The organism is Serratia sp. HNCC26DJ206 (genome assembly GCF_057180605.1).
Genome location: NZ_JBXUGP010000008.1, coordinates 114,563 through 166,558 on the forward strand (window position 1 = coordinate 114,563; position 51,996 = coordinate 166,558).

The 51,996-nt window shown below is 53.7% G+C and carries 37 protein-coding genes, 1 tRNA gene and 2 other RNA genes (1 of these 40 running past the window's edge); 9 read left to right on the forward strand and 31 right to left on the reverse strand.

Features of this window, described 5'->3' with window-relative positions; genetic code table 11:
- The 5 genes from wecB to trxA form a co-directional block, all read right to left on the reverse strand.
- On the reverse strand, window positions 1–1,059 hold the 5' portion of the coding sequence (gene wecB / locus AC2A1E_RS07420) for a non-hydrolyzing UDP-N-acetylglucosamine 2-epimerase (RefSeq protein WP_484383217.1). The gene continues 72 nt to the left of window position 1, outside the view; the window shows 1,059 of its 1,131 coding nt (coding positions 1–1,059); the start codon lies at window positions 1,057–1,059; its stop codon lies beyond the left edge, outside the window.
- An 83-nt stretch (window positions 1,060–1,142) separates the two neighbouring features.
- Window positions 1,143–2,195, reverse strand: coding sequence for an ECA polysaccharide chain length modulation protein (gene wzzE, locus AC2A1E_RS07425; RefSeq protein ID WP_484383218.1), 1,053 nt, complete (start codon window positions 2,193–2,195; stop codon window positions 1,143–1,145).
- 20 nt (window positions 2,196–2,215) lie between these two features.
- On the reverse strand, window positions 2,216–3,313 hold the full coding sequence (gene wecA / locus AC2A1E_RS07430) for a UDP-N-acetylglucosamine--undecaprenyl-phosphate N-acetylglucosaminephosphotransferase (protein ID WP_484383219.1): 1,098 nt from the start codon (window positions 3,311–3,313) through the stop codon (window positions 2,216–2,218).
- Window positions 3,314–3,600: 287 nt separating this feature from the next.
- Window positions 3,601–4,860 carry a transcription termination factor Rho gene (rho, locus tag AC2A1E_RS07435; RefSeq protein WP_021181558.1) on the reverse strand — a complete coding sequence of 420 codons (1,260 nt, stop codon included), beginning with the start codon at window positions 4,858–4,860 and terminating at the stop codon, window positions 3,601–3,603.
- A 402-nt stretch (window positions 4,861–5,262) separates the two neighbouring features.
- Window positions 5,263–5,589 carry a thioredoxin TrxA gene (trxA, locus tag AC2A1E_RS07440; protein WP_156293301.1) on the reverse strand — a complete coding sequence of 109 codons (327 nt, stop codon included), beginning with the start codon at window positions 5,587–5,589 and terminating at the stop codon, window positions 5,263–5,265.
- Between the two features lie 137 nt (window positions 5,590–5,726).
- Here trxA and rhlB point away from each other — a divergent pair, with 137 nt between their 5' ends.
- Both rhlB and ppx read left to right on the forward strand, forming a co-directional pair.
- The gene (gene rhlB, locus AC2A1E_RS07445) at window positions 5,727–7,016 is read left to right on the forward strand and encodes an ATP-dependent RNA helicase RhlB (protein WP_459400816.1); all 1,290 of its coding nucleotides are present in this window, start codon (window positions 5,727–5,729) and stop codon (window positions 7,014–7,016) included.
- A gap of 121 nt (window positions 7,017–7,137) precedes the next feature.
- Complete coding sequence (gene ppx, locus AC2A1E_RS07450; RefSeq protein ID WP_484383220.1) at window positions 7,138–8,631, forward strand: exopolyphosphatase; 1,494 nt, start codon at window positions 7,138–7,140, stop codon at window positions 8,629–8,631.
- Window positions 8,632–8,665: 34 nt separating this feature from the next.
- Here ppx and rep read toward each other — a convergent pair whose 3' ends face one another.
- On the reverse strand, window positions 8,666–10,690 hold the full coding sequence (gene rep / locus AC2A1E_RS07455; protein ID WP_484383221.1) for a DNA helicase Rep: 2,025 nt from the start codon (window positions 10,688–10,690) through the stop codon (window positions 8,666–8,668).
- Between the two features lie 113 nt (window positions 10,691–10,803).
- Between rep and ppiC the strand changes: the two genes are divergently transcribed.
- Window positions 10,804–11,085, forward strand: coding sequence for a peptidylprolyl isomerase PpiC (gene ppiC, locus AC2A1E_RS07460; RefSeq protein ID WP_484383249.1), 282 nt, complete (start codon window positions 10,804–10,806; stop codon window positions 11,083–11,085).
- Window positions 11,086–11,114: 29 nt separating this feature from the next.
- Here the strand turns inward: ppiC and AC2A1E_RS07465 are convergent, their stop codons facing one another.
- The 8 genes from AC2A1E_RS07465 to bcsR form a co-directional block, all read right to left on the reverse strand.
- Window positions 11,115–12,605, reverse strand: a complete 1,491-nt coding sequence (locus AC2A1E_RS07465; protein WP_484383222.1) for a M16 family metallopeptidase — start codon at window positions 12,603–12,605, stop codon at window positions 11,115–11,117.
- A 295-nt stretch (window positions 12,606–12,900) separates the two neighbouring features.
- Window positions 12,901–14,193: a dicarboxylate/amino acid:cation symporter gene (locus AC2A1E_RS07470; protein ID WP_484383223.1), complete on the reverse strand. Its 1,293-nt coding sequence runs from the start codon at window positions 14,191–14,193 to the stop codon at window positions 12,901–12,903.
- A gap of 297 nt (window positions 14,194–14,490) precedes the next feature.
- Window positions 14,491–16,494, reverse strand: a complete 2,004-nt coding sequence (hmsP, locus tag AC2A1E_RS07475) for a biofilm formation regulator HmsP (protein WP_484383224.1) — start codon at window positions 16,492–16,494, stop codon at window positions 14,491–14,493.
- Between the two features lie 217 nt (window positions 16,495–16,711).
- Complete coding sequence (gene bcsC, locus AC2A1E_RS07480) at window positions 16,712–20,185, reverse strand: cellulose synthase complex outer membrane protein BcsC (protein ID WP_484383250.1); 3,474 nt, start codon at window positions 20,183–20,185, stop codon at window positions 16,712–16,714.
- A gap of 14 nt (window positions 20,186–20,199) precedes the next feature.
- Window positions 20,200–22,509, reverse strand: coding sequence for a cellulose biosynthesis cyclic di-GMP-binding regulatory protein BcsB (gene bcsB / locus AC2A1E_RS07485; RefSeq protein ID WP_484383251.1), 2,310 nt, complete (start codon window positions 22,507–22,509; stop codon window positions 20,200–20,202).
- Between the two features lie 57 nt (window positions 22,510–22,566).
- Window positions 22,567–25,170, reverse strand: coding sequence for a UDP-forming cellulose synthase catalytic subunit (bcsA, locus tag AC2A1E_RS07490; RefSeq protein WP_484383225.1), 2,604 nt, complete (start codon window positions 25,168–25,170; stop codon window positions 22,567–22,569).
- On the reverse strand, window positions 25,167–25,904 hold the full coding sequence (bcsQ, locus tag AC2A1E_RS07495; RefSeq protein ID WP_484383226.1) for a cellulose biosynthesis protein BcsQ: 738 nt from the start codon (window positions 25,902–25,904) through the stop codon (window positions 25,167–25,169). The genes bcsA and bcsQ overlap by 4 nt, the downstream gene beginning before the upstream one ends.
- Window positions 25,895–26,101 carry a cellulose biosynthesis protein BcsR gene (gene bcsR / locus AC2A1E_RS07500; RefSeq protein WP_484383227.1) on the reverse strand — a complete coding sequence of 69 codons (207 nt, stop codon included), beginning with the start codon at window positions 26,099–26,101 and terminating at the stop codon, window positions 25,895–25,897. Before bcsR ends, bcsQ begins: the two co-directional genes overlap by 10 nt.
- Before the next feature lie 197 nt (window positions 26,102–26,298).
- On the opposite strand from bcsR, the gene bcsE reads away from it, so the two are divergent.
- From bcsE to bcsG, 3 genes are read left to right on the forward strand one after another with little or no spacing between them, the layout of a single operon-like run.
- Window positions 26,299–27,867 (forward strand): cellulose biosynthesis protein BcsE, encoded by a 1,569-nt coding sequence (gene bcsE / locus AC2A1E_RS07505; protein WP_484383228.1) that lies wholly within the window; start codon window positions 26,299–26,301, stop codon window positions 27,865–27,867.
- A complete protein-coding gene (bcsF, locus tag AC2A1E_RS07510; protein WP_484383229.1) occupies window positions 27,864–28,073 on the forward strand; it encodes a cellulose biosynthesis protein BcsF in 210 nt (69 codons plus the stop codon). Before bcsE ends, bcsF begins: the two co-directional genes overlap by 4 nt.
- The gene (bcsG, locus tag AC2A1E_RS07515; protein ID WP_484383230.1) at window positions 28,066–29,715 is read left to right on the forward strand and encodes a cellulose biosynthesis protein BcsG; all 1,650 of its coding nucleotides are present in this window, start codon (window positions 28,066–28,068) and stop codon (window positions 29,713–29,715) included. The genes bcsF and bcsG overlap by 8 nt, the downstream gene beginning before the upstream one ends.
- Window positions 29,716–29,967: 252 nt before the next feature.
- Here bcsG and dppF read toward each other — a convergent pair whose 3' ends face one another.
- From dppF to bglF, 12 genes are all read right to left on the reverse strand, one after another.
- Window positions 29,968–30,957: a dipeptide ABC transporter ATP-binding subunit DppF gene (gene dppF, locus AC2A1E_RS07520; RefSeq protein ID WP_484383231.1), complete on the reverse strand. Its 990-nt coding sequence runs from the start codon at window positions 30,955–30,957 to the stop codon at window positions 29,968–29,970.
- Window positions 30,954–31,934 carry a dipeptide ABC transporter ATP-binding protein gene (dppD, locus tag AC2A1E_RS07525; RefSeq protein ID WP_484383232.1) on the reverse strand — a complete coding sequence of 327 codons (981 nt, stop codon included), beginning with the start codon at window positions 31,932–31,934 and terminating at the stop codon, window positions 30,954–30,956. Before dppD ends, dppF begins: the two co-directional genes overlap by 4 nt.
- A 13-nt stretch (window positions 31,935–31,947) precedes the next feature.
- On the reverse strand, window positions 31,948–32,850 hold the full coding sequence (gene dppC, locus AC2A1E_RS07530) for a dipeptide ABC transporter permease DppC (RefSeq protein WP_473189126.1): 903 nt from the start codon (window positions 32,848–32,850) through the stop codon (window positions 31,948–31,950).
- A gap of 11 nt (window positions 32,851–32,861) precedes the next feature.
- Window positions 32,862–33,881 (reverse strand): dipeptide ABC transporter permease DppB, encoded by a 1,020-nt coding sequence (gene dppB, locus AC2A1E_RS07535; RefSeq protein WP_484383233.1) that lies wholly within the window; start codon window positions 33,879–33,881, stop codon window positions 32,862–32,864.
- Window positions 33,882–34,148: 267 nt separating this feature from the next.
- The gene (gene dppA / locus AC2A1E_RS07540) at window positions 34,149–35,756 is read right to left on the reverse strand and encodes a dipeptide ABC transporter periplasmic-binding protein DppA (protein ID WP_484383234.1); all 1,608 of its coding nucleotides are present in this window, start codon (window positions 35,754–35,756) and stop codon (window positions 34,149–34,151) included.
- 702 nt (window positions 35,757–36,458) lie between these two features.
- Window positions 36,459–36,588: non-coding RNA, RtT sRNA (locus tag AC2A1E_RS07545), on the reverse strand.
- Between the two features lie 32 nt (window positions 36,589–36,620).
- Window positions 36,621–36,750: non-coding RNA, RtT sRNA (locus AC2A1E_RS07550), on the reverse strand.
- Window positions 36,751–36,782: 32 nt separating this feature from the next.
- Window positions 36,783–36,859, reverse strand: a tRNA-Pro gene (locus AC2A1E_RS07555).
- A 107-nt stretch (window positions 36,860–36,966) separates the two neighbouring features.
- Window positions 36,967–38,661: a kdo(2)-lipid A phosphoethanolamine 7''-transferase gene (gene eptB / locus AC2A1E_RS07560; RefSeq protein ID WP_484383235.1), complete on the reverse strand. Its 1,695-nt coding sequence runs from the start codon at window positions 38,659–38,661 to the stop codon at window positions 36,967–36,969.
- 307 nt (window positions 38,662–38,968) lie between these two features.
- The gene (locus AC2A1E_RS07565) at window positions 38,969–40,363 is read right to left on the reverse strand and encodes a carbohydrate porin (protein WP_484383236.1); all 1,395 of its coding nucleotides are present in this window, start codon (window positions 40,361–40,363) and stop codon (window positions 38,969–38,971) included.
- 203 nt (window positions 40,364–40,566) lie between these two features.
- Complete coding sequence (locus AC2A1E_RS07570) at window positions 40,567–41,967, reverse strand: glycoside hydrolase family 1 protein (protein WP_484383237.1); 1,401 nt, start codon at window positions 41,965–41,967, stop codon at window positions 40,567–40,569.
- Window positions 41,968–41,989: 22 nt separating this feature from the next.
- Window positions 41,990–43,861, reverse strand: a complete 1,872-nt coding sequence (bglF, locus tag AC2A1E_RS07575) for a PTS beta-glucoside transporter subunit IIABC (RefSeq protein WP_484383238.1) — start codon at window positions 43,859–43,861, stop codon at window positions 41,990–41,992.
- A gap of 618 nt (window positions 43,862–44,479) precedes the next feature.
- Between bglF and AC2A1E_RS07580 the strand changes: the two genes are divergently transcribed.
- On the forward strand, window positions 44,480–45,229 hold the full coding sequence (locus AC2A1E_RS07580) for an NAD-dependent epimerase/dehydratase family protein (protein WP_484383239.1): 750 nt from the start codon (window positions 44,480–44,482) through the stop codon (window positions 45,227–45,229).
- A 187-nt stretch (window positions 45,230–45,416) separates the two neighbouring features.
- Here AC2A1E_RS07580 and AC2A1E_RS07585 read toward each other — a convergent pair whose 3' ends face one another.
- Both AC2A1E_RS07585 and AC2A1E_RS07590 read right to left on the reverse strand, forming a co-directional pair.
- The gene (locus AC2A1E_RS07585) at window positions 45,417–45,653 is read right to left on the reverse strand and encodes a DUF4282 domain-containing protein (protein WP_484383252.1); all 237 of its coding nucleotides are present in this window, start codon (window positions 45,651–45,653) and stop codon (window positions 45,417–45,419) included.
- Between the two features lie 161 nt (window positions 45,654–45,814).
- Window positions 45,815–46,438: a histidine phosphatase family protein gene (locus AC2A1E_RS07590; protein ID WP_484383240.1), complete on the reverse strand. Its 624-nt coding sequence runs from the start codon at window positions 46,436–46,438 to the stop codon at window positions 45,815–45,817.
- 282 nt (window positions 46,439–46,720) lie between these two features.
- Between AC2A1E_RS07590 and AC2A1E_RS07595 the strand changes: the two genes are divergently transcribed.
- Window positions 46,721–47,776, forward strand: a complete 1,056-nt coding sequence (locus AC2A1E_RS07595) for an NAD(P)-dependent alcohol dehydrogenase (RefSeq protein WP_484383241.1) — start codon at window positions 46,721–46,723, stop codon at window positions 47,774–47,776.
- Between the two features lie 20 nt (window positions 47,777–47,796).
- Here AC2A1E_RS07595 and AC2A1E_RS07600 read toward each other — a convergent pair whose 3' ends face one another.
- Window positions 47,797–48,699, reverse strand: coding sequence for a LysR family transcriptional regulator (locus AC2A1E_RS07600; RefSeq protein WP_484383242.1), 903 nt, complete (start codon window positions 48,697–48,699; stop codon window positions 47,797–47,799).
- 130 nt (window positions 48,700–48,829) lie between these two features.
- On the opposite strand from AC2A1E_RS07600, the gene AC2A1E_RS07605 reads away from it, so the two are divergent.
- Window positions 48,830–49,225, forward strand: coding sequence for a (R)-mandelonitrile lyase (locus AC2A1E_RS07605; RefSeq protein ID WP_484383243.1), 396 nt, complete (start codon window positions 48,830–48,832; stop codon window positions 49,223–49,225).
- 121 nt (window positions 49,226–49,346) lie between these two features.
- Here the strand turns inward: AC2A1E_RS07605 and AC2A1E_RS07610 are convergent, their stop codons facing one another.
- Both AC2A1E_RS07610 and AC2A1E_RS07615 read right to left on the reverse strand, forming a co-directional pair.
- Complete coding sequence (locus AC2A1E_RS07610; protein WP_484383244.1) at window positions 49,347–50,492, reverse strand: fimbrial protein; 1,146 nt, start codon at window positions 50,490–50,492, stop codon at window positions 49,347–49,349.
- A gap of 92 nt (window positions 50,493–50,584) precedes the next feature.
- Complete coding sequence (locus AC2A1E_RS07615) at window positions 50,585–51,577, reverse strand: fimbrial protein (RefSeq protein WP_484383253.1); 993 nt, start codon at window positions 51,575–51,577, stop codon at window positions 50,585–50,587.
- Between the last annotated feature and the right edge of the window lie 419 nt (window positions 51,578–51,996).

Sequence of the window (51,996 nt, forward strand, 5' to 3'; positions counted from 1 at the left end):
ATGCGCCCGGCTCATGGCGTGATATTCATTTTCATCCGTCAACAACCGGGTCACTTCATCGACAATTCTTGTTACATCCGTCCCCACCAAACGTACCGTTCCGGCATCGACGGCTTCCGGCCGCTCGGTGGTATCACGCATCACTAACACCGGTTTACCCAGCGACGGTGCCTCTTCCTGAATGCCGCCAGAGTCGGTCAGAATCATATAAGAGTGGGTCATCAGATAAACAAAGGGCAGGTAATCCTGCGGATCGATCAGCACAATGTTGTCGATGCCTTTCAGGATCCGGTTGACCGGCTCGCTGACATTAGGATTAAGGTGTACAGGGTAAACCACCTGAACTTCTGGATGCTGGCGGGCAATTTCTGCCAGAGCGCTGCATATGCGCTCGAATCCACCGCCGAAACTTTCGCGACGGTGGCCAGTCACCAGGATCAACTTCTTGTTGGCATCCAGGAAGGGATAACGCTGATCAAGACTATTACGTAATACTTCGTCACCCAGGACACGATCGCGAACCCATAGCAACGCATCAATCACCGTATTGCCCGTGACAAAAATATGGTCATCACGCAGCGATTCCCGCAACAGATTCGAGCGTGAATTTTCGGTCGGCGCAAAATGGTACATCGCCAGATGACCAGTCAGCTTACGATTTGCCTCTTCAGGCCATGGAGAATAAAGATCACCGGTACGCAGACCGGCTTCCACATGCCCAACAGGAATACGCTGATAAAACGCTGCCAGGCTGGTCGCCATGGTGGTAGTGGTATCACCGTGAACCAGCACCACATCGGGTTTGAAATCTTCCAGAACACCTTTCAACCCTTCCAGAATGCGGCAGGTGATTTCACTCAGCCCCTGACCAGGTTTCATGATATTCAGATCGTAGTCCGGTACTATTTCAAACAGACGCAATACCTGATCCAACATCTCACGATGCTGTGCCGTAACGCAGACTCTTGATTCAAAGGCTGCATCCTGAGCCAGAGCATGTACCAAGGGAGCCATTTTGATGGCTTCCGGCCTGGTGCCAAAAACAGTCAACACTTTCACAGCGAATCTCTTTTGGTCGGTGAACCGCAGGCGAACCTGCAAACTGGGCGCTAAAGCACCCATCAGCGAAATAATGGTCTTTTTTAATTACGTGGCCGACGCGCCAAAGCAACGCCAGCGCCAACCAGGGCACCAATTGCACCCCACATAATCAGCCAAAATACGCGGCGCGGGCTATCACGTTTTACCGGTTCTTCCGGCGTGCGCAGATAGCGATAGGTCTGGAACTTGGCATCCAGCGTCGGGCCAACGTTCAACGTTGCCAGCATGGCGCGGTTCTGATCGTAATCCAGATCGTACGTTGGACCAGAAGCCTGTAGCCCTTCCAGACGAGCCTGAAGCATCGGCTTGCCCAACAGGAACAAATCGGAGTCCGGTAATTGTTCTGCGGGTGTATCGGTCTGGCTGCGGCTAATTCCCTGCTGCTCAGCAATTTTCAATGCCTGCTGAACGGTTTTTAGCTCACGCTGGTAAACCGCATCTGCGACCGCTTCCTGACGTTTGACCTGCGCTTTCATCGACGTGGTACGCGCCGCCCATGCACCCTGAATTTCTTCATTCAGATGCTGTGCGGCCCGATGGCTGGCGAACGCAACATACTGACGCAGCAAGCGGTTGGAATCCGGTGCCGTTTCTGCCGTCAGCTTCACGCCGTCGTTCAGCACTTTCTTGTCGTCACGTGGGGTAAACAGAATATTGTTAATCAGATCGTCGAGCAATGCCGCATCAGCCCGCGCATCCCCTTCCTGTCGCTGTTTGTAGTAGTCACTTTGCAGCCAGAAATCACGGCGCGTGTCATAGGCCGCCAACTGCATGATGAATTCATTATAGGCTTCATCGGCAATCCCTGGCCTATCGCCCGCCACTGCTGGCACGGTGCGCATATCGAGGTTACGCAGGAACTGCTGTTGCGAATAATATCCCCCCAACGCGTTAACCGTTGGCTTGTCGGTGATCGCCGTCGCGCTCCATTCCTGTTTGACCAGATAGGAGACGATCAGTGCGATAACGGCAAACAGCACCGCAAAACCGATAATCCACTTTTTACCGCGCCACAGCGCACAGCATAGACCGCGGATATCGAGTTCATTATCGACCACCGGGGTATTTTTTTCAGACGTTGTTTCTGGAGTCATCTCTGCCCAAAAGCCTCAGGTTAAGGTATTTGCTTATTGTTCGTTGCATGTCGAATACGGCGTTTCATTCGTTTGATATAACGCGCGACACGCCATGCACGTTTGATGCAATAGCCATAGAAGAAAAAAGCAAGCAAGAACAGTGCCAACATTGCCCATTCAGGGATGAAGGTCAGACGTTCGCCAAGCACGCCAATCGCCGCCAGAATCGCAGCAGCCAGCGTAATCAGCACAAACGCCTGACGTGGCGTAAAACCTGCTCGCATAATCAGATGATGGATGTGCTGGCGATCGGGAGAGAACGGACTCATGCCCTTACGCAGACGACGATACATGATCGCTATCATATCCATCAACGGAATAGCGATAATCCACAGCGCAGTAACCGGTTTGATGGGATGACTCGGCCCTTGGGAGCTTTGCAACAATATCCAGATAGCCGTAAAACCAATCAGCGTACTGCCCGCATCCCCCATAAAGACCTTGTACCGTCGGCCCAGTATGCCGAGGTTAAGCAAAATGTAAGGGACGATAGCTGCCAGCATGGCAAAGCACCAGAAAGCGAGCGCAGAGTGGCCGCTCATATATAACAGTGCTCCTAGCGCGCCAAATGACACGCAGGAGAGCCCCCCCAGCAACCCGTCAATACCATCGACCATGTTGAAAGCATTGATCGCCGCCCAGACAGCAAACAGGGTAACCAGATAGCCAAACGGCCCCAACAGCATTTCCCAACCACCGAACACATAGCCAAAGCTGCGCAGGTAGAGGCCAGCAAACACCATCATGGCAATGCCCACCAAGGCCTGAACAGTGGCACGTATTTTAACGCTGATATCAAAACGATCGTCCAAAGCACCGACAAACACTAATACTCCCGCACAAGCGAGATAAAGTTTACCGTGGGCAATCGTTTGGTCAGAAATCAGGAAAGCAAAGCAGAGACCTGCATAAACAGAAATGCCGCCAACAAGCGGGATCAAGCCCTGATGACGTTTGCGATAATTAGGTTTATCAACCAAACCTATCCGTTTTGCTACCTTGCGGGCAACAAATAAAAAAGCCAGAGAGAACAGGAAAACAAAAAGAATTTCAGTACTCATAGTGAGTAAGTTCACAGTTAACAAATCTCTGAAGAAGATGAGGCAGCTTAACATGGGTAAAAAAACGCACCATATGCAAAGCGACCTTTCAGTCATTTCTTATGACAACAGGCATATCCATTCATCCATGCCCAAGTCATTTCTTACTTCAACGTATTAACGTCAAAAACAGGTGTAAATAAGATAAATTCTCAGTAAGCCGTAAGAAACACTTACGTTCTTTTCACTGCCACTTATCGTATCCGCCAAAAGCGAAAAACGCCACGACTAGGCGTGGCGTTCCTCGAATATTTTTTACTGAATTATGAGCGCTTCATCATGTCGAAGAATTCATCATTGGTTTTGGTCATTGCCAACTTATTAATGAGGAATTCCATTGCGTCGATCTCGCCCATTGGGTGAATAATCTTGCGCAGGATCCACATTTTCTGCAGTTCTTCAGATGTGGTGAGCAACTCTTCTTTACGGGTACCGGAGCGGTTGTAATCGATAGCAGGGAACACACGCTTCTCGGCGATTTTACGCGCCAAGTGCAATTCCATGTTACCGGTACCTTTAAACTCTTCGTAAATCACTTCGTCCATCTTCGAACCGGTATCCACCAGCGCGGTAGCGATGATGGTCAGGCTACCGCCTTCCTCAACGTTACGTGCCGCACCGAAGAAACGCTTCGGACGATGCAGGGCGTTGGCATCCACACCACCGGTCAGCACTTTGCCAGAAGCAGGTACCACGGTGTTGTAGGCACGCGCCAGACGGGTGATCGAATCCAGCAGGATGATAACGTCTTTTTTGTGTTCGACCAGGCGTTTGGCCTTTTCGATCACCATTTCTGCAACCTGCACGTGGCGGGAGGCGGGCTCATCGAAGGTAGAAGCGATAACTTCGCCTTTTACCAAACGCTGCATCTCGGTCACTTCTTCCGGACGTTCGTCGATCAGCAACACCATCAGCACGCAGTCTGGATGGTTGTAAGCAATGCTTTGTGCAATATTTTGCAGCAGCATGGTCTTACCGGCCTTCGGCGGTGCCACGATCAGACCACGTTGACCACGGCCAATCGGCGCGGCCAGATCCAGTACGCGAGCCGTCAGATCTTCTGTTGAACCATTACCGCGCTCCATCCGCAGACGGGAATTGGCGTGCAGAGGCGTCAGGTTTTCGAACAGGATCTTGTTACGGGCGTTTTCCGGTTTGTCGTAGTTAACTTCGTTGACTTTCAACAGAGCAAAATAACGCTCGCCTTCTTTTGGCGGACGAATCTTACCGGAAATGGTATCACCTGTGCGGAGGTTGAAGCGGCGAATTTGGCTGGGGGAAACGTAGATATCATCAGGACCGGCGAGGTAGGAACTGTCTCCAGAGCGGAGGAAACCAAATCCATCCTGCAATATCTCCAACACGCCGTCGCCGAAGATATCTTCTCCGCTTTTCGCATGTTGCTTAAGTATTGAGAAGATAATGTCCTGTTTGCGCAGGCGGGCCAGGTTTTCCAGCCCCATATTTTCGCCGAGAGTAATCAGCTCAGAAACCGGCGTATTCTTTAATTCGGTAAGATTCATAGTGGTGGGTTCTTAAACTCGGGGTATGTCTCGAACTAATATCGTGAATGGTATGGCAGCGAGATGCGTGCCTGTTTACTGGACGTTCGATCGCCGAGCCGCTGAGCTGTCACGGTAAGAAATGGCTTACATTGGACGCATGCGTTAACGGTCTAAGATCGAAGGTGCCTTAAAACTGATTTTTGCAAAACCGTTTGATTGTCGAAACACGGGCTGAGTTCATATTCAATGGCGGCGCCGATGGTTCAACACAGAGTAAAGCTTAGATTCAAACTCTTTAGATTTATTACTTAGGGCAAGTTCTATATGCAGTGTGGTTAAACTTAGCACGCTTCTTGGCAGGCGTCTAGCGGTGAATTAAATACCCACATCCAGACGCCCGTCACGGGGCTTCCCGCCCGATTACAGATTCGCGTTCAGGAAATCTTTGAGCTGGCCTTTGGACAATGCGCCCACTTTGGTTGCTGCCACTTCACCGTTCTTGAACAGCAACAGCGTAGGGATACCACGGATACCGTATTTCGGTGCGGTAGCCGGGTTCTGGTCGATGTTCAGCTTGGTGATGGTCAGCTTGCCTTCAAACTCTTCGGCAATCTCATCCAGGATCGGAGCAATCATCTTGCACGGACCACACCATTCAGCCCAGAAATCGACCAGGATTGGCCCTTCGGCTTTCAGCACATCGGTATCGAAGCTGTCGTCAGTCAGGTGAATAATTTTATCGCTCATGTTCTACTCCACAGGATTAGGTCTACCTTGTAGGCGTTGGCGTTGTATTCACCAACCCAAGGTGATTTTATTTCACCGCGTTTATTTCAACGGATGTGCTTTCGTAAAGCAATAGTTAGCTGATATTCTACCATACTATGAGCAAAACACACTTGACCGAACAGAAGTTTTCCGACTTCGCCCTGCACCCGTTAGTCCTTGAAGCCCTTGAGAAAAAAGGGTTTCATCATTGCACGCCCATCCAGGCGTTAGCATTGCCGCTCACGCTCTCTGGGCGTGACGTTGCAGGTCAGGCGCAAACCGGTACCGGAAAGACGCTGGCATTTTTAGCGTCTACTTTTCACTATTTGCTGTCCCACCCGGCGAAAGAAGGTCGCCAGACCAACCAGCCGCGCGCCTTGATCATGGCGCCAACGCGTGAACTGGCCGTACAGATCCATTCCGATGCCGAAGCCCTTTCACAGTCTACCGGTTTGAAACTGGGCCTGGCCTATGGCGGCGACGGCTACGACAAACAGCTTAAAGTGCTGGAAAGCGGTGTGGATATCCTGGTCGGGACGACTGGCCGTTTAATCGATTACGCTAAACAGAACTATATCGATCTGGGTGCAATCCAAGTGGTGGTGCTGGATGAAGCTGACCGTATGTACGATCTGGGCTTTATCAAAGACATCCGCTGGCTGTTCCGCCGCATGCCTGCGGTTGATAAGCGCCTGAATATGCTGTTCTCTGCCACGCTGTCCTATCGCGTTCGCGAACTGGCCTTCGAGCAGATGAACAATGCGGAATATGTAGAAGTTGAACCGGAACAGAAAACCGGCCATCGGATCCAGGAAGAACTCTTCTACCCTTCCAACGAAGAAAAAATGCGTCTGTTGCAGACTCTGATCGAGGAAGAGTGGCCAGATCGCTGCATTATTTTCGCTAACACCAAGCACCGCTGTGAAGACATCTGGGGCCACTTGGCTGCCGATGGTCACCGTGTGGGCCTGCTGACCGGCGATGTCGCACAGAAGAAACGCCTGCGGATTCTGGATGACTTCACCAAGGGCAGCCTGGACATTCTGGTCGCCACCGACGTTGCCGCACGCGGCCTGCATATCCCACTGGTGACCCACGTTTTCAACTACGATCTGCCTGATGACTGTGAAGACTACGTACACCGTATTGGCCGCACCGGCCGCGCGGGCGAAAGCGGTCACTCCATCAGCCTGGCCTGTGAAGAATACGCGTTGAACCTGCCGGCGATCGAGACCTATACCGGCCACAGCATCCCAGTGAGTAAATACAACAGCGATGCGCTACTGACGGATTTGCCGGCGCCAAAACGCCTGGTGCGCCCACGTGGTAGCAACGGCCCGCGCCGTAACTCAGCGCCACGTCGTGGTGGCAGTGCACCGCGTAACAACCGTAGGCGTCCAGGCTGATATTCCTAATGAATTTCAAGTTGCAACCAGGCGGCGAGAATGTGAATCCCCAAGAGCTTACACCGGTAAGTGTTTGGGGTAGGTCTACAGCGTTGCAACTTGCCAGGCTAAGTGAATAATTATGCTCAGTTCCAACACCCTTTACGCCGCCATCGATCTGGGTTCCAACAGCTTCCATATGTTGGTGGTTCGCGAGGTGGCTGGCAGCATTCAGACTTTGGCCCGCATCAAGCGCAAAGTGCGTCTGGCCGCCGGGCTGGATCAGCATAATCACCTGTCGCATGAGGCTATGCAGCGTGGTTGGCAATGCCTGAAGTTATTTTCAGAGCGTTTGCAGGATATTCCATGCGAACAAATCCGCGTAGTGGCTACCGCAACCTTGCGCCTGGCAAACAATGCGGATGAGTTTCTGCAAACCGCCGAAGAGATCCTCGGTTGCCCTGTTCAAGTGATCAGCGGCGAAGAAGAAGCCCGCCTGATTTATCACGGCGTCGCGCACACCACCGGTGGCCCGGACCAACGCCTGGTCGTGGATATCGGCGGAGGCAGCACGGAACTGGTCACTGGTACCGGGGCGCAAGCCGCACAGCTTTACAGTCTGTCGATGGGCTGCGTCACCTGGCTGGAGCGTTTTTTCAGCGATCGCAATCTGGGGCAGGAAAACTTTGACGCGGCCGAGCAGGCTGCGCGCGAAATGGTCCGTCCAATTGCGCCACAACTGCGTCAACACGGTTGGCAGATTTGCGTCGGTGCCTCCGGCACGGTACAAGCACTGCAAGAAATCATGGTGGCTCAGGGGATGGATGAGCGTATTACGCTGCCTAAACTGCGCCAACTGAAACAGCGAGCTATTCAGTGTGGCAAGCTGGAAGAGCTGGAAATCGAAGGCCTGACGCTGGAACGCGCACTGGTATTCCCCAGTGGCTTGTCGATCCTGTTGGCGATTTTTCAGGAATTGAACATCGAATGTATGACACTGGCCGGTGGCGCGCTGCGCGAAGGGTTGGTGTATGGCATGCTGCATTTGCCGGTCGAACAGGATATCCGTAGCCGTACCCTACGTAATCTGCAACGCCGTTATCTGCTGGATATCGAACAGGCTGAACGTGTCAGCCAGCTTGCGGCGAATTTTTCTTTGCAGATCGCCAACGAATGGCAACTGGATGCGCGCTGTCGTGAGCTGCTGCATGCGGCCTGCCTGATCCACGAAATCGGCCTCAGCGTTGACTTCAAGCAGGCACCGCAGCACGCCGCCTATCTGATCCGTAATCTGGATTTACCCGGCTTTACGCCAGCGCAGAAGAAACTGTTAGCCACCCTGCTGCAAAACCAGAGCAATACCATTGATTTACCGCTGCTGAGCCAGCAAAACGCCGTGCTGCCGCGTATGGCGCAGCGTTTGTGCCGTATTCTACGTTTAGCCATTATCTTTGCCAGTCGTCGCCGGGACGATACCCTGCCTGCGGTGCGCCTGCGCGCCAACGATGAAGAGCTGCACGTGATCCTCCCGCCCGGCTGGCTGGAACAGCACCCGCTGCGAGCCGAAACGCTGGAGCAAGAGAGCCATTGGCAGAGCTATGTCCACTGGCCATTGTTCGTGGATGAACAACACTGATGTGATCAGGGGGCGCTGGCAGCGCCCTCTCTTTCTAATTCCCGCCTTTGGCTTTCGCCAGCATCGCTTTCACACTGGCCAGATGGCTCTGCCCTTTCTCCATCCGCTCTTGCGGGCTGATCACCTTGCGCTCCGTCTCCCAGGCGAGATCATCCTGCGGCAATTCCAGCAGGAAACGGCTCGGTTCAGGGCGCACCAGTTCACCGTATTGGCGGCGTTCGCGGCACAGCGTGAAAATCAGCTCTTTTTGGGCGCGCGTGATCCCCACATAGGCCAAACGCCGCTCCTCGTCAACATTATCCTCATCAATACTGCTCTGATGCGGCAATAAACCCTCTTCCATCCCCACCAGGAACACATAGGGGAACTCCAATCCTTTAGAAGCATGCAGCGTCATCAACTGCACCTGATCCGACTCTTCATCGCTTTCACCGCGCTCCATCATATCGCGCAGGGTAAAGCGGGTGACTACCTGCGTCAGCGTCATGGCCTCATCCAGCTCGCTGCCTTCCAGCATCTCGGTCATCCAGCCAAACAGCGTGTTGACGTTCTTCATGCGCATTTCGGCCGCTTTCGGGCTCGGGGAAGTCTCAAACAACCAGCTTTCATAGTCGATACCGTGGATCAGATCGCGCACTGCCGCCACGGGTTCACGCTCCACTAGCTGGGCAATCCCTTCCATCCAGTGTGTGAAACGTTGCAACGACTCCAAACCACGGCCGGTGAGATGCTGGCCCAAGCCGAGATCGAAACTGGCGCGAAACAGGCTCTTGTTGCGCTGATTGGCCCATTCACCTAGCTTCTGCAAAGTGGCGGGGCCGATCTCGCGCCTCGGGGTATTGACGATGCGCAAGAAAGCGCTGTCATCATCCGGGTTGGTCAGCACGCGCAGGTAAGCCAACAAATCCTTGATTTCCGGCCGTGAGAAAAACGAGGTTCCGCCAGAAATTTTGTACGGAATACGGTTCTGCATCAGCATTTTTTCAAACAGCCGCGACTGATGGTTACCGCGATAGAGGATCGCATAATCACCGTAATGGGTTTTTTTCACGAAATGGTGAGCGATCAGTTCACCGACCACCCGTTCAGCCTCATGATCTTCATTGTTGGCGGTAATCACCTTCAGTTCTTCGCCATAACCCAGCTCGGAAAACAGCCGTTTTTCAAACACGTGTGGGTTGTTGGCAATCAGAATATTGGCCGCTTTGAGGATTCGTTCGCTGGAGCGATAGTTCTGTTCCAATTTGATCACCTGCAAGTGGGGGAAATCCTCCTTCAACAGCACCAAATTCTGCGGGCGCGCCCCACGCCAGGAGTAAATCGACTGATCGTCATCACCCACCACCGTAAAACGCGCACGATTGCCGACCAGCAGTTTGACCAGTTCGTATTGGCTGGTGTTGGTGTCCTGATATTCATCCACCAGCAAATAGCGAATACGGTTCTGCCAGCGTTCACGCACCTCTTCATTGCGTTGCAACAGCAACGTTGGCAACAGGATTAAGTCATCAAAATCCAGCACGTTACAGGCTTTCATATGGGCATCGTACAGCCCATAACAGTGAGCAAACAGCTTATCGCGCTCGGAACGTGCTAATCCCATCGCCCGAGGAGGATCTATCAGGTCATTTTTCCAGTTGGAAATGGTAGAAATCAGCTGAGCTACCAGCGTTTTATCGTTTTCTAACCATTTTTCAGTCAGATCTTTCAGCAATGCCAACTGATCCTGATCGTCAAACAGCGAAAAGTTGGACTTCATCCCCAGCGCCACATATTCCCGTTTGATCACTTCCAACCCTAACGTGTGGAAGGTGGAGATCAACAGCCCGCGAGCCTCTTTACGCCCCATGGTTTGCGCCACCCGCTCTTTCATCTCCCGCGCCGCCTTGTTGGTAAAGGTCACGGCAGCGATGTGCCGCGCCTGATAACCACATTGGTGGATCAGATGAGCGATTTTGTTGGTGATCACACGCGTCTTGCCGGAGCCGGCACCGGCCAGCACCAGGCAGGGCCCGGTAACGAATTCAACGGCTTGTTGTTGGCTGGGATTTAATCGCATGGCGCTTTATTGCTCGATTTTATGTCGTGGGGGAAAGGATTGTAGCAGAAAGCGCCAGCGAGACTTAACAGGTATAATGGCGGCAATTTCTGCATGACTGAACGGACAAGATGATGGCAAAAACGGCTTGTGCCCTGCACATACTGGTAGATAACGAAAAGCTGGCCAACGAGTTGCTGGCCAAACTGAAGCGTGGTGTCAGCTTCGATACGCTGGCACGCAAATACTCAAGCTGCCCATCAAAGCGTAACGGTGGCTCACTGGGTGAATTCAACAAAGGCACCATGGTGGCAGCCTTTGATAAAGCGGTATTCAGCATTCCACTGCTGAAACCCTTCGGCCCGGTGAAAACCCAGTTTGGTTATCACATCATCAAGGTGCTTTATCGCAATTAAACTCAGGGGCAGCGTTCTGCCCCCTGTTTTTATGGTGCGCTGGTTCCCGGTGTGGCGGCATCGGCCGGTTTGGCTTCTTCGCTGACCACGGCCGGAGCTGGCGCCATGATACCGTTGTAGATTTCCTGCAACTGTTTCATGTTCATCTCCGGCTCACCTTTCGGCTGTATCAGCACCAGCGTTGCGTCCTGCGACAATTGCAACTTCAGTTCCTGATTCAGCGCTTCCAACGTCAGCGACGAAAGAAACGCCTGGCGCAGTTTCTGGTATTGTTCCGGCGCAATATCCACCACCCCGCTCTGCTGCGAACGCAAGCGCTGGCTCATCAGGATATCGGTATCCGTGCGAGCATAGGTGGCAAACAGCTTGCTCAGTTGATCGTTTTTCTGCGCCAACAGCACATTGAACTCATCTTGTGAGAAGCCGTTTTTGCGTAAATTGGCCAATTCGCGGGCAATAAACGCCAAACCGGTGTTCAGGTTTTCATTTGGCGAGTTCAGATGGATCGCACACTGGGCACGCTGATACTGCACCCGGCAGTCGAAGCCCAACTGAATATTTTTCTGGTCGCTTTTCTGCAGCACCTGCTGGATGTGCCAGAACAAGGCTTCGCGTGCGATATCGCTGCGCCAGTAGCGGCTCAGGCTTTGCGAATCGCGGATCGGATGCCACGGTGAATCCCACATGATCGAAAGCGTATCTTGCTTCACCTGATCGCTCATCAGGCTAACCGGCTGCGGGGGTAATGGCGTCAAGGTCGGCATGGTCGCTGGCGTTTCACGCTTGCCCTTAAACGGCGAAAACGCTTTATTGATCTGCTCACTCAGGCTACGGCTGTCGACTTTCCCCACCACGTATAACGTCATAGCGTCCGGGGTATACCACTGCCCATAAAATTTCTTCAGCTCATCAATATTGATCGGCTGCTTGATCGGTTGGCCGGGATCGTGCGCCAGCAACGTTGAGTCTTTCAGGCGATAACGCCACCAAGAATCTTTAGGGTCGGGCGGGAAGGTGCCGATAGGGTCGGCACTGGAATTCATCACCGCCTGCACCGTGTGCTCATCAATCGCCAACCGGCCGGTAGTATCAGCCAGCCAGTTTAAGGCTTCTTTCAACAGATCGGGGCGGTTATTCGGCAGGCTCAAATTGTACAAAGTGAAATCATAAGAGCTGATGGCAGGCGGCAATGGCCGTTCGCTGTCCACGCTCTGCTGCCACAGCGAACGTAACTGTGGGTCGGTAAAACTCTCGCTGCGCGCGATCGCAATGCGCGGCAACAGATGGGCAAAACCGATCTGCTGGGAAGACTCCATCAGCGATCCGGTATTAACCATCAAACGCAGTTCAACACGATCGCTCGGCCGCTGCGGCGTATCAAGAATCTGCCAGGAAAACCCGTTCTCCAGTTGCCCTTGCTGCCAAGCTGGATCCGGTTGTAGTGCTTCAGCCTGCACGCTGCCGCTGGCCGCAGCCAACAGTAGCCCACCCACTAAAAGATGAATTCTGGTGCCCTGCATGTGAACCCCTACTTAATGACTATCCAATTTTTATATGCAATTACGGATATTCCGTCCAATGGAATACTAGGCTGCGCCCAAATTCGTACGTGGCACAGTCTACAATAACGCCCTGAGCTTCACGGTGGGGCGGAAAGCGGAAAGTGTACCATTCTGTTAGACCGCGCGCCTTTGCGGATGTCACTCATCAGAGTGAAAAATAATGGATGTCAGAATTTTAAGTACGAAAAGTGTCTACGAAGCGAGGAAAAACCACATCGGCTGCGGGGTGCAGCCGATGTTTCAGTAGGAAAAATTAGGCAGAAGGCAGCGTCTTGTCGGCAGACAGGGCGCTAGGTTTATTGTTCAGCGTATCACGCAGCTGTTTCTCATCCAGTTGGTTGCACCACTTCGCCACCACCACGGTTGCAACGCCGTTACCCACCAGGTTGGTCAATGCACGCGCTTCTGACATAAAGCGGTCGATACCCAGGATCAGCGCCAGACCCGCCAGCGGCAAGTGGCCCACGGCCGAGATGGTTGCCGCCAGAACGATGAAACCGCTACCGGTAACACCTGCTGCCCCTTTCGAAGACAGCAGTAGTACAACCAGCAGTGTCACCTGGTGCATGATGTCCATGTGGGTGTTGGTTGCCTGGGCGATAAACACCGCTGCCATGGTCAGATAGATCGAGGTGCCGTCAAGGTTGAATGAGTAGCCGGTTGGAATCACCAAGCCGACGACCGACTTCTTGCAACCCAGTTTTTCCATTTTATCGAGCATGCGTGGCAGCACCGACTCGGAAGACGAAGTACCAAGCACGATCAACAGTTCTTCTTTGATATAACGGATAAATTTGAAAATGTTGAAGCCGTTGTAACGGGCAATCGAACCGAGGACCACCACCACAAACAGCACACAGGTGATATAGAAACAGGCGATCAACTGGCCCAGTTGCACCAGCGTACCCACACCGTATTTACCGATGGTGAACGCCATGGCACCGAACGCGCCCAGCGGGGCCAAGCGCATGATCATGTTGATAATGCCGAAGATCACGCGTGAGAAACTCTCAATCACGTTGAAGATCAACTGACCTTTTTCACCCAAGCGATGCAGGGCAAAACCGAACAGCACGGCAAACAGCAACACCTGCAGGATATTGCCGCTGGCAAATGCACCAATCACGCTGCCTGGAATAATGTCCAGCAGGAAGGGAATGATCCCCTGTTGCGACGCCTGTTCGGCATACACCGCCACCGCTTTGGCATCCAGCGTGCCAGGATCGACGTTCATCCCGGCACCGGGTTGCACCACGTTAACGATCACCAAGCCGATCAGCAGCGCAAGAGTACTGACGATTTCAAAGTACAGCAGTGCAATCGCCCCGGTCCGGCCAACGGCCTTCATGCTTTCCATACCCGCGATGCCGGTCACCACGGTACAGAAAATCACGGGTGCGATAATCATTTTGATTAATTTAACAAATCCATCACCCAGTGGTTTCATCTGGGCACCGATGTCAGGGTAAAAGTGGCCAAGCAGGATACCTAACGTAATGGCTGTCAGCACCTGAAAATAGAGGCTCTTAAAGATAGTTGTTTTCATATGAAATCCTTTGGGGGGAGACAACGCGGCAGGCGGACATTCACTCGTCCGTCCTGTTTATCGCTTGCGCGGAAAATAACACCCACATAACAACATGGAAATAATTTGTTGCACCCAAAAGCACCTATTGATGCGAATTTAAGAGCTGAAACGCGTCAGCTAAGCTGAAAAATTGAAAGCTGCGTAAGTTTTTCTTTGCACTAACGCAAAAGGGGTAGGGGTGAAGCGCGATTTTCGGACGCCACAAAAGTACCAGAAAATACGGGCATCCCTAAAAGAAGGTGGCGAAAAAACCGACTACACAGGCGAGCAGAATTGAGCCTCAAACGCCTCACGGGGCAATGGCTCGGCAAACAGAAAACCTTGACCATTGCGAATACCATGCTGCAAAAGCCAATCGCGCTGTACGTCGGTTTCAACACCTTCCGCCATCACAGGCAGGTCGAGCACCTCAGAGATGGAGCTGATGATACGGACGATTGCATCATCCTCCGGCAGGCCATCAATGAAGCTCTTGTCGATTTTAATCAAATCTATCGGCAAGCATTTGAGATGATTCAGGTAATTCAGGCTGGAATAGCCCATGCCAAAGTCATCCAGCGCGATAGACAGGCCCAAATCATGCAGTTCACGCAGCAATTCCAGCACATGCTCAAGATCGTTCAGGCGCACGGTTTCCGTAATTTCCAGCAACAGCTTGCCCGGTTCGATCTGATGCTGAGCTAACAGCTGTTTCAGGTGTGGGACAAAATCTTTATGTTGCACCTGAATCGCGGAAACATTCACCGCCAGTGGCAACCTGATACCTTGCTCTTGCCACTGCTCCAGAATACGGCAGGACTCTTCCAACACCCAGTTGCCGAGCGGGATAATAACGCCCAACTCTTCCGCCGATGGGATCACTTCCGTTGGCAACACAACGCTCCCATCGTGCTGCTGCCAGCGCAGCAACGCTTCGGCACCCAGCACCTGCTGGGTTTGCATATCCACCTGCGGTTGCAGAAACAGCGTAAACCGGCGCTGCTCAATCGCCTGTAAGATCTCGCTTTCCTGCGTCAGCCTTTTCTGCGTTTTTTCCGTCAGGCTTGGCTCAAAGAACAGGATCTGATTCTTGCCTTCACGATGGGCCGACATCATGGCCGACGTGGCGCTACGCAGCAGTTGCTCTGCGCCTTCCCCACGAAACGGAAAATGGGCAATACCGATGTTGGCGCTGGGCCGTAGCGACATTTGTTCCAAACTCAGCGGCTGATTGATTTCCGCCATAATGCGCCTGGCCAACTGCATGGCATGGAGTGGTTGTTCAATATTTTTCGCCAGAATGGCAAACTCGGCGTTACTCAACTGCGCCAGCACACAGTCAGTGCCTATGGCGGTCCGCAGTTTTCTCACCATCATCAGCAACAGCGTTTCACGTCTTGACGGGCTGAGTACGCCGGACACTTCGTGCAATGTTTCAATCCCGACCACCAGCAGGTTAAAACGCGCCGGGCGCGAACTGGAAGCCATGTGCTGTTCAAGCAATGCGGTAAACAACACCGAATTGGGCAATTCGGTAATCGAGTTATGGGTGCTGAGGCGGCTCATTTCAGTATGCGCTTTGGCCAGCATCTGCTGATTGCGGTTGTAATTGCGCACCAGCAAACCCAATTCGTCATCCTGGTGCTGAGCGGGCAACATCAGTTGGTGATAAGGCATATCTTCCGGCGAGATATTCTCCAGTTCCCGCACCATCGCGCGCAGTGGGTAAACCAGCAACCGATTCATACACCAGGTAATGGCGACGGACAGGATCAAGGCCAGTAACAGATAAGTCGACAACATCGTCGATAGCGTGCTGAGAATAAACTGGTACATGCGGAACGAATCAGCCTGTAACACCAGATAAGCCAGCGGCTGAGGATTGGCGGGCACCCGCTCCAGCGAATAAAGCGGCACGGAAATCTGCACCGGTAGCTCAAAAATACGCTCCAGCAGCGCAGGCACCGGCCGTTCAGGCGGGAAATTGGCATGCACGGCTTCAAACTCATTCGGCAATACGATGTACGCTCGCGTGAGGATCCCCACCGGCAGCAACGAATTGAGCACGTTCTCGGTTTCCGGCACATCCATGCGCAGCACGGCCTCGGCAAGCGGTTGGCGGACAGAGTGCGCGATACTCTCCAACTGATGGGCGTAATCATCCCTGCGCTGCTGCACAAAATGGAATAGCTGGATCACGATAAAGATACAGATTGTCACCAACGCAACACTGGACACCGTTGCCATCTGCTTAATCGTTAATGAACGCCTGACCTGCAAACCTTCTCTCCGCTCATGCGTGCTGCAATAAAAAGGGGCGGATACAGTATCCTCGCCCCTCGAACCGGTCTGAGTATACGCGATTGCTTCGTATTTTTGCCTGGCCAACCCTCTGGCTAAAGGCAGAAAAGCGCGGGTTTCAGTATTTTCCTAACTGGAATGCCCACAGGGTAACAAAACTAACCTGTAGGTGACACCCGAATCGACCGATTTCTCATTACTTGAAATCGGCGTATGGCGTCAGGGGTTGCGGTGGCAAATCGAGATCGCCTTGCCAACCGTCGAACGAGTAACGCAGATAAATCAGAGCGTGGCTTGGCGTGTAGTCTTTGGCCTGCTGGATATCGACCCCGGCCCCCATGGTCCAATGAGAGCTGAGGCGGCGCTCGATAATCGCCCGCAGCGTATAGCCGATCCCGGAGGAGGAACTGCCCGTTTCTACGTCAAACTTGTCTGGCAGTGAATCAGGGATCAACCCCTGTAACGGATAGCGTTTTTGGTCATTGGATTTCGAATGAGAAATCGACACCGAGCCCCCCACCTCCCAGGACCAGTTCTCGGTACGTTGACGATAGCTCATCGGAATGGCCAGCGAGGCATACTCCTGCGGGCTGTAATAGCCCCCTTGTCCCAGAGAATAACCGCTCAAATCCTTCTGATAGCGCATCAGCAGGGTACTGAGGCCAATAGTAGCGCGGCGGTTGTCCTCGTTGATGACTTTATAGTAATAACCGGCCATCAGGCGCTGGCGCTGGTTATTCTCAACGTTTTGGCCGGTGAGCTGATGAGCGCTGAGATCGGCCCAGACGCCGTTGGCTTCACCACGATCGTAACTGCCACTGAGGCTGATACCCGTCGCGCGTACGCCGCCCCAGGTGATACCGGTATTGGGATCGCGTGTGCCGCCAAACGCCAGCAATGAGCTGGAAACCGGTCGACGCGAGACACCCAGCCGCCAGCCGATATGGTTCCAATCGCCGTTGTACGCCAGACCACCGACCCAATCCACCACGTCAAACCCCATCGGTGTAGTACCCAGATCGGTTTCCCAACGATCGTTTTTCCAACCCACGGCCACGCTGGTGCCGGTGGCTCTCTGCCGTTCGTCACCGCTGCAACCCACCGTATGACAAGTCCCGAAGGTTTCGAACTGCTTGCCCTGAGCATCGGTAGAAAACCTGCCCGCATTCAGTTGAACGGTATCGGTACGGAAGAAAGCACGGCCGTCAGACAGCGGCATGTCCACCTGCAACATGGTGTCGTGCGCCTTGAGATCGGAGATCCCGCCGGTCCCGCTCGAACCCCAATAGTCATGATTCAGCGTGACCTTCACATCCTGCTGGCGGTAAAGATCGGCCGCATCGGAGCGGATACCGCGTTTCAACCAGTCATCGGTCGGATTGTTACGCGTCGCACGGGTATAGCTGTCATTATCCAGCAAAATAGCGGGCACCATGCCGCTGGCCAGCATTGCCTGGCGATAATCCTGCTGCGCCTCCGTTGGCCGCCGTTGCGCCTGCTCCAAGCGCGCGGCATCGCGGTACACCAGCGCTTTCGCCTGGCCAACGGGTTCGCGCACCGCGGCGGTTTTCAACTGCGTGAAGATGGCGGTCGCTTTCTGCGGTTCACCCACTGCGTACCAGGCATTAGCGAGCCGACGCTGGCCGTTGAGCGACGCCTCCTTCGGTGGCGCGGTTTGCAGCCGCTGATGTGCCTCAGCCAGCTTGCCTTCGGCCACGTAGGCTTCAATTTCTCCCAGCCGGGCATCCGGGTTACTCGGTTCGCGCAGGCGCACCCGCTGATAATTAGCCAACGCTTTGCCGTAGTCCTCTCTTGCCAACGCCCAATCGGCAAGCAGCAGATCGATACGCGTATCCGCCGGCTGCTGGCGCAGATAGGCAATCGCCCCCGGTTCATCGCCAGCGGTACGCCGTTTTTCGGCCTGATCCAGCGTTGCCTGCATCTGTAGGCGTTGTGCCATCTCACGCATATCATCGTTCCACTGCGCTTTCGGCAACGTATCCAGATGCGCCAATGCCTGACCATCGCGATCGCTGGCTGACAGATACAGCGCATAGGCATAAATTTGCTGCGGATCGTCAGGCTTTTGCTGCACCAGTTGGCGGAACAGCGCATCGGCCTGCTGTGGGTGCCAGTCCTGACGCAAAGCCTGCGCATAGTGATAGGTCAGCCAGACATCGCCTGGATCCATTTGATGGGCTTGCCGATATATCTCTACCGCTTGCGACCATTGCTGGTGCTGCGTCAACGCGTCGGCCTGCTGTTTCAGCATATCCAGTTGCAGGCCGTTGAGCGTATCGCGCAGCTTATCCTGTTGCCTGCGCGGCAGGCCGTTCAGATAGGCCAACGCCTTTTGCGGAGATTGGCGCTGGTAGATATTCACCAAGCCACGTACTGCACTGCCGCTGCTCGGATCCAGACGCAGCGCCTGCTGATAATATCGCTCTGCGGTAGCATCATCTTTATGGGCCACGGCAACGTCAGCAAGACCGATCAACGCGCTGTTATCACTACGGTCTATCTGCCGCGCCTGCTGGTATTTCTGCTGCGCCAGCGGCAGATTATTGGCTTTCAGCGCTTTATCACCCTCATCGATCGCCAGCCAATAGCGATTGCTCTGGATCAGGCTTTGCCATTTACCGCTGTCGTAGCCATTTTTATCTGCTTTCTGCGCCTGCAAGAACAGGCTCAATGCTTTCTGGCGGTTACCCGCACGCGCGTAGGCCAAGCCAAGCGCCCCCAGCACCTGCGCGTCATCCGGCGTACTGCTCAGCGCTTTTTTCAGTTCTGGGATCGCCGCGTGGCTTCCGCCTTTATCCACCTGCGCCAAACCGGCAATACGCGCCTGATAGGCCGGATCGGCCAACAGGGTCTGCTGTCTGGCTAATTCCTGCTGCGCACTGGCTGCCTGATCGCTGCTTTCAAACACGCTGAGGAAGCGGTTGAGCGCGCTCACGCTCTGCGGGCTGACCGGCATCACTTTGATTTTTTCCAGCCACAGATCGGCAGCAGGGCCGCGCCCAGCGGGATCGGCGGCAAGCTGCTGCAAAACGTCGTAGGCCTGTTTCTCCTGGTTTTGGCTGAAAAACAGCTGTGCCAATACCATTCGCAGGGAAATATTACCGGGGTACTGCTGATCCAGCCGTTGCAGCTTTTGCAGTGCCACAGGCTCTTGCCCCGGCAAACGGGCCACTAGTTTCCAGTATTCCACCGCCAGATCGAGGGTCGGTGGATCACCTTGGAAGAGTTGATCGTACTGTGCTTTAGCTTCCGGCAACCGGCCAGCGGCGGCCATCAAACGCGCCTGTTGCAGTTTCTGGCGCGTTTCCGGCTGAGTCAGCAACAGGTTCATCTCCGCCTGACGATAAGCGGCGGATTGTGGAGCGATATTCTTCAGTTTGTCCAACTGCTGTTGCGCCAGCACCTGATTGCCCTGACGCAAGGCCAGACGCATACGTGCCGAAATCACCTCAGGATTGTTCGGATCCATCAGTTCGAGACGATAAAGCGACTGACGCACCAGTTCGTCTTTATTGCTGGCCTCGCCAACGCGCACCTGTTCCAGCAGCCATTGCTCGGGAGCAACGGTTTCTGCACTTTGCGTCGTCAGCGGTAACATCGCCAGACTCAAAGGAAACAGGCACAACCAGTTTATTCTGAAGCTACGTATCGCCCACATAACATTTAGTCCCGCTCATCCGGCGACAGGCGGCGGCGGCTGTAAGCCTTCAGGGCACGCCACAGGAACAGCGCCAGAACCACCACCACCAATGTTGCTACAGCAGCAAGCCAAGCTGGGTGCGTCGCCAGCATATGCCAGACACGTTCCCACCATGGCAGATGGCCGACATAGTAAATATCCCCCACGCTCAGGCTGTTGACCCCCGACTCACGCAGTACCGCTACTGAGCCAAAGACGATGGCACGTTTAGCACCATCCAACAGCGCATCATTCAGCAACTCATAACCCCGGGGGCTATCCGCCAGCAACGCCACGATGCTACGTTGATCGTTAAACGGCGACTGTACACCGACAATCGCCGCCATGGCCCCTTCGGAGCTGATGGTGGTTTTGCTGTCTGGCGTTGCGTCATCCTGCTGTACTTTTATTTCCGGCAAAGGTAGCTGCCGCATCGGATGTTTCACCCAGCTTTGGGTCGCTTCTATCAGCAGGTTGATGTTCTTCTCGTCGCGCAGCTCAGGCGGAATGGTGCCAATCAGCAGGATATCGGCATCTTTATCCTTGGCCTGTGACCAATCATCGGCCAGCATAAATTCCAATGCTGGGAAACCGGTTTGAGCCCCTACATTCCCCAGTGCATTCAGCAGCGCGCTCACCTGGGCAGGCTGCGGTTGTGCGCCCACCAATACCAAAGTCTGTGACAGATCGGCCATGCGGCTGAACGGGAAACTGGCATTGGCAAAGGCACGCAGATCGGGCATCGCCATAAAGTGCCGGTAACCGGAGAAATCGATAGTGGAACTTCCGTCGATCACCGCATGGTTCGGTGCTACCGAATAGGTTTCGCATCGATCTGCCGTGCCGCTGCCCAGTAGCGTCGTATAGTCAAAGTCGAAACGTATCTGGTTTACCGCCTCAAGCTTCAGCGCCGGAATATTGACGGTTTTTTCGGAAGCAATCAGCCCCCGCCCCAGCGGAATACCTAATAGCTTGCCGTCCCGCTCGTTCTCTGGCAACAGCGGGGAAGCCTGCACAAATTGATTATTCAGGCTGATACTCAAGCGCGAACCATCCTGCACATGCGGGGCGGTATAACGATATCTCAGCGACATATCGATACCGGTGCTGCGGATCAGGAACAAGTCTGGCGGCAGATTCATATTCAGTGTGATCGGCCCCGGTTCAATCCCGCTGGTTTGCAACTGCCCGGCATATTGTTGCAGTTCGCTAAAGGTCATCGGGCGATCGGTACGCACCCAGTTTGGTGCATCGTAGGGCTGCCGCGGCAGAAGCTGCTCAACCTTATCCACCGTCAGACTCTGGCCGCGAAACAGGATGTTACCCTGTGCAATCCCGCGCACGGCGGTGATCAGATCGTTGTCATCACGCCCCTGAATCAGCAGCAGTTTCACATAGGGGTTATTCGGATGACTAACCATGGAGACCGTTGGCCCGTTCACCGGCGGAGCCTCTTTCAGGAAATCCGGCCGCTGCTGATTGGTCGCAAACACGATCGCATGCTGGCTAGGTAGCTGATTAAACAGCGTTGGGAACGACTGACCGCGCCACTGCGCCTTGCTGCCAAACCAGGAAGCCAGAATGCCTGCCGCGCGTTGCTGCATCAAATCCGGCTGCCCGGCGAACACCATCGGCAGATTTAACGGGCGATTATCGCGGCTGTCGAAGAAAGGCTCCGGGAAGTGCGACAGATCGTTTTCCAGCGGTAATTTCTGGAAGCGCAGGTTGAGTGAACTGGATTTGCTAATGTCCAACCACAAGACACTGTTAGCCGGATTTTCACAGATATTCTGATAATGGCCGACAAACTCCAGGCGCACGCGGTTAAAATCACTGATATAGCGCGGATCGATCGGCAACTGAACCTGATTGGGTTTACCCAATTGCTCTTTGGTAATGGTTTTCACCCCCATCAACTCGTCGTTGAGATAGACCTTCACGTGGGATTGCTCTGGGATCAGCGAAGGTGAGGGGGTAAACGTCAGATCCAGCATCGCTTGTGAAACCACTTCATCGCTGCGCACGCCAAATTCCACCTGCCCTTGAGGACGCGTTCCACGTAGGGCAAAGGTTCCCGGCGGCGGCGCGATCTGCGCGAAAGGTAGCTGCACATCACGCACCGGTGCGTTCGGATCCTCCGGCACGGCAGGTCTGATAGGCGTAGTGATAGAAGAGCCAACCGCCTCAGCCGCCGGTGGCAGCCCAAGGGCGATCGCTGAGGTCGGTGTTTCCGCCTGAGACAAGAAACTGATGCCTAAGGCCAATGCGGTAAACCAGGTTATTTGTCTCTTCATCATATCATCATCAAAGTTAGAACCTGCTCACGGGTGAGCGGTTGCAGAATATACTGCTTATGCCACAGCCAGTTTCTGAATCAAAGCTGGCTCCCTACCCACACTTTGCGGCATAAATGACACTACCCAGGCCGTCAACGTGGCTAAACCGGCAATAATGCCGCGAACGATCGGAGGGGAATAATCCGCCATTCGCATGTAACCGTGGACACCCAACATCAGTACATCACGCAGGCTTTCCACTGGCTTATCTTCAGGGAACCCGTCTTGCCACAGTGCCCAGGTATCAGCACGTGCAAAGGTACACTGAATAAATTCAATATGTTGATGAATGGAGAGTTCCTCTAAGCGCATGCCGACATGCACTCCGCTGGCACGCGTGATAAAGCAGGGGAAACTGAACTCCTGTAGGCCGCGCTTGAGCAATAGCAACGACTTATCACCTTCTTTAAACTGCCCCGCCACGCGCATTTCAACGCCAACACCGCCGTCAGAGTAATCACGTAAGGTGCAAGGGAACAGATGCCCATCGGCCTTAGCCAGGGACGCAGGCATGGCAATCTCTACCCGGTGTGACTGGCGCATCTGCTTGACCTCTACCGCAACCGCAATGGCGCCGCCGAGAATCAGCATGTTGTAAAAGACCCATACCAGGTTGAGCACCACCGTCATCAGTTCTTCACTCGGGCCGAACACAAGACGCCAGATACCAAACCCAATACCGGCCAGATTCAGGATGACCAGACACAAGTAAGGGCGGGTAATCACCCAATCGAAACGATCCTGGTCGGAGTGCCCCCCTTTGGCCGTGACGTTGAACTTGCTTTTATACGGATTGAACAGGGCGGCTGTGGTTGGCCTGGCGATATACCAGGCCAAAACGGTTTCGTAGATTTCACCCCAGAAAGAATAACGGTATTTGCTTTGAATACGCGAACTGGTCAGGCTGGCGTGGATCATGTGCGGCAAAACATACAGCGCGATCGCCAACGCAGGGGCATAGATGATGTAAGCATGCAGCAGCAGGAACACCAGCGGCGCAAGCAGGAAAATCAGGCGCGGGCCGCCAGAAAAAAAGTGTAGCATGGCGTTGGCGTAACACAATCGCTGCCCCAGCTTCAGCCCTTTACCCAACAATGGGTTATCCAGTCGAAAAATTTGCGCCATACCGCGCGCCCAGCGAATGCGCTGGCCCACATGGGCTGCCAGGCTTTCCGTTGCCAAGCCAGCGGCTTGCGGAATGCGGATATAGGCGGAGGTATGCCCAAGACGGTGCAAACGCAATGAGGTATGAGCATCTTCGGTCACGGTTTCCACCGCAATCCCCCCAATCTCATCCAGTGCGCTGCGGCGCAACACCGCACAGGAACCACAGAAGAAGGTGGCGTCCCACATATCGTTTCCATCTTGCACTAACCCATAAAACAGAGTGCCTTCGTTGGGCGTTTGGCGGAAACGACCCAGGTTGCGTTCAAAGGGATCCGGTGAAAAAAAATGGTGTGGCGTTTGCAACATCGCCAGTTTTTTATCTTTGAAGAACCAACCCATGGTCAGTTGAAGAAAGGATCGCGTTGAAACATGGTCACAATCGAAAATGGCTACAAATTCACCGGTGGCCTGCTTCAACGCGTTATTGATATTGCCCGCTTTAGCATGCTCATGGGTTGGCCGTGCGATGTAACGCACCCCCACCTGTTCCGCGAATGCTTTGAATTCAGGCCGATTGCCATCGTCAAGAATGTAGATAGTGAGTTTATCTTTAGGCCAGTCGATACCCAAAGCGGCATAAATCGCCGGCTTGACCACCCCCAGATCTTCGTTGTAGGTCGGCACCATCAGATCGACCGTCGGCCAGGAATCAACATCGCCCGGCATCGGCACCGGCTGGCGATGCAGCGGCCATGCCGTCTGGAAGTAACACAGTACCAGCACGGCCCAGGCATAGGTCTCGGCCACCAGCAGTAACAGCCCACAGACCAGGCTGAATGAATCGCCCCAATTCAGCGTCTCGGTGTAACGCCACCATAAATAGCGGCAAGAAACGGTGAGCGACAGCACGATCAGCATCAGGCTCGGTAAACGGCCAGGCAAGCGGCGAACCATCATCGCCACGCCCCACAACAGCAGCACAAAGACAAACTGAGCCCATAATTCGAATGGTTGAGAAATACACAGCAACGCCATCAGGGCCACTAACACCCCGACGGCGATAAACAAAGCCTGCCGCACTCGCCGGTTTAACTGGCTAAAGCGCTGCCACAAACGCTGCCCCAACTCAAATTGCTGTACACGCTGCGGGAAGCCTTTCATCCCCATAATGTAGCTCCGCTGCAGGCGCTGCCAACGCTCGGCGTAGTGACGTTTTTTCTGTGCCGGAGGGCGGCGAGTGATCAGCAACCAGGTGCACTGCAGCAGATAACGCAAAACGTCCGCAGGTTTCGGCTGGCTGCGTGAGATATGGGGGAACCAATGATGATGATTGGCCCTGATCCTCTGCCACTCTGGGGATTCAAAGCGCAGGAAAACCCAGCCCAGCAAAGTCATCAAGGTGTTGAAAAAAGCCGCAAAGGAAGAAGCTTTCCTCTGGCGATAGGTGCGATAACGCGCCTGTACCGCCTCACGAACAGGCGGAATCAGCAGCAGGCTTAATACCCGGCTCATACCGCAGTTCCCTGCAGATTGATCAGGCACCAGTTGACCAGCGTCAATACCTCCTCAGCGGCCAGGCTTTCTGGCCGGTATTCCCCCAGAGGCTGTTTCGCGGCCAGCGCTTCAAACAGTGCCTCATCGCGATGAATCATCAGCGGGATCAAGCCCGTCAGCGTTTGCAGCCAAAACTGGTGCAAATCTTCCTGCAATTGGCTGGCGGCCGAATAGGCATTAATCAGAAAATGGCAAGGGGTCGGTAAAGGCTGCTGATGCAGACGGGCATGGCAATTCGCATCGGGATTAAGCACCAGAAAAATACTATCGGCCAATGCCAACTGCTGCTGAATCAAGGGGGTGTTACCCGCAGGAATATCCAACAGGATCCAATTATATTGTTTCGAGGATTTTATCTGCTGTAAAAAATCCCGCCAGCGCTGTGGCGCGGCGCGGCATTGTTGATCTATCGTCGACTGCTCAGACAAGCTTAAGCGACCAAACGGCAGAAAATCGAGTTTTTTACAGTAACGCATGGCCCCCTGCTGCCAACCATCTCCATCAATTTCAGCCCTTGCCCAACCGCGGCCCAGCTCGTAGGGAGTGTTAAAATGCAAGCGCAACAGGTTATCCGGCGATAAATCAATCGCCAGTACTGACTCTCCTAATTCCTGGAATGCCCAAGAAAGCGCGGCGACCAACGAGGTGGTACCACTGCCGCCACGCACACCTTGCAATGCAATTACTGGCATGGGTCAGAAGCCCTCTTTTTTGTTACTAATTCAGCTAACAATGGCCAGCGATCCATCATTTTCGCCAGCCGTTCCTGACGCAAAATATCGATATAATTTAATTCAGGCAAAGAAAAGGCAAGGGTCAAGGCGACTAAATCGTCTTGCATCTCTGCCTGCTTTGCCGTACGGAAATGTGATAAATCGCCTTTATTCATTCTGCCACCTTCAAGAAAGTAGGCTAATGTTAAATGACTATAGCAACGATCGAAGAAAAACAACCAATAAGATGAATTTTAAAGAGTATTATGACATAGGCCAGAAAGTCCTGTTATTCTTGACCTCAACGTCACGGTTTTTCAGTGGCTGAATCTGTCAGTTCTGTGACACTTTCGACGAAAAGCAGAATAAAACGATGGCGAACTCTTATGTATTAGGTATCCGACAAATATGGGAAGAGTTGTCGGTAATGCAATCTCCCGGGTTTTACTGGGTTAATGTCGATCGCCAGACCGATGCGAATTTGTTTTGCCGACAAATAATCGCCGCTCAGACAGAAGAGAGCCTATTGGCATTGATTTGCAGCCATGACAAACCGAATAACTTACTGGCCGATCTCCCTTCACCTGCCATAAAAAAAGTCCCCCTGTTTACTCTGCCGGACAATAAAGCCGCGCTACTGTATTTACACGACGACTTGATGCGGACATTAAACCCCAAAAACCGCCTGTTGATCCTGCTGGCTCAAGCTGATCTATGGCAAAAGTTCACTGATGATGAACTGCGCAAATGGTCATACAGCATCGCCAAATGGTTGCGTCAGCGGCAGTGCACCATGGTGATCCTCAGTTACGGCAGTGGCGTCAATCAGCTCCGTGGGCAACTCGGCGGAGAACACCGCATTTTTAACGGATTGTCCAGCCTGCACTGGCAACAGGACAGCGCACAATACCTGATCAACTGGTGGACTACGCCGCGTTGTATCAACGCTAACCAACTGGTGACGCTATACCCAACGCCACAAGGCTGGCTGGCCGAAGAGGAAGAAAGTATTTCGCTGCACACTCAGGTCGTCAGCGACGCAGGCCGCTATCTGGCGGAAAGGAGCATCCTTGAAGGCGCGCCGCCGCTGTCCGCCAACTGGCAACTGTTCGAGAACAGCACATTGCTGACCCAGCAAGGCATGCAAGCCATGGCGGCAACGCTGGTTTTTGCGCTCTATCAAAGTGACCAGATCAATACGCTGGCTCACCAGATCCACAACCTGCGCCGCCAACGCGGTAATGGGCTGAAAATCGTGGTGCGTGAAATGAGCGCCAGCCTGCGTTACAGCGATGAGCGTCTGCTACTGGCCTGCGGTGCCAGTCTGATCGTGCCGCATGCTGCACCGCTGTCGAGTTTTCTGACCATGCTGGAAGGGATCCAGGGGCTGCGTTTGTCACGACATATCCCCGTCAATATCGATGCTCTGATTGCCGGGCTTCAGCCATTGCCGGTGAAAGGGTATCTGCCGCTGGAGGATTTCAGCAAAACGGTGGTGTCGCTGCTGGAAAATACCTTGCTGCCGGAGGATGGCAAAGGCGTGATGGTCGCGCTACGCCCCGTTCCTGGGTTGAGCGCTCGGCAGTCCATGACCTTGTGCCACCAGCGCCGCTTCGGCGATGTTATGACCGTGGCACAAAACCGCTTGTTCCTGTTCCTGTCTACCTGCCGGATTAACGATCTGGACACGGCGCTGAAATTCATCTTCCGGCTACCGGTGCGTGAAGCCTTCAGCAACTGGGTGGTCTGGTATGAGGACATAGATATCCTCTCTGAAATCAACCGGCTCGCGCACAATATGGAACTGGCCAAATCCGCCGTCAAACGCGATCTGAAGGCAACACCAAAAACTGCCGCCATTATCGAAGAAACCCTGGCAGAACAACGTCGTCAACCGGTGCCTTTCACACTGTTAAACCACGAACAAGGGGAACAAGGATGAACGACATTACCGATATCATGCAGATCATGCTCCTGTGCGCGATCGTCTTCATCCCCTTGGGGTACGCCCTACATCGCCGTTTCCCAAACTGGCGTCAGCATTGTCAAAATCGGCTGTTATCGCCACGCTATTTAAAACCAGCAGGGCTGTGGACTCGTGAAGGTTCCTCCTCTTCTCAGATGAAGCGTAAAAACCATAATGGATAAAAACAAAACAACGCCGCCTGAGCCGGGTTTGTGGCGCTACTGGCGCGGCCTTAGCGGTTGGAACTTTTACTTTTTGGTCAAATTCAGCCTGCTGTGGTTTGGCTATCTGAATTTCCATGCGCTGCCAAACCTGGTGTTCATGGCATTTTTGCTGATGCCGATCCCATCGCCTCGGCTGCACCGCTGGCGGCACATCATTGCCATTCCCATCGGTATAGGTCTGTTCTACCACGACACCTGGCTGCCCAGTGTTAACAGCATCATCAACCAAGGTTCACAACTTACGGATTTCAGTGCCTCGTATCTGCTTGAGTTGGTCGATCGCTTTATCAACTGGCAGATGCTTGGTGTAGCCTTTGTCATGCTGGTTGCCTATCTGTTTCTGGCGCAATGGTTACGGATCACGGTGTTTACCGTCGCCGCCATGGTGTGGCTAAACGTGGTTAATATGACTGGCCCGACAGTGGCCTTGCTGCCAACCGCCAATACCGCAGCGGTGCCGGTTGCCGCCCCGGCTAATGAAGCCGCTCCTGGCAGCGGCCAGTCAGCCACCAATGGCCCCGCCACCAACGCCAATCTCACCGCCAATCTGGAACAGTTTTACGCTCAGGAAAGAACCCGCGCCACGGTCTTTCCGGCCGCACTGCCCAGCGATGCTCAACCGTTCGATCTGTTGATCATCAATATCTGTTCGCTGGCCTGGGCCGATCTGGATGCGACTAATCTGCGTAACCATCCGCTGTGGGACAAGATGGACATTATGTTCACCAACTTCAACTCGGCAACCGCCTACAGCGGCCCGGCGGCCATCCGCCTGTTGCGTGCCAGCTGCGGCCAGGATTCGCACCACGATCTTTATCAACCCGCCGAGCAGCAGTGTTACCTGTTTGATAATCTGGCCAAACTCGGCTTTAAACCGCAACTGATGCTGGACCACTCAGGCGTATTCGGTGATTACCTGAAAAACCTGCGTACCGATGGCGGTTTACAGGCCCCCCTGATGTCACAAGCGGGTATCAGCAACCAACTGGCCTCTTTCGACGGCGAACCGATTTATAACGATCTGGAACTGCTCAACCGCTGGCTCGATCAGCAGCAAAAAGGCACAGATGCCCGCACGGCAACCTTCTTCAACGTTATTCCATTACACGATGGCGATCGATTTGTCGGTGCCAACAAGGCCGCAGATTACCAGCCACGGGCGCAGAAGCTGTTAGATCAGTTGGACACCTTCTTTGATGAGCTGCAAAAATCCGGGCGCAAAGTGATGGTAGTGCTCGTACCGGAGCACGGCGCCGCGCTGATTGGCGACAAAATGCAAATGTCTGGCCTGCGCGATATTCCAAGCCCAAGCATCACGCACACGCCAGTGGGCATCAAGCTGATCGGCATGCAGGCCCCGCATCAGGGCAGCCCGTTTGTGATTAAAACGCCGAGCAGCTATCTGGCGCTGTCTGAGCTGGTATCTCGACTGGTGGATGGCAAGGTCTTTACCGCGCCAAACGTCAACTGGCAAACGCTGACCCAGGGCCTGCCACAAACCGCCGCCGTTTCCGAGAATGACAACGCGATTATCATGCAGTATCAGGGCAAGCCGTATATTCGCCTCAACGGTGGCGACTGGGTGCCTTATCCGCAGTAAACAGCCTGGCTCGCCAATGGGCACGCCTTCGGGCGTGCTCAGACTGCTGACAAAGCCCGTTATTAGGGAGAACGTGCCGAAGGGGTCGTAGCGGCGTAAGCCGCCGGAGCGCCCCTCGGTGCGCTAGGCCCGGGTATCTCGGGCTTAATACCACTTTGTCATCAAGCTCAGCACGCCTTATCCAACCCGCAAAAAATAAAAAACGCCGATATCTCTACCGGCGTTGGATTCATTCAGTTGCAGAACACAGCCTCAGGAACCTGAAGCTTCATCCTGATCGACCGCAAAGCACGCCACCATCTGCTCACCGTACTTTTTCAGCTGCGGCTGCAACTGCGTACAGGTGCCAAAGGCGCGGCGACAGCGGGCGTTGAACGCACAGCCCGGCGGTGGGTTCATCGGGCTTGGCAACTCACCGGTCAGTTTGATGCGTTCGCGGCGCATATCCGGGTTCAGGCGCGGCGTGGCAGAAAGCAGCGCCTGCGTATACGGATGCCGTGGGTTGTTGAAGATCGCGTCTTTACTGCCCTTCTCCACGCAGCGGCCGAGGTACATCACCATCACTTCATCGGCAATATGTTCGACAACCGACAGATCGTGGGAAATAAACACATAAGACAGACCCAGATCCTGCTGTAAATCCATCATCAGGTTCAGCACCTGCGCTCGCACCGAAACGTCGAGCGCAGACACCGGTTCATCGGCGATCACCACGTCCGGGTTAAGCATCAGCCCACGTGCGATGGCAATACGCTGACGCTGCCCGCCGGAGAACATGTGCGGATAGCGATCGTAATGCTCGGTTTTCAGGCCGACTTTCGCCATCATCGCCAACACTTTCTCGCGCCGCTCGGCAGTGGACAGCGTGGTATTGATCAACAGCGGCTCCTCGAGGATCTGCCCGACCTTCTTGCGCGGGTTAAGCGATCCATAAGGATTCTGGAACACGATCTGGATCTTCTGGCGGCGCAGCTTTTCCGCCGAGACGTCCGGCTTCAGCAGATCCTGCCCCTGATAGTACAACTCACCACCGGTCGGGATTTCGATCATCGTCAGCAGGCGGCCCAGCGTGGATTTACCACAGCCAGACTCCCCCACCACCGCCAGCGTTTTACCACGCTCCAGCGTAAAGGAAACGCCGTCCAGCGCTTTCACCAACTGTTCTGGGGCAAACATCCCCTTCTTGACCGGATAGTGTTTTTTCAGGTCAATGGCCTGCAATAAAGGGTGATTCTGGCTCATACGGTCGGCCTCCCCGCATCATCCAGCGGTGTGTGACATTTAACCTGACGGCCAGGAATGGTGCTCAGCTCAGGCTCCTCAGTACGGCAACGCTCGTTGGCATACGGGCAGCGCGGGTTGAGCAAACAGCCTTCCGGCCGATCGTATTTCCCCAGCACTACGCCCGGCAACGACGCCAAGCGCGCCTTGTCGGCGGCAAATTCCGGCAGCGCACGTAACAGCGCCTGCGTATAGGGATGGCGCGGCGCACGGAAGATCTCCGATGCCTTGCCCGATTCCACCACCTGCCCGGCATACATCACAATGATGTGATGTGCCGCTTCCGCCACCAAGGCCAGATCGTGAGTGATCAGCAGCAGCGCCATATTTTCCCGCTGTTGCAATTCCAGCAGCAGTTCGATGATCTGTGCCTGGATGGTCACGTCGAGCGCGGTGGTCGGTTCATCGGCAATCAACAGCTTGGGCCGACAGGCGATCGCCATGGCGATCATCACACGCTGGCTCATGCCACCGGAAAGCTGATGCGGATACACATCCAACCGCGAGGCCGGATCGGGGATGCCTACCAACGTCAACAGATCGATAGCACGGCTGCGACGGGTGCGGCGGTTACCGCCCTGATGCACCTTCAACGCTTCCATAATCTGGTAACCGACGGTGTAGCATGGGTTCAGGCTGGTCATCGGATCCTGGAAAATCATCGCCACTTCAGAGCCCACCAACTGGCGGCGCTCCTTTTCGGAGATCTTGCGCAGGTCCTGGCCGTTGAACTCCAGCTTGTCGGCCATCACCTTGCCGGGATAATCAATCAACCCCATGATCGCCAGCGAACTGACGGATTTACCGGAGCCGGATTCACCGACGATGCCAACCACTTGCCCCTGTTCCACGCTATAGCTAATTCGGTCTACCGCGCGAAACGGCGTACCTTCGTCACCGAAGTGCACCGAAAGTTTGTCTACATTCAATAATGCCATGATCCGGTCCTCGTCACTGCTTGAGTTTGGGGTCGAGGGCATCACGCAAGCCGTCCCCCATCAGGTTAAATGCCAGAACCGTCAGCAGAATTGCCACACCTGGGAAAGTCACTACCCACCAGGCACTTTGCGCGAACTGCAGTACATCGGAGAGCATGGTGCCCCATTCTGGCGTTGGCGGTTGCGCGCCCATACCGAGAAAGCCGAGAGCGGCCATATCCAGAATGGCATTCGAGAAACCAAGAGACGCCTGCACGATCAGCGGTGCCAGGCAGTTTGGCAGAATATTGACGAACATCTGACGCAGCGCGCCAGCGCCCGCTACGCGCGAAGCGGTGACGTAATCGCGGTTGACCTCCACCAGCACCGCCGCACGGGTTAACCGCACGTAGTGAGGCAAGGCCACAAACGTCAGCGCCAACGAGGCGTTAACGATCGACGGGCCAAATACCGCCACCAGCACCAGGGCCAGCAGCAGGCTTGGCAATGCCAGCATGATGTCGACGATACGCATGATGATCGCATCCACCACGCCGCCGAAATAGCCTGCCAGCAAACCAAACACCACGCCCATAATCAGCGACAGTACCACCACCAGACAGCCCACCAGCAGCGACAGGCGCGCGCCGTACATCAGGCGCGACAGCATATCGCGCCCCACATCGTCGGTCCCCAGCAGATACTGCCAGCTACCGCCTTCCTGCCAGACCGGTGGCTTGAGCAGGGCATCGCGGAATTGTTCTGCCGGGGCGTGTGGTGCCAGGAACCCGGCGCCAATCGCCAACACCAACATGATGATGATATAAACCAGGCCGACCACGGCCCCTTTGTTGCGCTTGAAATAGTGCCAGAACTCCTGGAACGGGGTCATTGGCTTCGGCGCACCTTTCACTACCGACTCGGTAACTTGAGACATCAGAGCGCCCCTTATTTCTTGTGGCGAATACGCGGGTTGACCACGCCGTAGAGCACGTCTACCAGCAGGTTAACCAGAATAATCATACAGGCGACCAGCAACACGCCGCCCTGAACAACCGGATAGTCGCGGCGTTGCAGCGCGTCCATCAGCCAACGGCCCAGCCCCGGCCAGGAGAAGATGGTTTCGGTCAGGATCGCACCGGCCAGCATGGTGCCAACCTGTAAACCGATCACCGTCACCACCGGCAGCAGAGCGTTACGCAGCGCATGCACCACGATCACCCGCATACGGCTCACCCCTTTGGCACGCGCGGTGCGGATGTAGTCTTCACCCAGCACTTCCAGCATGGAGGAACGGGTCATACGCACGATCACCGCCAGCGGAATGGTGCCCAGCACGATCGCAGGCAGGATCATATGCATCACCGCATCTTTGAAGTCGCCCGGTTCACCCCAGATCAGGGTATCGATCAGCATAAAACCGGTCAGCGGCAGGCTGTCATCCAGGAACACCGTGTCACTGACCCGCCCCGACACCGGCGTCAGGTTAAGCTGCACCGACACCAGCATGATCAGCATCATGCCCCACCAGAAAATCGGCATGGAGTAGCCGGTCAGGGAGATGCCCACGGCGGTGTGATCGAAGACCGAACCGCGTTTAACCGCCGCCAGCACCCCAACCGGAATACCGACGATCACCGCGAAAAGCATCGCGCAGAGACCCAGTTCCAGCGTGGCCTTAAAGCGCGGGACAAACTCTGTCCAAACGGAAATACGGCTCTTGAGTGACGTACCCAGATCGCCATGCAGCACGTTGGATACGTAATGGAAGTATTGTTGAAACAGTGGCTTGTCCAGCCCCATTTCTGCCATGAGTTGTGCATGGCGCTCTGCGGAGATCCCGCGTTCCCCGGCCATGATGGTCACCGGGTCACCGGGGATCATATGGACGAATGCAAAAGTCAGCAACGTTATGCCGATAAACGTTGGGATAACTAACCCCAAACGTCGGAGTATGAACTGCAACATATCCCGAACTCTCTGTATCAATGCCCGGCAGATCATCGCCCGCCAAGCTTATTAAAACTCACATGCTTCACAACATTCCTTTAGGGACAGGAATGCAGGGGCGCAACCCGTTGCGCCCCTGCACATTCACCGTACCTATCCTGGCTTTTAACCCGGCTGGTAGGCCAGAGAGCAAGGCGTGCGGTGCACAACAATCGACGCATATTATTTAAGATAGGCGAGATTGTGGGCAGCGCACGGCTGTCTGGCCGTGCTGCGAATTAAAATTTAATCCAGAGAAACGTGTTGGAAATCGTGCAGGCCCAGTGGATTAACCACGTAGCCCTTCACTTCTTTACGCACTGGCTCATAAACGGTTGAATGGGCAACAATCAGCGCCGGAGCCTGATCGTGCATCACTACCTGAGCCTGTTTGTAGAGCTCTGCACGCTTGTCGTGGTTCGCTTCTGAACGTGCTGGCTGGATCAGATCCTCAAACGGCTTATAGCACCAGCGCGCATAGTTGGAGCCATCTTTGGCCGCCGCACAGCTGAACAGGGTAGCGAAGAAGTTGTCCGGATCCCCATTGTCCCCGGTCCAGCCCATCATCACCGCCTGATGTTCACCCTCTTTGGCACGCTTGAGATATTCGCCCCACTCGTAGCTGACGATATTGGCCTTAACGCCAATCTTCGCCCAGTCAGACTGGATCATCTCGGCCATACGACGCGCGTTCGGGTTATACGGACGCTGTACCGGCATCGCCCACAGATCGATGGCGAAACCATCCGGCAGGCCAGCCTCTTTCAGCAGCTCTTTCGCCTTGGCAGGGTCGTAAACGTAATCCTGCACCGCATCGTTGTAGCCCCACATGGTCGGTGGGATCAGGTTTTTAGCTAGCTGACCCGCCCCCTGATAGACCGCCTCGATGATTGCCTGTTTGTTCACCGCCATGGTCAGTGCCTGACGCACCTTCACGTTATCCAGCGGTTTTTTCTCAACGTTGAACGCTACATAACCCACGTTCAAACCAGGTTGTTCCATCAGATTGATGGTTTTGTCCTGCTTCATACGGGCAATATCAGCCGGGTTCGGGTACGGCATGACCTGGCACTCGTTTTTCTGCAGCTTGGCGTAACGCACGGACGCATCCGGCGTGATGGCGAACACTAAGCGATCAATTTTCGGCTTGGTGCCCCAGAAACCGTCAAAAGCCTTGTACAGGATTTTAGAGTCTTTCTGGTATTGCAGCAGTTGGAATGGCCCGGTGCCCACCGGGTTCAGATCCACTTTATCCGGCGTACCGGCTTTCAGCATATTGTCGGCATATTCCGCAGACAGAATGGAGGCAAAACCCATTCCCAGGTTGGCCAGGAACGGTGACTCTGGGCGATTCAGGTGGAAACGCACTGTCTGATCGTCCACTTTCTCAATCTTGGCAATCAAATCACCCATGCCCATCCCTTGGAAGTACTCATAAGTACCGCCAGAAACTTTGTGGTAAGGATGATTGTTATCAAGCTGACGTTGGAAGGAGAAAAGAACGTCATCGGCATTCAAATCACGCGTTGGCTTGAAATCTTTGGTGCTGTGCCACTTCACGCCTTGGCGCAGGTGGAAGGTATAGGTTTTACCGTCTTCGCTGACTTCCCACTTCTCTGCCAGGCCGGGCTCCAGCTCAGTGGTACCCGGTTTGAACTGAACCAGACTGTTATAGATTGGAATTGCACTGGCATCCAAAGTAGTACCAGAGGTGAACAACTGCGGGTTAAAGCCTTCCGGCGAGCCTTCAGAACAGTAAACCAGTGTTTTTGCCTGTACGCTGGCCGCTACGGTCAACGCGATCAGCCCAATACCGAATTTCACAATCCCCGATTTTGCCAAGGAACTTGTCATCGCTCGTGCTCCAATTAGTGTGATGTGGTGTGTGTACACCCTCATTTTCACGCCACAGCGACATGGGCTGCAACTTGAAACCTATTGGGTAAATACTGCCAGGCCCTATATTTTTTTGTTACGCGGCCCGTGCAGCGGTGCCCGAAGGCAAGAGGAATTATAGCGCGAGAGTGCCGGATGGAACGCATCACAGCGGGGTGTTTGAGCACGTGGAATTCACTCATGCAACTCTCGCTCTTATCCCTGAGGCTACCAAATTGCCAACTGTTTGGGGTGCCGTCAATATAACCAGTGGTGATTTACCTAGACTGTGAGAAACAGCAAACAAACATAAAAAAAACCTTTCGATAACATTTGCAGAATTAAAATTTGTGCTATGGGCATTTTTTCAGACCAATACGCCAGTTAATAGAAATTAACCAGCGTTAACCTCCAATAAAAAACTAAAAAAGTTTGTTACTGAATGACGAATATCTGAACGGTTATTTTTGTGATCCAGGTAAAAGGCAGGATGAAATGCTGCACGCTACCCAAAAGATCGGAGGGGACAGCGTTTTGTAATCGGTGCCCCAGCCCCATTCTGCACGGCGTAAAAAAACTTCTGTCAGTGGTTTCTAGCAAGAGGGGGAAGATAGCTCGCATCTTCGATGTTCTTAAATTTCAGACGAAAAAAAACCTGCTCGAAAGCGGGTTTTTCAAATGTGGTCGGCGAGAGAGGATTACTTGCATCTTCGATGCCCGCCCTACGGGCCGTTGCTAAAGCAACGTTGCCTCGCTTCGCTCGGCTCAAACCTCCTTCGGAGGTTCTCATCCTCTTAAATTTCAGACGAAAAAAAACCTGCTCGAAAGCAGGTTTTTCAAATGTGGTCGGCGAGAGAGGATTACTTGCATCTTCGATGCTCGCCCTACGGGCCGTTGCTAAAGCAACGTTGCCTCTCTTCGCTCGGCTCAAACCTCCTTCGGAGGTTCTCATCCTCTTAAATTTCAGACGAAAAAAAACCTGCTCGAAAGCAGGTTTTTCAAATGTGGTCGGCGAGAGAGGATTCGAACCTCCGACCCACTGGTCCCAAACCAGTTGCGCTACCAAGCTGCGCTACTCGCCGTAGCGGGGCGCATATTACTGCTGGCAATTATACGCGTCAATGACTTTCTCCATCGTACTGCCCAACTGGTGGCAAAAGCATCAGCCAGCCAAGCTCTGGTAAACAGATTACAGCACGTTATTCACCGGTTCGCTGCGTGGTACATGGCACCAGTTGTTTTTATCCGCAATGCCGCCGTTTGGTGAGGTGTAGCCGAGGCAGCCAAGAATGGAGTCAAACAATTCGACGTGACGATGGGTTTTGCCAATACGTTGCTGCGCCTGCAACTGCTCGAACGCCCTTTGATGCTGCGGTTCGGCCAGGAATTGATCGGATGCCCAAACCATCATCGGCACGCGAAACTGCTCTGACGGGGCCATTTCACGCGGCGTGCCGTGCAAGTGAGAGTTCTCACCGATCGACTCACCGTGATCGGCGGCATAAAACACGATGGCTTTCTTGTCGCGCACCTGATCGATCACACTGCTGATAAAGGTATCGGTATACAGCACCGAGTTGTCATAAGCGTTGATCAGCCACTCTTTGGAACAGAATTCATCCACCCCCATACACTCCGGCTGATAGCGCGCGAAGCTGCGAGGATAACGCTGCGAATAGAGATAATGTGACCCTTTGGTATGTAGGATCACCAGATGCTTACCATCCGGATAACGCGCCAGCGACTCTTTCATCTCGTCCACCAGCAGCATATCGTCTACCGACTTGCCATCGTTACGCTTCTCAGAGGCGATCATTTCGCGGAAAGAGTAATTATCCACGTTGGTATTGTTGTAGAACCACACTTCACTTTGCATGGCGAACAGTTCAGAGGTGAACCCCAGGGCGTTCAGTACGGCGAACACATTCTGCTCTTTCAGGGTGCGTTGCGGATTATCCAGTGCCCCTCCTTCGCGGACAAACATACAACGTAGTGACAGCTTGGTGGCGGTATCGCAGGATTCACCGCGAAACGCCACCAGGTTTTTTTCCTGAGACAGTTTCGGCGTGGTATCGCGGCCATAGCCCAGCAACCCCATATGATCCCAGCGGGTGGTTTCGCCGATAATAAACACCACGTAGGTATCATCGATCCCGGCCGGTGGCACATAAGTAAAATTTTTGCCCGGATCAAACATATTAGCGTCATCCTGGCTTTCATCGTAACGGGTATAAGCAAACAACCCTAATGCCGACAACCAGTTAGAAGGCAGATAAGAGTGCGCTACCACGCCGCCGTAGCTGGGCAGATCGATATTGGTGATTTTTTCCTGCGCGTTTTGCTGCTTATCCAGCGTACGTAACGGCAGCCACACCAGAGCCACCACCGCCAGCAGTATCAACAGCGGTTTCGTGCGGTGCCCTGGGGTTTTTAACTGTTCAATCAGCGTATTCCGCAAGCTGTTCGTCCAGATACACAGCAGCGGCAAGGCGCTGACTACCACCATCCACAGCACAAAGTGCAGCCCAATCAGCTCTTTGGAAAGATCAATATCGGTGGTCATCACCGAGACGATAATCCCGTAGCCAATCACCACGTTGAAGAACGTCATGTAATAGCTGGCCGCCACGGAAATCAACACCAGCAGCGAGGCGATAATGCGGTAAAACAGCCGCCCACCGAGCGACATCAGCCGCAGGATAAAGAAGGTGAACAGCACAATGGCCGCCACTTCGGTCGCCGCGGCGATAACCTTAATCCCTTGAATGCTTTGGGCAAAAGAGTCAAAACGGCGGTAGAAAACGGAGATATTCAAAAAAATGCCGATATAGATCGCCAGCAATAACGATAAATTCTGCTGGGACAACGAATTAACTTTACTCATGTAACGCAGAAGCTCCGAGGCTTTACTTGCTATGGCCCCATCAGACAGTCAATGCGGTTGCAGGTTCATTCGCCAGGCAATAAGTTCGGTTTTACCCCGCATAATTAAGATAATTATCACGGGATAAGCATTTTTTTCCACTTTTCGCGGCGGAATTTGGCGAGAAAACAGGGATAATAAGTGGGGCCGAAGCCCCAGCTTTCACCGGTTTTTGGCAGGAAACATCACTTAATGTTATGGATAACGCCGATGTGACCGCGAGTGGCGTAAGAAAATGAACCCACCGGCGGCTTCGCTCCACGCTCCATCAGAAGGTCACTACGGTTTTCAGCGCTGTCACCCATGCATCCTGGGTTTCACTCACGCCACCAGGAGCATGCCAGTATTGCAGACCCGGCTGTAGCTCCATCCACGGCGTGGCTTTGAAGCGATAATACAGCTCCGCCGTTACCGAATGGCCCGGAACCGGATGATAGTTCGGGTCCTGATAATCGGTGGCGTTGTTGAGCTGGTTCAGGTAACGCCGGTTGTCCTGATAACGATCGCTTAATTTCACCCGCGATACGCCCAGGCCCAGCCAGTCATCAGGGCGCGCATCAAACAGGCCACGGTAGCGGATCCCGGTGGCAAGCGCATAGTGTATATAGTTGGAGCGCTGATCGGCCAGGCTCATGCTGTAGAACAGGCTCAGGCCACGGTTGGCGTCGCCTTGGTGGCGCGTCACCTGCTGGTTGAAACCGGTGTACATAAACCAGGTTTGGCTATGGCTGCGGTAACCGTCAGGATCGCTGGCCCCTGGCCCGCCGGAGACGCCACGGTACAAATCCTGCTGATCGGCGTTGGTGTACAGCACGCCAAGGTTATACACCGCAGGCAACTGATTAACCGCCTGGGTCTTCAGTTCCAGTTCAACCGGTAACAACATCCCTTTGCTGCCTTTGGTCGACCAGCTCCAGGCGTGGCTGCGGCTCGGAGCCTGCGGGTTCTGCTCAAGGATCCCGGTTTTAAGCGTCAGCTCATCGGTGAGTTTGTACTGTAGGCTGGTGCCCCAATAATGGACGTTCCAGTTGTACCAGGTGAGTGAATTGGCCGATTTACCGCCACACAGCGACAGCGTCTGGAAATCACAGGGAATGATCTGATCGAAATCCTGCACCTTGTTCATCAGGCCGATGCGCCAATGCAGCTTACGATCCATAAAGCTGCGGCTGAAGGTCAGCCAGCCGAGCCGGGTGATGGACTGCCCGCCGTAGCTTTCCTGCGACAGATCGGTCGGATTAACCCGTGGGTCTTGCAGGCGATCGCGCGTCAGGTTGTTATCGTGGTTACGGTTGACGATATTGCCTTCGATCGCCGCGTCGGGAATACCGCTCCATTGCTCCAGATCCTGGCTGAACGTCAACGCAAACTGATCGATATACGACGCCTGTTTATTGTGGTTGTAACCGCCACCGGCGTTGTAGGAAATCTGGCTGAGATAGCCAAGGTTATAATGGAAACCGTGATCTTCCAGAATCGGTCTAATCCCCAGCATCTCTCCCAACAGCCCTGCCTGTGGCGGTTCAAAACCCAGTGCAACTCCCTGCCACTGCGGGGTTGACGCCTCAACGTCTTGGCTGCTTTGCAGTGCTTCTGCCTGCACACTGCCACTGGCCAGCAATAGCGTTGCCAGAGTCAGCGCCTGAGGTATCGAATATTTCATTATTAACTTTCTCCGTATGCCAATATTCCCAGGTACTGACTGCGGGCAACAGCATTCCCTGGGTACAAATAACCCATAATGAACAACAAGATGTTTTCGTTATTTATTGAATAACTCGCCCTATGGACTCACACCGCGCTTAAGCGCACGATGCTTAATATGATGTTCCCTCTCCCACCAGGAGAGAGGGGATTTAGCGATGATTACTTGGCTTTCAGGCTGCTGCCATTGCTGCGGATCACATCACGATACCAATAGAAACTCTTTTTCCGGTGGCGCTCCAGGCTGCCGTTACCGGCGTCGTCGCGATCGACGTAAATAAAGCCGTAGCGTTTCGACATTTCTGCCTTCGAGGCGCTCACCAAGTCGATCGGCCCCCAACTGGTATAACCCATCACCTCAACCCCGTCGTCGATCGCCTCACCCACCTGCACCAGGTGATCGTTGAGATAGTTGATGCGGTAATCGTCGTTGATACTGCCGTCGGCTTCGAGACGATCTTTGGCCCCCAACCCGTTTTCGACGATAAACAGCGGTTTCTGATAGCGGTCATACAGCACGTTGAGCAAGTAGCGCAGGCCAATCGGGTCGATCTGCCAACCCCATTCCGAACTGGCCAGATGCGGGTTAGGCACCATATTGAGGATATTGGCACGCGCGGTGTTGTTCTGTTCCTCGTCGGTGGTCACACAGCCACTCATGTAATAGCTGAAGGAGATAAAGTCGATGGTTTCACGCAGCGCCTGTTTATCTTCACTGGTGATTTCCACCTGGATACCGTTTTCGCGGAAGAAACGCTGCATATAGGCCGGATAGGCACCGCGCGCCTGCACGTCGCCAAAGAACAGCCAATCGCGGTTCTGCCGTTGGGTTTCCAGCAGGTCTTCCGGTTTGCAGGTCAGCGGGTAGAGAATGCCCCCCAGCAGCATATTGCCGATTTGCCCGCCCGGCACAATCTCATGGCAGGTTTTGACCGCTTTGGCACTGGCGACCAGTTGATGGTGAATCGCCTGATAAATCTCACTTTTGCTGCTGTCTTCCGGCAACCCGACGCCGGTGAACGGCGCGTGCAGCGACATATTAATCTCATTGAACGTCAGCCAATGTTTCACCTTATGTTTGTAGCGCTCAAACACCGTGCGGGCATAACGTTCGAAGAAGCCGATGGTTTTACGGCTGGCCCAGCCGCCGTATTTTTGCGTCAGGCCATACGGCATTTCGTAGTGAGACAGGGTGATCAGCGGCTGAATGCCGTATTTCGCCATCTCATCAAACAGCCGATCGTAAAACGCCAGCCCGGCTTCGTTTGGCACTTCCTCATCGCCCTGCGGGAAAATGCGCGCCCAGGCAATCGAGGTACGCAGGCACTTAAAGCCCATTTCGGCAAACAGCGCGATATCCTGCGGATAACGATGATAGAAATCGATCGCCACATCCTTGATGCCGCTGTCGCCCGCCACGCGCGGCGTCAGCGCACCGAAAATCCCTTGAGGCTGCAGATCCGAGGTTGAAAGGCCTTTACCGTCCGTCAGATACGCGCCTTCCACCTGATTTGCCGCGACCGCGCCGCCCCACAGAAAGTGTTCTGGAAATTTGCTACTCATTGTCTCTCCTCAATGATTCTGATTAACGTAATAAAGTCAGTAACGATGCCTGTTCCTGCACCGGACTGTGGCCGTTGGTCAGCACGTCAACGTAGTCATCGCTGTTGCTGATGATGATCGGCGTCGTGGTGTCAAAACCGGCGGCGTGAATGGCGGCCTGATCGAACTCGATCAGCAGATCGCCCTGCATCACGCGATCGCCCTCTTTGATGTGCGCGGTGAAATGCAGGCCGTCGAGTTTGACGGTATCAATACCGACATGGATTAACAGTTCAGCCCCCTCATCCGATTCAATGCCAATGGCGTGCTTGGTCTTGAACAGCGACACCACGTGGCCGTTAACCGGTGCCACCACCCGCCCCTGGTGCGGCTTGATCGCTACCCCTTTGCCCAGCAGGCCGCTGGCGAAGGTGGCGTCATTGACCTGTTCCAATGGGATGATGTCTCCGGCAATCGGGCTGCTGACGAATTGCTTACGGTTAAGTGGCGTCTCGGCCGATGTTGCCACCGCAGGCGCTTCTTCGGCGGGTGGCGTGAGGCCAAACAGGTAACTGGCAATCGCGGCAAACAGGAACGACACCAGCGTGCCGACGATCGCGCCCCACACCGTGGCATCAAAACCCCCGGCCGGGATGATCTGGGCAAAGGTGAAGATGCTCACCAAACCAAACGAGTAGACCGCACTGTGGAAGTAACCGATCACCGCCCCACCTAACGCACCGCCGATACAGCCGAAGATAAACGGCCGCTTATTCGGCAGCGTGACCCCGTAAACCGCCGGTTCGGTAATGCCGAAGATACCGGCGCTGACCGCAGATCCCGCCATAACGCGCAATTTGGCGTCGCGAGTGCGCAGCATCACGCCCAGCGTGGCCCCCACCTGCCCCATCACCGCAGGCAGCAGCAGTGGCGACATGGTGTCACGCCCCAGCACGCTCAGGTTGTTGATCATCAGCGGCACCAATCCCCAGTGTAGGCCGAAGATCACGCAGACCTGCCACATTGCCCCCATAAAGGCACCGGCAATCACCGGGTTGAAGGCATAAATGGTTTGATAACCATGAGCCAGCAGGTGGCTTAGCCAGGTCGCGGCCGGGCCAATCAGCAGGAAAGTCAGCGGAACGGTCACCACCAAGCACATCAACGGTGTGACAAAGTTACGCAGCGCACTGTGGATCACCCGGTTAAACAGCGGCTCCAGGCGGCAGGAAACCCAAGCGGCAAAAATGATCGGAATCACCGACGAGCTGTAGTTGATAAAGGTAATAGGAATACCGAGGAAGTGCTCAGGCTGGGCTCCCGGTTGCTGTGCCGCTTGGAAGGCCGCCATCATCAAGGGATGCGTCAGTGCGCCGCCAATCGCCATGGTCACGAAGACATTGCCGCCGAACTTTTTGCCAGCGGTATAACCCAGCATGATCGGGAAGAAGTAGAACAATGCGTCGCTGGCCGCAAACAGCAGTTTGTAAGTGCCACTGCCGTCCAACATCCAACCGCAGGCCAGACTCAGCGCCAGGAAACCTTTCAGGATCCCCGAAGCCGCCATCACGCCGAGCAGTGGCGTGAAAATGCCGGAAATAACGTCGATCAACCGGCTGAGCAGGTTCTCTTTTTTACCCTCATCGTCCTTGGCTGGGGCCTCATCACCGAATTCGGCCAAGCTATTCACTGCCTTATAGACTTCCCCTACATGGTTGCCGACCACCACCTGAAACTGGCCGCCGCTTTCCACCACCATGATAATGCCGGGGTTTTTCTTCAATGTTTCAGCACTCGCCTGGCGGCCATCACGTAGCTTAAACCGCAGGCGGGTGGCGCAATGCACCAGGCTTTTCACATTGTCGCGGCCACCGACGCCGGCCAAGATCTCACTGGCTAACTCCTGATATTTCATAAAGGTATCCTTAACACTCAGCTCTGCCGATTCACCTCCACGGCGAGGGCCAATCGCCATAGTGGAATTCAGCGCAAAAAAAAACCTAAACCTCATTGCCTCTGATTCCAACGGGGGAATACAGAAGCGTGAGGTTTAGGTTTTGCCTGCCGAAACAGTGACAACCCTAAATCGGCTGAGCTATGACGGTAACATTCCGTTTTTCAATGCAGCAAGACTTTCCGCCATAAAGTTGCCGAACTGTGATCCAGAATACAAAACGCGGCATGACGACACATGCAAAAAAATCATTAACATCTCTAATTAGATGTACCAATGTAATTCATAGTACGTATACATTTGACTTGAATATTTCACATTGCCAAAAGCAAAAAAAACACATGCATAACATGATATTAATCTTGGTCAGAGCTTTTTATCGTTAAATTTTTTTATTCTGCGATCCTGCTTTTCAACCGGAAAACTCTTAAATAACAGTCTATTTCCGCAAATAAATCATGGGAATAGTCTTAATTTTTATACGTGATACATCAGAAAAATTAATTAAAATGTGGACAAAAATAATCAGCAGTATTATTAATGATGCCCTGCGTATTTGTTTTAGGGACAGCCGTAACCATGGCTTTACGTACAAAAATTGGGCGGATTTTAATCACCGGCGCAGGCGGCCGGGTTGCAATGGCTTTCAGGCAATTGGCTGCCGACCGTTATCTTTTTCGGCTGGCAGAAAAAGAACCGGGTCTACTGACCGATGTGCGCCCCGATGATGAAGCGCTGGTGTTTGACATCACCGATATCCAGGCCTGCCGCATCGCTTGTACCAATATCGATACCGTTTTACATCTGGCAGCCGATCCTTCGCCCAATGCGGATTTCTGTACCTCACTGATGAAAAACAATATTCTTGGCACATTCAATATTTTCCGGGCGGCAAAAGATGCGGGCTGCAAGCGCGTGGTCTTCGCCAGTTGTGCGCAGGTCGTTGAGGGCTATCCGCTGGATTATCAGGTGCGCCCGGCAGATGCGCCGAAGCCAAAGAATCTGTACGGCCTCAGTAAGGCCTTTGGGGAAGGGATTGCCGCCTATTTTGCCCATCAGGAAGGGCTTTCGGCACTGTCAGTGCGTATTGCCAACTTAACGACGCTGGCGACCAACCAACGCATCAGCGCCCGCGACATGAGCGCATTTCTCAGTCATCGGGATGCGGCCAATCTGCTCGACCGCTGCATTCGGGTAGCGGATGTACAGCATGCCGTGGTGCATGGCATTTCCAACAATCACTATAAAAGGCTATCGCTGGAGGAAACCACGCACCTGCTCGGCTACCATCCCAAGGATGATGCATTTGCCCTACACGGTTTTACTTAAAGATAATGATTGATTCACTCCGGTAAATTGGGGTGAACCCGGCACGCAACATCAGTTGATGATAATTAACAGCCATATTATTTGTAATAACAGTAATGATACAAAATGGATAATGGATAAAAGCCAGGGCGGGCGAGAAGAAATAACGCCAACGCCGGGCTATTCCCGGCGTTGATGACGTACGATATTACGGTTTTTCGGCAATTTTGCGCAGGTACTCGTTATTTTTAAACGCAATAATAACCATTTCAAAACAAACGCGGGTGAACACGCCGCCGATGATCAAGCCCAGCAGGCCACGGAAAAATTCGCCATAAATCATTAGCCCAACACCGCCAACGACAACCCCCAGTAAGCTGAGCCAATAGACGAAAGTGATGATTTTTGGCGTCAACATCGCCTCAAAAAAGAAAATATTTTTCACTATGTGTTTTCCCTCGTTAATATTTGATTTCCCAAAAAAGGCAAATGTGCCTCTCACTGCCACAAGCAGTGACCAAATATTAATAATCTTTTCTGAATTTTACAAAGAGTAAACGCATCAATTAAAAGAAAAGCGTCTTTCGATACACTCTGTTTAAGTCGTTAAATAGGTGCCGGATGCAACGCTCGCAAATGTGTCGCCACGCCCCAGCTTTGCAATTGCAGCCGCCCATGACTCACTTCAAGCACGGAATAGCCACAGCTGGGGTGGACGTATTTGCTGATATCCTCCATCCAATCACTGCCCTTCAGTTGCCAAATCAACGCCTGCAATGCATGGCCATGCGTCACTACGCCAAAGGTACCGCGCTGGGAAGGAGAAAACCCCTGAAAGAAAGCGACCATTCGCTGGGCAACGTCCATTGCCGATTCGCCTTCTGGGGCTGCGGCCGTCGGTTCACCGGCAAAAATACGCGAAAAGGTCTCGGGGTGATTACGCATCGCCTGATGATAGGGGTGGCCCTGCAGGTAACCAAAGTGCTGTTCATATAATCGCGCATCGCTGCTGACCTCACACTGGCAGTGTGCCGCCAATGCCTGTGCGGTGGTCATCGCCCGCCCCGAAGGCGAACTGAAAAATTGGGTAAAGGGAATGTCTTTCAGCGCGGCCATCAGCGCAGCGATCTGCCGGTGCCCATGTGGCGTCACCGGGCTATCGAGCTGCCCCTGGATGATCCCTTCCCGGTTCCATTGTGATTCTGCATGCCTGATAACGATAAAGCGCATATCTTCCCTCTCAGCCCGCCATCCTGAGCGATAACTATAGACCATCGCGAGAGGCTAACGCGGGCAACTCCACCCTGTACGCCATGAATCAGACTACTCCTACGCTTTCTGGCTATTGCGTGAATCCTTTCGCTGTAAAACCCTATCACCGCTTATGAGTTCAGCTCATAAGCTCATACTGATTACCCTGACTATTCTTAAGGATAACGCGCTGCTAACCTTGACTGATTAACGTCAAACCCTGCGCGTTGTCTGCGCACACCGATCCGAAGAGGCATCAACATGTCGATGAATGTACTTGGTTACGCTGCCATGGCAGCCAAAGAGGCGCTGGTTACACATCGCTTTATTCGCCGCGACCCACGGGCCAACGATGTTGTGGTTCAAATTCTCTACTGTGGCGTTTGCCACTCTGACCTGCATCATGTGCAGAATGATTGGGGCAGAGCGACCTACCCACTGGTGCCAGGCCACGAGATTATTGGCCAGGTGATCAGTGTCGGCGCTGGAGTTTCACGCTTCAAACCGGGTGACTACGTGGGCGTCGGCTGCATGGTAGATTCCTGCCAGCATTGCAGCGCCTGTGAACAGGGGTTGGAACAATATTGTGAAGAAGGCCCAACCCTGACCTACAACAATACCGACCGGCATGACCAGATGCCAACCTACGGCGGCTATTCAGAGAAAATCGTGGTTTCCGACAAGTTCGTTCTGAAAATGCCGTCGGGGCTCGATTTAAAAAGTGCAGCACCGCTGCTGTGTGCCGGGATCACCACCTGGTCGCCACTGCGCCATTGGCAGGTTGGCCCCGGCAGCAAGGTTGCCGTGGTGGGCTTAGGCGGTTTAGGCCATATGGCGCTGAAACTGGCCCATGCTCTGGGGGCAGAAGTCACCCTGTTTACCCGTTCGCCGGGCAAAGAACAGGATGCACGCCGTTTAGGCGCTCATCATGTGGTGCTTTCCAGTGATAACGCCCAGATGGCCAGCGTAAAAGGCCAATTCGATCTGATCATTGATACGGTCCCTTATGTGCATGACCTGAATCCCTACATACCAACGCTGGCACTGGATGGCACGCTGGTTCTGGTGGGCTATCTGGGGGCGCTGGACCCGGTGCTCAACAGCGCTCTGTTGGTGATGGGCCGCAAATCCGTCGCCGGTTCGGTGATTGGTGGCATTGCCGAAACGCAGGAAATGCTGGATTTCTGTGGTCAACACGGTATTACTTCCGATGTGGAACTGATTGATATACAAAATATTAATCAGGCTTATCAGCGTATGCTAAAAAGCGACGTCAAATACCGCTTCGTGATCGACATGGCTTCGCTGCAAGCGTGATGTGCGGATCCCCTTCACCCTTAGGGTGAAGGGGGTTGATAGCGCAGTGCTTCAATCAACAGAGCGAATGCCGAAGTATGCTGCCGGCGGCTCGGGTAATAGAGATAGTAACCGGGAAACGGCGCGCACCAGTCTTCGAGAAACCGCACCAGCCTGCCGCTTTTCAGCTCATCCAGCACCGTATCTTCCGGCACAAAGGCCATCCCGAACCCGGCCAACAACGCCTTCATGATTTGCGAGTTAGAGTTCAGAATTAATTGGCCATCTACCCGCACTCGCAGCGGGCGGCCGTCTTTCTCAAATTCCCAGGCATAGATGCCCCCCAACGTCGGTAGCCGCAGGTTGATACAGCAGTGCTGCTGTAGGTCATGCGGCGTAGCAGGGAGCGTTTTTCCAGCAAGATAACCGGGCGTTGCGACCACGGCCATGCGCATATCCGGGCCAATGCGCACCGCCACCATATCCTGCGCCACCTGTTCCCCCAGGCGGATCCCCGCATCGTAACGCTCAGAGACAATATCCTTAAGGCCATAGTCAATGGTGACCTCCACCTTGATATCGGGATAACCAGGCAAGAAACGCTCAAGAGCAGGCCACAGCACCGTTTGGGCCGAATGCTCGGCGGCGGTGATACGGAGAGTTCCTGCTGGCTTATCATTCATCTCGGTTAACGCGACCAGCTCATCTTCAATATTCCCCAGCAGCGGCGCAATGCGGCCAAGCAGTTGCTCCCCGGCTTCGGTGGGGGCCACGCTGCGGGTGGTGCGCGTCAGCAAGCGGATCTTCAAGCGCTCTTCCAGGCCACGGATAGCATGGCTGAGGGCTGATTGAGACACGCCCAGCTTGGCGGCGGCGCGGGTGAAGCTTTTTTCTGTGGCGACCACGGAAAAAGAGATCAGGTCGTGGATATTTTCTCTCAACATTAATGAGTCCTTCTCATAGGTCCTTGCGCATTTTGCTCTCTAGTCGCTCTGCGGCCTGCGCAGTACCCTGTTAAACCTGAGTCAACGGTACGCCGTTTCCTCACATCACTCAAATTCAGGGGAAAAACTCATGAAGATTATCCGTAGCGATACTCAACCCACCGTCGAAGGCCCAACAAGCTGGTTCACCGGTAACGTGAAGATTGCCGCCCCCTTCCAGGCCAGCGAGCCGGCAAGGGTTGGCGGCGCAACCGTAACCTTTGCCCCCTGCGCTCGTACCGTCTGGCATACGCATCCGCTGGGGCAAACGCTGCTGGTGATCGCAGGCCACGGTCTGGTGCAGGAGTGGGGAAAAACAGCCGAAGAGATCAAACCCGGTGATATCGTCTGGATCCCGGAGGGCGTAAAGCATTGGCACGGCGCCGCAGCCGATTCAAGCATGACGCATATCGCGATCGCCGAATCACTTAACGGCAGCCCGGTGGAATGGATGGAGCCCGTCAGCGATGCCCAGTATCAGAGCTAACTGCCCTCTCGCTGCTCGGTATCAACATGTTTTACGCTCCAAAGATGTTTAAAAGCCGGGAAGGCGTTGAGGGTAAACATCAACGCCTTCCCGGCTTCATTTCGTTAATGCGGCAAAGTCTTCAGTAATAATTAATCAGAAAAACCGTCTTACCATCCGCACGCCCTGGTGTGACTTGCGCACTTTGTTGTATATAGCGGGCAGCCAGTGGAATTCTCACCGTACTGACACCGCTGTTCGAAGGCGTATAGGTCATACCGTTAAAATTAAAGGGGGTGGGAGTTCCTGATGCCTCTCCCCATCCGACTTGTATCCCTACGCCCGTGGCTGCGGTGCTACTGTCGGATGAATTTACCGCCATAATCCCGTTAGTTGCATCAAGAATCGAGGTTGTCGGCTGCATTGATACCTTCAGAGTATTGGCGGTAGGGGCCGGAACCGTTTGACCACCCGCGTTAGTGATGGTGATTTCATTACTCGTACCGTAGTAACCGTAAAAACGCGGGCAGTCCGTTAATGTAATCGAAGCATCCACCCATGGCGTTGTGGAGCCTATCTGCTGGAAATAGTTGTGGGTCTCGTAAGTTCCTAAAGAGACGTTCACATCAGGCGTAGTACAGGTTTTTGACACCACATTGATGGTGCCACTGAAATTGATTGTCGCCACCGTCAGATCTGGGGGCAGGTTCAGAACACCAGAACTATTTGTGAGCGCAGATACCACGGTAGGGAAATTAGCCCCATTGATCGAGCCCGGCGCGATATTGCCAATTTTTATCAAGCCAAATGAGAAACTGGTATCGATATTGAAAGTATTATTCACTCCTACGACACCCGTTTTACCATAGTCCTGTACAGAGTACGGCGTCGGCGTTATTCCTACTGAACCTTTCCAGATAACAATCCCGACACCCGCCACACCGCTTTCATACACATGAGTAAACTTACTGTTAGTCCACCCCGATAACGCCGTTGGCGCGCTGAGTATTTTCAAATACTTGCTGAAGGCATATACGCCTGCCGAAGTTGGATTACAGATAACAATAGGCTGGACCGTGGGTTTAAAATAACCAGTATAGAGTATGGTGCCATCAGGTAAGTCAGGACCCGCGGTGATATTAGCCGGTGTTAATGGCAATGTTGCCGTAATAGCGGCGGGGGATGAACTGGTTAATGCGCAGTTCACCGCAGACATGACGGACGGGCTTATCACTATACTTAGAGCCGCCGTAATAAACCCGATTAAATTTCTGGTTATATTCTTCATCTATATAAATTTCCTAACTTATTTAATTCTGTCGAATAACACTGAGCCTATCGGTGGTGGCTCTACTTAATTTTGGTGTTACATATCATCGATTAATAATAATTAATCAGGAAAACAACTTTGCCATTCGCTTTGCCCGGTGTCGGTCTTGCCGCCGTTTGAATATAGCGGGCAGCCAATGGAACACGTGTAGTCGGGCTCCCGTCTTTCGGCAGCGTCATCGGGTATTCTGATGCAAAGTTAAACAGGGTTGGCGTTTGGCTGCTCTCTCCCCAACCAAGCTGGATCCCGACGCCTGATGCCGCCCCGGCTACCGTCGAATCGAGAGCCATAATCCCGTTGCCGGAATCAGTGACCGTGGTGGTTGGGGTCAATTGCACGCCAATGTTATTATTGAGTGAAGTGGTTACGTTACTGGTTCCTGTACCGTAATCCATTAATAACGTCGTATTGGTATTATTATAAAAACCGTAGAACGTTGGGCAATTGGTCAGAGTAATTGAGGCATCTACCCAAGGCGTGGTCGTATTTATCCCTTTAAAATCCGTATTGATATTATACTTCCCTATGGTAACCGCGACATCTGGCGTTGTACAGGTTTGGGTTGATACCGTCAGATTACCTTGAAAGCTGACATTATAAAACGTAAACGGGAACCCGGTTACCGTTGCCGAACCAGCATGGCTATTTAACGCGGGGTCAATAGTGGTCTTGATACTCGGGATATTTGCACCGCTGAGAGTATAGTTACCCGGTGTGATAGGGCCGGTTTTAATTAACGAAATATAGCGTGTTGAGCCCGCAAAATCATAGCGCCCACCTAGCTCTGTAGTGACCTGCTTAATTACGGTCTCCACATCAGCAGCAATAAGCCTAGTTGTTGTTATTGGGCTGCTATTAGAGGCGCGTGAAATGACCACACCGATGCCCGGAATATTGGTCTGATAAACTGCACCAGCAAATGGGCCGGTCGTCAAACCGCTGAGGGGGAATGGCGTATTGGTAATCACCGTTGCCGTATTGTACCAAAATGATTTGCCAACATCGCTTTGTGCCCATGTACACGGCATAGGGATCATTTTCATCACCCAGGTTCCCTGATAGAGAATCGTCCCCACGGGAATATCGGCTCCGGCAGAAATCGCCGCTGGGTTCAACGGCACGGCTTCGGTTTGAGTCGCGTTAGTGGCGAACGAACAACTCACGGTGGCCCAGCTACTGGAACTGATAACGCTCAGCATTAATCCACTCAAAAGGCCCTGGGTTTTATTTATCGAACATTTCATCAGTCATTGCCCTCTTTCTGGCTCTTTATGCCGTTCTTACCAGAAAGGAAAATAGTGGTAATGCGTTGGTCATTGATCGACATAAATGACTCGCGTTGCTCGCCCCGCAATACGCCAACAACCTTTTGGCTTGTCGAATGGACTGAACATTATTTAATCAGGGCATCAAAAGTATTTACCGCGCCATAGTCATTAACAAAGGTGCCGGTTATCTGATG

Bases quoted from the DNA above. Each gene is read 5' to 3' on its own strand.
- wzzE (WP_484383218.1), bottom strand. From the start codon at position 2,195: ATGACTCCAGAAACAACGTCTGAAAAAAATACCCCGGTGGTCGATAAT.
- rho (WP_021181558.1), bottom strand. From the start codon at position 4,860: ATGAATCTTACCGAATTAAAGAATACGCCGGTTTCTGAGCTGATTACT.
- trxA (WP_156293301.1), bottom strand. From the start codon at position 5,589: ATGAGCGATAAAATTATTCACCTGACTGACGACAGCTTCGATACCGAT.
- rhlB (WP_459400816.1), top strand. From the start codon at position 5,727: ATGAGCAAAACACACTTGACCGAACAGAAGTTTTCCGACTTCGCCCTG.
- ppx (WP_484383220.1), top strand. From the start codon at position 7,138: ATGCTCAGTTCCAACACCCTTTACGCCGCCATCGATCTGGGTTCCAAC.
- rep (WP_484383221.1), bottom strand. From the start codon at position 10,690: ATGCGATTAAATCCCAGCCAACAACAAGCCGTTGAATTCGTTACCGGG.
- ppiC (WP_484383249.1), top strand. From the start codon at position 10,804: ATGGCAAAAACGGCTTGTGCCCTGCACATACTGGTAGATAACGAAAAG.
- AC2A1E_RS07465 (WP_484383222.1), bottom strand. From the start codon at position 12,605: ATGCAGGGCACCAGAATTCATCTTTTAGTGGGTGGGCTACTGTTGGCT.
- AC2A1E_RS07470 (WP_484383223.1), bottom strand. From the start codon at position 14,193: ATGAAAACAACTATCTTTAAGAGCCTCTATTTTCAGGTGCTGACAGCC.
- bcsB (WP_484383251.1), bottom strand. From the start codon at position 22,509: ATGAAGAGACAAATAACCTGGTTTACCGCATTGGCCTTAGGCATCAGT.
- bcsA (WP_484383225.1), bottom strand. From the start codon at position 25,170: ATGAGCCGGGTATTAAGCCTGCTGCTGATTCCGCCTGTTCGTGAGGCG.
- bcsQ (WP_484383226.1), bottom strand. From the start codon at position 25,904: ATGCCAGTAATTGCATTGCAAGGTGTGCGTGGCGGCAGTGGTACCACC.
- bcsR (WP_484383227.1), bottom strand. From the start codon at position 26,101: ATGAATAAAGGCGATTTATCACATTTCCGTACGGCAAAGCAGGCAGAG.
- bcsE (WP_484383228.1), top strand. From the start codon at position 26,299: ATGGCGAACTCTTATGTATTAGGTATCCGACAAATATGGGAAGAGTTG.
- bcsF (WP_484383229.1), top strand. From the start codon at position 27,864: ATGAACGACATTACCGATATCATGCAGATCATGCTCCTGTGCGCGATC.
- bcsG (WP_484383230.1), top strand. From the start codon at position 28,066: ATGGATAAAAACAAAACAACGCCGCCTGAGCCGGGTTTGTGGCGCTAC.
- dppF (WP_484383231.1), bottom strand. From the start codon at position 30,957: ATGAGCCAGAATCACCCTTTATTGCAGGCCATTGACCTGAAAAAACAC.
- dppD (WP_484383232.1), bottom strand. From the start codon at position 31,934: ATGGCATTATTGAATGTAGACAAACTTTCGGTGCACTTCGGTGACGAA.
- dppC (WP_473189126.1), bottom strand. From the start codon at position 32,850: ATGTCTCAAGTTACCGAGTCGGTAGTGAAAGGTGCGCCGAAGCCAATG.
- dppB (WP_484383233.1), bottom strand. From the start codon at position 33,881: ATGTTGCAGTTCATACTCCGACGTTTGGGGTTAGTTATCCCAACGTTT.
- dppA (WP_484383234.1), bottom strand. From the start codon at position 35,756: ATGACAAGTTCCTTGGCAAAATCGGGGATTGTGAAATTCGGTATTGGG.
- eptB (WP_484383235.1), bottom strand. From the start codon at position 38,661: ATGAGTAAAGTTAATTCGTTGTCCCAGCAGAATTTATCGTTATTGCTG.
- AC2A1E_RS07565 (WP_484383236.1), bottom strand. From the start codon at position 40,363: ATGAAATATTCGATACCTCAGGCGCTGACTCTGGCAACGCTATTGCTG.
- AC2A1E_RS07570 (WP_484383237.1), bottom strand. From the start codon at position 41,967: ATGAGTAGCAAATTTCCAGAACACTTTCTGTGGGGCGGCGCGGTCGCG.
- bglF (WP_484383238.1), bottom strand. From the start codon at position 43,861: ATGAAATATCAGGAGTTAGCCAGTGAGATCTTGGCCGGCGTCGGTGGC.
- AC2A1E_RS07580 (WP_484383239.1), top strand. From the start codon at position 44,480: ATGGCTTTACGTACAAAAATTGGGCGGATTTTAATCACCGGCGCAGGC.
- AC2A1E_RS07590 (WP_484383240.1), bottom strand. From the start codon at position 46,438: ATGCGCTTTATCGTTATCAGGCATGCAGAATCACAATGGAACCGGGAA.
- AC2A1E_RS07595 (WP_484383241.1), top strand. From the start codon at position 46,721: ATGTCGATGAATGTACTTGGTTACGCTGCCATGGCAGCCAAAGAGGCG.
- AC2A1E_RS07600 (WP_484383242.1), bottom strand. From the start codon at position 48,699: ATGTTGAGAGAAAATATCCACGACCTGATCTCTTTTTCCGTGGTCGCC.
- AC2A1E_RS07605 (WP_484383243.1), top strand. From the start codon at position 48,830: ATGAAGATTATCCGTAGCGATACTCAACCCACCGTCGAAGGCCCAACA.
- AC2A1E_RS07610 (WP_484383244.1), bottom strand. From the start codon at position 50,492: ATGAAGAATATAACCAGAAATTTAATCGGGTTTATTACGGCGGCTCTA.
- AC2A1E_RS07615 (WP_484383253.1), bottom strand. From the start codon at position 51,577: ATGAAAATGATCCCTATGCCGTGTACATGGGCACAAAGCGATGTTGGC.